Below are 55,748 nucleotides of genomic sequence, written 5' to 3'. Positions count from 1 at the left end.
CGACGTCGCCAGCGTCAAGGGCGGCCCGCGCCGCGACCTGGAGGCGCTCGGCTGCGACCTGTCCGCCTACCTCGGCTCGCACCCGATGGCCGGGCGCGAGCGCTCCGGGCCGCTGGCGGCCACCGCCGACCTCTTCGAGGGCCGGCCGTGGGTGCTCACCCCCACCCGGGACACCGACACCGAGGTCCTCAACCTCGCCCTCGAGCTCGTCGCCCTGTGCCGCGCCGTCCCCGTCGTCATGGACGCCGACGCCCACGACCGCGCCGTCGCGCTCGTTTCGCACACCCCCCAGCTGGTCTCCAGCATGGTCGCCGCGCGCCTGCGGGACGCCGACGAGACCGCCGTACGGCTGTGCGGCCAGGGCATCCGCGACGTGACCCGCATCGCGGCCTCCGACCCGCGCATGTGGCTCGAGATCCTCTCCGCCAACCCCGGCCCCGTAGCGGACGTGCTCGCCGCCCTCGCCGCCGACCTCGACGAGACCGTACGGGCCCTGCGCTCCCTCCAGGCCGGTGACGGGAAGTCGGCCGGCGCCGTGGACCTCGAGGACGTGCTGCGCCGCGGCAACGACGGCCGTGCCCGCGTCCCCGGCAAGCACGGTGCCGCCCCGGCCGCGTACGAGACGGTGACCGTCCTCATCGGCGACCAGCCCGGCGAGCTGGCCAGGATCTTCGCGGACGCGGGCCGGGCGGGCGTGAACATCGAGGACGTCCGTATCGAGCACGCCACCGGCCAGCAGTCGGGTCTGATCCAGCTGCTGGTCGAGCCGACCGCCGTGCCGGGGCTGACGGCGACGCTCCGCGAGCGGGGCTGGGCGGTCCGGCAGTAGGGGGCCGCCGGGAACCCCGGATCCGCACGGTCGGGCGAGCCAGTAACCTTGGGTGGGCCCCATTCGGCCCGAAACCTCATCGCCCCGTGCACAAGGAAGGTGTCTGACACCGTGGAAACCGCCGCCCGGACCGCCCCGGCAGCAGTCATCGTCGGCATCGACGGCCCCTCCGGCACGGGCAAGTCCAGCACTTCCAAAGCCGTGGCCGCCAAGCTGGGCCTGCGCTACCTGGACACGGGTGCGCAGTACCGCGCGATCACCTGGTGGATGCTGGCCAACGGCATCGATGTGAACGACGCCGCGTCCGTGGCCGCCGCCGCGGGCAAGCCGGAGATCGTCTCCGGCACCGACCCGTCCGCGCCGACGATCACGGTCGACGGGGCGGACGCCTCCGGCCCGATCCGCACCCAGGAGGTCACCTCCGCGGTGAGCGCGGTCAGCGCGGTGCCCGAGGTGCGCACCCGGATGACCGAGCTCCAGCGGGCGATCGCCGCCGAGGCCCCGGCGGGCATCGTGGTCGAGGGCCGTGACATCGGCACCACCGTCCTGCCGGACGCCGACCTCAAGATCTTCCTCACCGCCTCGGCCGAGGCCCGCGCCGCCCGCCGCAACGGTGAGCTCAAGGGCAAGGAGGCCGCCGACCTGGCCGCCACCCAGGCCGCCCTGGTCAAGCGGGACGCCGCCGACTCCGGCCGCAAGACCTCGCCGCTCGCCAAGGCGGACGACGCGGTCGAGGTGGACACCACCGAGCTGACCCTGGACCAGGTCATCGAGTGCGTCGTCACTCTGATCGAGGAGAAGCGGTCGGCGTGAGTGCCTCCGCCTCCGGTGCCGCCGTCGGCCGGCGGATCGGCATCGGCCTGATGTACGGGCTGTGGAAGCCCCGCGTGCTGGGCGCCTGGCGGATGCCCGCCACGGGGCCCTGCATCCTGGCCGTGAACCACTCCCACAACATCGACGGCCCGATGCTGATGGGCACCGCACCCCGCCCGGTGCACTTCCTGATCAAGAAGGAAGCGTTCATCGGTCCCCTCGCCCCGTTCCTGCGCGGAATCGGGCAGCTCGAGGTGGACCGTACGAGCACCGACCGCACCGCGGTCACCAATGCGCTGGAGATCCTCCGGCGCGGCGACGTCCTCGGGATCTTCCCCGAGGGCAGCCGGGGCGAGGGCGACTTCGCCTCCCTGCGGGCCGGGCTCGCCTACTTCGCGGTGCGCTCCGGCGCACCGGTCGTGCCGGTGGCGATGCTCGGCAGCGCCGAGCGCAAGGGCCGCGTCATACCGGCGCTGCCGCCCCTGAAGGGCCGCGTGGACGTGGTCTTCGGCGACCCGTTCCGGGCCGACGACGGCAGCGGCCGGCGCACCCGCAAGGCGCTGGACGAGGCGACCGTGCGCATCCAGGAGCACCTGGGCGCGCACCTGGCGGACGCCAAGCGGCTCACCGGCCGCTGACACAGACTTGAGTAGCGGGTCGTAAGGGCCCGCCGACCAGAGAAGAACGAGGAACGGACTTCATGAACGACCAGATCCACACCGGCGACGAGCACGGTGAGCTCGGTGCCGCCGAGTACGCGGAGTTCATGGAGCTCGCGGCGCTGGAGGGCTTCGACGCGGAGGAGGTCGAGGAGGGCCTCGCCGCCGCCGGTCACGGCCCGCTGCCCGTGCTCGCCGTGGTCGGCCGGCCCAACGTCGGCAAGTCGACGCTGGTGAACCGCGTCATCGGCCGCCGCGAGGCCGTCGTCGAGGACCGCCCCGGCGTCACCCGTGACCGCGTCACGTACGAGGCCGAGTGGGCCGGCCGCCGCTTCAAGGTCGTCGACACCGGCGGCTGGGAGCAGGACGTGCTCGGCATCGACGCGTCCGTCGCCGCCCAGGCGGAGTTCGCCATCGAGGCCGCCGACGCGGTGGTCTTCGTCGTGGACGCCACCGTCGGCGCCACCGACACCGACGAGGCCGTCGTCAAGCTGCTGCGCCGCGCGGGCAAGCCCGTCGTGCTGTGCGCCAACAAGGTCGACGGCCCCTCCGCCGAGGCCGACGCCGCCGCCCTGTGGTCGCTGGGCCTGGGCGAGCCGCACCCCGTCTCCGCCCTGCACGGCCGTGGCACCGGCGACATGCTCGACGCGGTCCTCGAGGCGCTGCCCGACGCCCCGGCCCAGACCTTCGGCACCGCCGTCGGCGGCCCGCGCCGCATCGCGCTCATCGGCCGCCCCAACGTCGGCAAGTCGTCGCTGCTGAACCAGGTGGCGGGGGAGGAGCGGGTCGTCGTCAACGAGCTGGCCGGCACCACCCGTGACCCGGTGGACGAGCTGATCGAACTGGGCGGGAAGACCTGGAAGTTCGTGGACACCGCCGGCATCCGCCGCCGCGTCCACCTCGTGGAGGGCGCCGACTACTACGCCTCGCTGCGCACCGCCGCCGCCGTGGAGAAGGCGGAGGTCGCGGTCATCCTCATCGACGCGTCCGAGTCCATCAGCGTGCAGGACCAGCGGATCATCACGATGGCCGTCGAGGCGGGCCGTGCGCTCGTCCTCGCCATCAACAAGTGGGACACCCTCGACGAGGAGCGCCGCTACTACCTCGAGCGCGAGATCGAGACCGAGCTCGGCCAGATCCAGTGGGCCCCGCGCGTCAACGTCTCGGCCCGCACCGGCCGGCACATGGAGAAGCTCGTGCCCGCGATCGAGACGGCCCTCGAGGGCTGGGAGACGCGGGTGCCGACCGGCAGGCTCAACGCCTTCCTCGGCGAGCTCGTCGCCGGGCACCCGCACCCGATCCGCGGCGGAAAGCAGCCGCGCATCCTCTTCGGCACCCAGGCGGGCACCCGCCCGCCCCGGTTCGTCCTCTTCGCCTCCGGCTTCCTGGAGGCCGGCTACCGCCGCTTCGTCGAGCGGCGGCTCCGCGAGGAGTTCGGCTTCGAGGGGACGCCCATCCACATCTCGGTCCGGGTGCGTGAGAAGCGCGGCCGCAAGAAGTAGCCGCAGGCGGGGCGTGCGGGGCTAATACCCCCGCACACGTCCGTCACGCTGACCGGGCGGCAGCGCCGGCACCTGAGTGCCGCGCTGCCGCCCGGGCGTTTGGTACGTGTCCCACGTCCCGGACCAGCCCGAGTGACCCGGGTAGGGGGAGTGCCCGGTGAGCTGCCCGTAGTAGCCCTGGCCGGTGCCGTACGGCTGCTGGCTGTTGAAGCCCTTGAACCCCAGCTCCTCCTCGCCCGCCCGGTCGCCGGGCAGCGTGCGGAAGGAACGGCGGAACTCGGAACAGAGAGCGTCGAAGATCGGGGTGACCGAGGCGGGGCGGCTCTGGGGGGAGGCATCGCGGGGTGGGCGCATGCCGGGGATGTAGTTCTGGTACGACGTCCGGGAAACGGGTTCGTAAGAGTACACATCCCTGCCAACGACACCGGGGCCCATCGGATGCGGCCGTGACCGGGAATGATCCCCCGCGCCCGGGAGCGCGGGGGTGCGTATGGGGCGCGTGTGCACCCCGTACGTGTGCCCCCGGTCAGGTGCCCGCGAGCGGCATGGTCGCGCCGACCAGGCGCCCGGCCGCCGCCGCGCGGTCCAGGGCGTCCCGGAGCAGGTCCTCGCGGGGCTGCTGGCCGATCGTGCCGACCGGGGCCGCGAAGACCAGCACCCGCTGGGCCTTCGTGACCGCCGCCCGCCACTCGTCGGCGACCCGCATCGCCTGGTGCGCCTGCCACCAGGCGACGGGGGAGGTGCCCACGATGCCCGGCTGGAGGATCGCGTGCAGCTGGCCCATGGCCACCAGCACCGACCAGCCCGGGTTGGGGTCCGGTACGCGGTCGAGGGCGGGGACCGGCCTGAAGCCCTGCTCGACGAGCAGCTCCAGGAAGACGTCCACGGGCCCGGTGGTGCCAGGGCGGGCGATCGGGGACAGCGGCTCGACGACGAGTGCCGGGAGCACCTCGCCGGCGACCAGGATCAGACCGCTGGTGACCCCCAGCTCGGCCTGGAGCGGGATCTCCCTCGCGGCCGGTTCCTCCCCGGAGGTGATCGACTGCACGGCGCTCTGGAGCTGTTCCTCGGAGACGGGAACGACCTGGGAGGGGATGCAGGCGGCGTGTGCGAACGCGAGCACCGCCGTCTCCTCGCCGACGAAGAGCACCGTGCTGGTGCGCTCGCGCTCGGTGTCGCCGGGGGTGCGGCAGGAGGTGCAGTCGTAGGTACCCGGGGCGTTGTCGCCACCGAGCAGTCGGTCCGCTTCTTCATCGCCGATCTCGGCGCGTACATCGTCGCTGACGTCGAGCATGCGAGGCACTGGGGCTCCTCGGAACTTCGGTGCGTGGCGCCGGGCGGTTCCCGGCTCATAACGAGGACAACGGACGACGCACGGCAGGGGTCACGCCCAGGCCTTCGTCATGGAATCCTCATGGTCCGGTCAACAAGTCGCCGCCCGGGACGAACCCCCGGGGCGCCAGTACGCTCTAACCTCTCAGGAGGCGCGCCACCAGGCACGCACACCGGCTGCGGGGACGAATGCACATCTCATTCCTGATTCACAATGCCTACGGCATCGGCGGCACGATCCGCACCACGTACAACCTCGCGGGCACGCTCGCGGAGCACCACGACGTGGAGATCGTGTCGGTCTTCCGGCACCGTGACGAACCGGTTTTCTCCGCCCCCGGCAAGGTGCGGCTGCGCCACCTCGTGGACCTGCGCAAGGACAGCCCCGACTACGCGGGCGACAACCCCGACTACGAGCGCCCCGCCTCCTTCTTCCCGGCCTCCGAGGGCCGCTACAAGCAGTACAGCGCGCTGACGGACCGGCGGATCGCCGAGCACCTGCGCGGCCTCGACTGCGACGTGGTCGTGGGCACCCGCCCCGGCCTCAACGTGCACATCGCCCAGCAGGCCCGCCGCGGCCCCGTGCGCGTCGGCCAGGAGCACCTGACGCTCTCCACGCACTCCGCCCCCCTCAAGCTGACGCTGCGCACCCACTACCCCCGCCTCGACGCCGTCACCACCGTGACCGAGGCCGACGCCGAGACGTACCGCAAGCTGATGCGGCTGCCCGGCGTCCGGGTCGAGGCGGTGCCCAACAGCATCCCCGCCCCGGCCGTCGCCCCCGCGGACTTCTCCGGCAAGTGGGTCGTCGCCGCGGGCCGGCTCGCCCCGGCCAAGCGCTACGACGTGCTGATCCGCGCCTTCGCGAAGGTCGTCGCCGAGCGCCCCGACTGGCGGCTGCGGATCTACGGCGCCGGTGCCGAGCGGGCCAAGCTGCGGGCCCTCATCGACAAGCTCGGCCTCTACAACCACGTCCTCCTCATGGGCCCCGCCAATCCGCTCGACCCGGAGTGGGTCAAGGGCTCCATCGGTGCCGTGACCTCCAGCCTGGAGTCCTTCGGCATGACGATCGTCGAGGCCATGCGCTGCGGCCTGCCCGTCGTGGCCACCGACTGCCCGCACGGCCCCGCCGAGATCATCGACAACGGTGTCGACGGACTGCTGGTGCCGGTCGGCAAGGTCGACGCGATCGCGGGCGGACTGCTGAAGCTGATCAACGACGACGAGCTGCGCCGGCGGATGGGGCAGCGGGCCCTCGAGAACGCGGCCCGCTTCGACCCGGCCGAGGTGGCCGGGCGCTACGAGAAGCTGTTCGCCGACCTGACCGCGCGCGGTTCGCTGCGCGGTTCGCTGCACCGTACCCGCGGGGCCCTGCTCAGCAGCGCCCTGCGCACGACGGACGCCGGCCGCAGCGCCCTGCGACGGGTGCGTGCCGCATGACGCATTCCACCGGCGATCCCCGCCTTCACACCCCCGAGGAGTCCCCCATCGTGTCTGCCCCGCCGCGCGCCGACTGCATCGCGGATTCCGCGGGCGGACTCACCTTCGACCTCGACGCCCCCGGGCACGCCGACGCCTCCGGCCACTGGTCGGCGGCCCTGGTGCTGCTCCGCCGCGGCGGCGACGGGACGGAAGAGGTCCGCCTGCCGCTCACGCCCAACGGTGACGGACGCCTGCGGGCCGTCCTGCCCAGCACCGTCGCGCTGCCCGAGGGCCGCTGGGACGTGTACGTGGACTGCGGCGAGCCCGAGCCGACGCGGCTGCTGCCGGGGCTCGCCGACCTGCGCTCGCTGGTCGACCGCCGGCCCGGCCTGGCCACCTCGCCGCTCGCGGTCCGCATCCCGTACGCGACCAAGCACGGCAACCTCTCCCTGCGCAGCTGGCAGCGCGCCCCGCACGCGGAGGCCGGGGACCTGGTCCTCGACGGCAAGGGCATCACCGTGCACGGCGTCCTTCACCGGGTCGAGGACGCCGAGGAGTGGCTCGGCGGGGCCGTGGCCGAGGCACGCTGCCGCCGCACCCCCGGCCTGGTCCGTACGGCGCCGCTGACGGCCGAGGGCCAGGAGTTCACCTTCACGCTCTCCTACCCGGAGCTGTGCGAGGAGTGGCAGGGCGGCCTGGACGTGTGGGACCTGTGGCTGCGCCGCTCCGACGGCTCGGCCGAGGTGCGCGTCGCCCGCATCCTGGACGACATCGCGGACAAGAAACAGATCTTCGTCTACCCGCCGCACTCCGTCGACGCCCCGTACGCGCCCGCCCAGGCCGGCCCGTACTACACCGCCGACAACGACCTCTCGGTGCGCGTCGACGAACGCCCGCAGTCCTAAGGGGTCTTGGCCGGCTCCGTCGTCTCGGGGTGGTGCAGGTCGAAGGCGGGGGACTCGGAGCGGATGCGGGGGATGGCGGTGAAGTTGTGGCGGGGCGGCGGGCAGGAGGTCGCCCACTCCAGCGAGCGGCCGAAGCCCCAGGGGTCGTCGACCCCGACCTTCTTGCCGTACTTCGCCGTCTTCCAGACGTTGTAGAGGAACGGCAGCGTCGACAGGCCCAGCAGGAACGCCCCGATCGTGGAAATGGTGTTGAGCGCGGTGAAGCCGTCCGCCGCCAGGTAGTCGGCGTAACGGCGCGGCATGCCGGCCGCGCCCAGCCAGTGCTGGACGAGGAACGTGGTGTGGAACCCCACGAACAGCGTCCAGAAGTGGACCTTCGCCAGCCGCTCGTCCATCATCTTCCCGGTCAGCTTCGGCCACCAGAAGTAGAAGCCGGCGAACATCGCGAACACCACCGTCCCGAACACCACGTAGTGGAAGTGCGCCACCACGAAGTAGGTGTCCGTGACGTGGAAGTCCAGCGGCGGCGAGGCCAGGATCACCCCGGTGAGCCCGCCGAACAGGAAGCTCACCAGGAAGCCCACGGCCCACAGCATCGGTGACTCGAAGGACAGCGAGCCCTGCCACATGGTGCCGATCCAGTTGAAGAACTTCACCCCGGTCGGCACCGCGATCATGAAGGACAGGAAGGAGAAGAAGGGCAGCAGCACCGCGCCCGTCGCGAACATGTGGTGCGCCCAGACGACCACCGACAGGGCCGTGATCGCCATGGTCGCGCCGATCAGCATCACATAGCCGAAGATCGGCTTGCGGGAGAAGACCGGGATGATCTCGGTGATGATGCCGAAGAACGGCAGCGCGATGATGTAGACCTCGGGATGGCCGAAGAACCAGAACAGGTGCTGCCACAGCAGCGCTCCGCCGTTCGCCGCCTCGAAGACCACCGCCCCGAACCGCCGGTCCGCCTCCAGGCACAGCAGCGCCGCCGCCAGGACCGGGAAGGCCAGCAGGATCAGGATCGATGTGAACAGCACGTTCCAGGTGAAGACGGGCATCCGGAACATCGTCATGCCGGGGGCCCGCATGCCGATGATGGTCGTCAGGAAGTTCACCGCGCCGAGGATGGTGCCGAAGCCGGACAGCGCGAGGCCCATGATCCACAGGTCGGTGCCGATCCCCGGCGAGCGCACGGCGCTGCTCAGCGGCGCGTAGCCGGTCCAGCCGAAGCTCGCGCCGCCCTCGGGGGTGAGCAGGCTGCCCACCACGATCAGGCCGCCGAAGAGGTACAGCCAGTACGCGAGCATGTTGAGCCGTGGGAACGCCACGTCCGGTGAGCCGATCTGCAGCGGCATGATGGCGTTGGCGAACCCCGCGAAGGCCGGGGTCGCGAAGAGCAGCAGCATGATCGTGCCGTGCGCGGTGAAGGCCTGGTTGAACTCCTCGGTGGTCATGAACTGCAGGCCCGGACGGGCCAGTTCGGCGCGCATCAGCATCGCCAGCGCCCCGGCCGCCAGGAAGAACCCGAACGACGTGATGAGATAGAGGTTGCCGATCTTCTTGTGGTCGGTGGTCGTCAGCCAGTCCACCAGGACCGCGCCGGGACGCCGCTCCCTGGCGGGAGCGGCGCTCGCCTGCGCCGTGTCGGTCCCCATCCGTGCCCCCTCGCTCGCTCTCGGCTCCTGCGGCCTGTCGTGCACATGGGTCTCTCGGGCACCCGCCATGATGCTCGCCCGGCGGGCATGGCGCGAGACCGCCTCGCCGGGGGATATTCCGGAATTGGATATTCCGGTTGTTGGGTAGCAACGTGCCGCAGCTGCTGGGCAATTGCAGTCGCGCGCACGGTACGCGCATCCTGTCCAGGAAATCGCGGGGAAATTCCGGTCGCCGTCCGGGGAGCTGTCGCGGGCATTACGGGAAGGTGCCGTGAATTCCGCGGCCGCCGCCGGACAATGGTGACCGGAGGGCTGGAAAAGACCCCTGGGGGTGATCTGCGTTACGGTAAACCCGGCTGGGGATCACTGTGACAAAAGCGTGACCCAACGCCTACGGTGGCCCTCATGGTGCCCCTTCCGAACCTGCCCGCCGACCCCGACGACGACCCCGAGGGCTATGTCGGCCTGGATGCCGCCCGCGCCGGGATCCGGGCGCGCGAGCGCGGCTGGACGACCGTACGCGCGCTGGCGCCCGGCACCCTGATCACCCTGGAATACGTGACGGGCCGGCTGAACTTCGAGGTCGTGGACGGAACCGTGCGGCGCTGCTGGAAGGGCTGAAACGCGAACGGCCGCCCCGGGATGCCCGGGACGGCCGTTCGCGACAGGTGCGCGGGTCAGACGGTCCTGCCGCGGCCCGTTGCCGGGACCGGCGGCTGGGTGCGCGGTGTCCGGTCGGAGTGCGGCGGGCGGCGGCTGCCGGTCGGGGTGACAGGGGTCCGCTCGGAGCGGGCCGTGTGCGGCCGGGCCGGCAGGTGCGGTCTGGGGTCCGGTACGCGCCCGGCACGCTGGCCGGCGCCCACGGGCTCGCGCGCGGGCAACTGGTCGTCGCCGGGGCGGCGCGGGGCCCACACCCCGGCGGGTGCCGCCATGGCGGGGGTGAGCGGGCCGCGCTCGCGCAGCCGCGCCCAGGCGGCGAACAGCCATGCCTCCGTACGGGCCATGAGGGGCTCGAACCAGGGCAGGGCGAGCAGCACCAGCAGGCCCGCCGTCCAGCCGAGCGTCACGTCGCTCATCCAGTGCGTGCCGAGGTAGACGGTCGTCATGCCGACGCCGAATCCGAGCATCGCGGCCGCCACCGAGGCCACCCGGCGGGCCCGCGGCGTGGTCGCCAGATATGCCAGCACACCCCAGGTGACCACGGCGTTCGCCGTGTGGCCCGAGGGGAATATGTCGCCACCGGCGAACATCTCGTTCGAGCCGATGGCGGTGGCGTAGTGCGGCCCGAGCCGGCCCATCCCTATCTTGGCGGCGCCCACGGTCGCGTTCAGCAGCAGCAGCGTGGTGCCCAGCACCAGCAGGGGCCGCAGGGTCTTGCGCTTGTACGAGCACCATCCCAGCCACGCGGCGACCGCGACGGCGGTCGGGCCGCGCTGGCCCAGCACCACGAAGTAGTCGAGGAACGTGTGGAACTCCGGCCACTGCTTGTACGGCCGGAAGAGCATGACCTGCCAGTCGAACCGCACCGGCCAGGACGTGGTCAGCACGCCGACCACGATCGCCGTGTAGACCACGGACGTCGCGGCGAAGATCCCCATCCGGGTCCGCGTCATCCGCGGCCGGGCGGGCTCGGTCGGGTGCTCCTCCACGGGGACGAGCTCGTCGTTGGTTCGCACCCAATCGACGTTACATTGCGTGACGGGAGGGTCCGGCCGATCGGAGCCTTTTGTGATGACGATGTGATGTGGAATGCGTCTCAAACAAGACTTTCGGCGCGTTTTCTTCGGTCGGGGCCGCCGAAATAAAGCCGGAATAAAAAAGCGCCAGGGTTCCCGTGCCGGACGGCCTCCGGGCATCCGGAGCGCCTTTAACGCTTTTCGTTTGCGGACGTTTATCGGAGCTTGGCCGGGCCGCAGTGCACCGTTTCCCGTTCCTTACCGGAGTTGCCGGGAACGCCGATCATGGCGGGCCGGAACCGTGCAGCCAGAACGCTCCGTAACAGGCCCCCGCCAGCGCCACCGCACTCACGACCAGCACCCCGCGGACCGTGCGCAGCCGGGCGAGCGCCACCGCGAGCGGCAGCAGCAGCGGGAACGCGGGCATCATCAGCCGCGGCTTCGACCCGAAGTACCCCTTCGCCGTCAGCGCGAGCAGCAGCACCACCCCGCCGTAGGCGAGGAGGGGGAGCGGCTGGCGCTGCCGCACCCCGGCCGCGTACAGCCACAGCACCAGCCCGACGCCGGCCAGCAGCGCGAGCCCCGCCGGGAAGGCCGGGCCGCCGAGGCGCTGCCCTATGAACGAGGCGAAGGCGAGCCCGCCGTCGAAGCCGTTGCCCCAGCCGCCCTGCACATCCAGATAGCCGGTCACGCTCCCGGTCCGGACCCCCACCCACGCCACGTACGCGAGCCAGCCCAGCGGCGCGAGCAGCACGCCCAGCAGCATCCGGGGCAACTCCCCGCGCAGCTCGTCGTGCCGCTCCCGCCGCAGCAGGGTCACCGCCGCCGTGAGCCACACGGCCGCCACCACCGCCGCGCCCACCGGGCGGGTCAGCCCGGCCAGGGCCGCGCACCAGCCCGCCCCTATCCACCGCCGGGTGAGGACCGCGTACGCGCCCCAGGCCGCCAGCGCGGTGAAGAGCGACTCCGAGTACGCCATCGACTGCACGATGCCGACCGGCAGCGCCGCCCAGAGCGCCGCCAGGGCGATGCCCGCCCGCCGGCCGTACAGCCGCTCGCCGATCGCGAAGATCCCCCACGCCGCCGCCAGCGACGCGACCGCGCTGACCACCAGCCCCGCGTCCGCCGCCGACAGCGGGAAGAGCGCCGACAGCGCCCGTTCCAGCCCCGGCAGCAGCGGGAAGAACGCCAGATCGGAGTGGACCTTGCCGCCGCCGAGGTGGAGCGTGTAGCCGTAGCCGTCCTCCGCTATGCGGGAGTACCACAGCGAGTCCCAGCGGGCCGACAGCAGTTGGTGCGGGTCCTTGCCCGCGAAGGCGCCCCACACCGCCAGCACCACCACGCCCAGCACCCGGATCGCCGCGTACGCCAGCAGCGCCGGAGCCGCTCGGCGCAGCGCCCCGGCCGGAGTGCGCCCGTCGAGGGCGCGCAGGCCGGAGCCGGTGCGTATGCCGGAGGGGGAGGCGAGAGAAGTCACCGACCGATTGTCCAGCATCCCCGGCGGCGGCGCGCACGGCTCCGGCGCCGGTGGCCTGGCGGGACTCGCGTACTCTGGCGTCTCACTCGTCCCCCCGGTGCCACTGGGCCCTCCGTGCCCTGCGGTGGTCCGCCGGGCGGACCCGACACGGAGGTGGGCGCATGCCCGGGACGGCCACGGCCCGCATTCGCCGGGCGGCGGGCGTTCCCCGGCAGCGTGTGCGGGCCGTGCGGGGGAGCGGGGCGGGGGCGAACCGCTGGACCGTCCTCGTCGTCCTCTGCGTCAGCCTGCTCCTCGTCGCCGTCGACGCCACCGTGCTGCACGTCGCAGTCCCCGCCGTCACCGCGGACCTGCGCCCCGGTGCGATACAGCTGCTGTGGATCGTCGACGTCTATCCCCTCGTCTGCGCCTCCCTGCTGATCCTCTTCGGCACGCTCGGCGACCGCGTCGGACGACGCCGGGTGCTGCTGCTGGGCTACGGCCTGTTCGGCCTGGCCTCCGCGATGGCCGCCGTCGCCACCACGCCCGGGGTGCTCGTCGCGGCCCGGGCGCTGCTGGGCGCCGGCGGCGCGATGATCATGCCCGCGACGCTCTCGATCCTCCGCCAGGTCTTCCCCGACCGGCGGGAGCGGGCGCTCGCGATCGGGGTCTGGAGCGCGGTGGCCGCGGTGGGCGCGGCCGTCGGCCCGCTGCTCGGCGGGCTGCTGCTCGAGCACTTCTGGTGGGGATCGGTCTTCCTCATCAACATCCCGCTGATGGCGGTGAGCATCCCGGTCGGCCGCTGGCTGCTGCCCGAGTCGACCGGCGACCGGGACGGGCCGTGGGACGTACTCGGCGCGCTGATGGCCGCGTTCGGGCTGTTCGGCATGGTCCTCGGGGTCAAGCGGATCGGCGGCGCCGAGCCGCTGTCCCTCGTCACCGTCGTCCCGCCCGCGCTCGGCTGTGCCCTGCTGGTCCTCTTCGTACGCCGCCAGCGCCGCCGCAGGCATCCGCTGGTCGACCTCACGATGTTCGCCCGCCCCGCGTTCGGCACCTCCGTGGGCTGCATCGTGCTGGCCATGCTCGCCCTGGTCGGCCTGGAACTGATCGCCGCCCAGTACCTCCAGCTCGTCCTCGGCCTCACCCCGCTCCAGACGGGCCTGCGACTGCTCCCGCTGACGCTGGCCGCCATGGCCGCGGGCCTCGCCGGCTCCCGGGTGCTGCACCGCTTCGGGCCGCGCGCGATGGTCTGCGCCGGGTTCGTGCTGACGGCGGTGGCGGTGCTCTCGCTGACGGTGATGGGCGACCAGGACCGGCCGGTGACCCTCATGGTGTGCTTCGTCCTGCTCGGCCTGGGCCTGGAGACCACGCTGTTCGGGGCGTACGAGTCGATGCTCAGCGAGGCTCCCGCCCGGGCGGCGGGCGGTGCCGCGGCGATCGGCGAGACCTCCTATCAGCTGGGCGCGGGCATCGGCATCGCCCTGCTGGGCAGCGTCATGAACGCCGCGTACGCGCCCGGCGTCAGCGACACCCCGGGCGTGCCGAGCGCGGCCGGCAAGGCCGCGAGCCATTCCCTCGGCGAGGCCTACGAGGTCGCCGACCGGCTCGGGGGCCCGGAGGGGACGGCCCTGCGGCAGGCGGCCCGCGCCGCCTTCGTCCACGGTCTGCACGTCACGCTCGCGGTGAGCGCGGTCCTGCTCCTCGCGGGCGCCCTCGCGGCACTGCGCCTGCCGCGCGCGGCGGACACCGAGGTGTGCGATGCCCCGGCCGAGGGGTGGACGGAACCGGTTACCGGGCCGTAGCGTCGGGGTGACCGGGATGATCACACGCCGGAGGCGACCATGTCCGCACGTGCCCTGCCGCCGTTCGACCCGCGTGACCCGCTGGGCCTCGACGAGCTGCTGACCGCCGAGGACCTGGCCGTGCGCAGCACCGTCCGCCAGTGGGCCGCCGACCGCGTGCTGCCGTACGTCGCCGAGTGGTACGAGCGCGGCGAGCTGCCCGGCATCCGTGAACTGGCGCGCGAGCTCGGCTCGCTGGGCGCCCTCGGCATGTCGCTGACCGGCTACGGCTGCGCGGGCGCGAGCGCCGTCCAGTACGGGCTGGTCTGCCTGGAGCTGGAGGCCGCCGACTCCGGTGTGCGCTCGCTGGTCTCCGTCCAGGGCTCGCTGGCGATGTACGCGATCCACCGCTTCGGTTCCGAGGAGCACAAGCAGCGCTGGCTGCCCGGCATGGCCGCCGGCGAGATCATCGGCTGCTTCGCGCTGACCGAGCCCGACCACGGCTCGGACCCTGCCGGTATGCAGACGTACGCCAAGCGCGACGCGGGCGGCGACTGGGTGCTGACGGGCCGCAAGATGTGGATCACCAATGGCTCGGTGGCCGGTGTCGCGGTGGTGTGGGCGCAGACGGACGAGGGCATCCGGGGGTTCGTGGTGCCCACCGACAGCCGTGGCTTCTCGGCGCCCGAGATCAAGCACAAGTGGTCGCTGCGGGCCTCCGTCACCAGTGAGCTGGTCCTGGACGAGGTACGGCTGCCCGCGGACGCGGTGCTGCCGGGGGCGACCGGGCTGGGCGGGCCGCTCGGCTGTCTGAGCCATGCCCGGTACGGCATCGTGTGGGGCGCGATGGGCGCGGCGCGCGCGAGCTTCGAGGCGGCGCTCGACTACGCGCGCACGCGCGAGCAGTTCGGCAGGCCCATCGGCGGCTTCCAGCTCACCCAGGCCAAGCTGGCCGACATGGCGGTGGAACTGCACAAGGGGATACTGCTCGCCCACCATCTGGGGCGGCGGATGGACGCCGGGCGGCTGCGGCCGGAACAGGTCAGCTTCGGGAAGCTCAACAATGTGCGGGAGGCGATCGAGATCTGCCGTACGGCCCGGACGATCCTGGGGGCGAACGGGATCTCGCTCGAGTACCCCGTCATGCGGCATGCGACGAACCTGGAGTCGGTGCTCACGTACGAGGGCACCGTCGAGATGCACCAACTCGTGCTGGGCAAGGCGCTCACCGGCCTCGACGCGTTCCGGTAAGCGCCTGTCAGTTATCTGAGCTCTGGATCTCAGCTCTGGTTGAAGAAGCCGCCGTTCGCGCGGCTCACCGGTTCGCCGCTGACCACCTTGTAGTCGGCCGGCGTGAGCAGGAAGACGCGGGTGGCCACGCGCTCGATCGAGCCGCGCAGCCCGAACGTCAGCCCCGCCGCGAAGTCCACGACCCGCTTGGCGTCGCTCGGTTCCATGGCGGTGAGGTTGACGATCACCGGGACGCCGTCGCGGAAGAGTTCGCCGATGCCACGGGCGTCCCGGAAGCCGTCCGGGGTGACCGTCGCGATACGCGTGCCCTGTTCCTGTGCGGCCACGTCGGCCACCTGCACCTTGGGGTTGGTCACCCAGGAGTCACCGGGCTCGGGCCCCTCGGCGTACTCGTCGTCGTAGTAGCGCTCGTCGTCGTTGTCGTCGACGAGGCCAAGCCAGGCGCTCGCCTTACGCACCGAACCCATGGACGCCTCCTCTCACACGCGGTGTGTTCCGCCCGCCCCCCTATGGTCGTCCATGATGCGGATGATGTGCCAAGTGGATGGGGGCCAAGCGTGGATTTCGTGACGCATCTGGTGCAAAGCAGATGGCGGTGTATCAGAAACCCCTGAAGAAACCCGAGTGCACGGGCCGGGAGTGTTCGGTTCCGACCCTAGGTCTAGGATGCGCCGGGCCGCAGGAAGCTACACACGGGGGAAGGTTTTGTTCGGAATCGTCAGGCCATGCAGGCATCGCCTCTCCGAGAGGATGCACGCCGAGTGGATGGCTCATCTGTGCGGACTCTGCCTGGCTTTGAGGGGAGAACACGGACAATTCGCGCGAGTCGCGACTAATTACGACGGGTTGGTCATATCCGTCCTTGTCGAGGCGCAGACCCCGGAGGGCGGGGAGGCGGGAGCCTGGCGGCGAACGGCCGGTCCCTGCCCGCTGCGTGGCATGCGCACCGCCCCCGTGGCGCAGGGCGAGGGCGCACGGCTGGCGGCGTCCGTCTCGCTGGTGCTCGCCTCGGCGAAGCTGCGCGACCATGTCGCCGACCGCGACGGCCTCCTGGCGCGGCGTCCGATGGCCGCTGCCGCGCGCCGGGTTGCGGTGAAGTGGGACCGCGCGGGCGCCCGTACCGGCGCCGGCCTCGGCTTCGACACCACCCTCCTCGTCGACGCGGTCGAACGGCAGACGGGCCTGGAAGCCCTCGCGGGCCCCGGTACGCCCCTGCTGTCGCTGACCGAACCGACCGAGACGGCCACCGCCGCGGCCTTCGGCCACACCGCCGTACTGGCCGGACGGCCGGAGAACCGGGCGCCGTTGGAGGAGGCCGGACGGCTCTTCGGGCGGCTCGCACACCTGTTGGACGCCGTCGAGGACCTGGAACAGGACGCCGCGTCCGGCACCTGGAATCCGATCGCGGTCACGGGTACCGAACTCACCGACGTACGGCGGCTGTGCGACGACGCGGTGCACGGAGTGCGCCTGGCGCTGCGCGACGTGGAGTTCGCGAGCAGGTCGCAGGGCCGGCTCGCCCACCTGCTGCTGGCGCACGAGCTGGAACGCGCGGTCCAGCGGGCCTTCGCGTCCGGCGGCTGCCAAGCCCACGACCACCAGGGCGCGTTCGGCCCGCCGCCGGTGATGCCGCCGCCGGGCCCGCCAGCACCGCCCGAGCCGCCGAGGTGGGGCAAGCGGCGCGGGGCGATCGCGGGATGCGCGGTGTGGGCCGGCATGTTCTGTACGTGCCAGCTGTGCTGCCGTGACCCGTACTTCGACCCGTGGGACGGGCGACCGCGCAGGGCCTGGTGCAACTACTGCGATTGCTGTAACTGCTGCAACTGCAATTGTGATTGCGGTGGTTGCGATGGCTGCTGCGATTGTGACTGTGATTGCTGCTGTGATGGGTGCGACTGCGGGTGCAGCTGAGGGGAGGGGTGGCGGCGTCGAGCCGCCGTGACGGCAAAGGCAGACGGGACCGGGGTGTGAGGTCAGCCCGAACAGGAGGCCGACCACACCCGGCAGAAGTCGATGTGGCCCCGTGTGACCAGTCGCCGCCTTGAGTGCATGGTGCAAGTGGAACAGCCATCCACATGCCCGTCAACTCCCTTGTGTGCGGCCGTGAGACGCGATGCCCACAGTGCGGACAGGCTTGACAGCGGTCCGCACCTCCGGCTTAGCCTCGGCCTCCGGTCGTGCTGAGGGGCGCGGCCACCGGCAAGGGCAGCTTCGTGCTCGATCACGCCTTCACGGAGCTCCCGCATGCCCGCTCACCCCCCAAGCCCCTTCCCGTCCCTCGTCATCGTCGGCGCCGGACCACGCGGCACGGGCCTGGTCGAACGCATTGCCGCCAACGCGCCCGGAGTTCTGGGCTCCGGGCGGTTCGCGCTGCACCTCGTCGACCCGTACCCGCCCGGCGGCGGCCGGATCTGGCGGCACGACCAGTCGCCGCTGCTGTGGATGAACTCCATGGCCGGGGACATCACGATGTACACCGACGACTCGGCGACGATCGAGGGCCCGGTCCGCCCCGGCCCCACGCTCGCCGCGTGGGCGGCACGCGCGGGACAGTCGCTGCCCTCCGATGTCGCCGCCGAGGCCCGGGAGTTGACCGGCCAGAGCTTCGCGAGCCGCCGGCTGCAGAGCGCCTACCTCGGCGCGGTGTACGCGCAGGCGGTCGCCGCCCTGCCGCCCGGCATCACCGTCCACGAGCACCGCACGCGCGCCGTACGGCTCACCGGCCCGCGCACCGGACGGCAGCAGGTGTGGCTCGACGGCCGGGCCGAGCCGCTGCACGCCGACCTCGTCGTGCTCGCCCTCGGCCACCTCGCCACCGGCCCCGACGACGAACAGACGGCCCTCGCCGCCTTCGCCGACCGCCATGAACTCACCTACTTACCCCCCGAGTTCACCGCCGACAGCGACCTGAGCGTTCTGCGGCCCGGCGCGCACGTCCTCGTACGGGGCTTCGGGCTCGCCTTCGTCGACCTGATGGTGCTGCTCACCGAGGGGCGGGGCGGGCGCTACACGGACGACGGATCCGGCACCCTCGCCTACCATCCCTCGGGGCGCGAGCCCGTCCTGCACGTCGGCTCGCGGCGCGGAGTGCCCTACCGGGCCAAGCTCGGCTACGGCCCGAACGGCCAACAGCCGCCGCTGCCGCGCTACGTGGGCCCGTCCGCGATCGACGCCCTGCCGCGCCGCCCCGACTTCGCGCGCGACGTACGGCCCCTCGTCGACAAGGAGCTGGGCTTCGCCCACTATCACCGGCTGTTCACGGCGCACCCCGAACGCACCCGCGTCGCCTGGGCCGACTTCGAGGAGAAGTACGACGCCTGCGCCCCCGGCAGCGCCGAACTCCAGGCGCTGGTCGAGGAGTCCGTGCCCGACCCGGACGACCGCCTCGACCTGGACGCCCTCGACCACCCGCTGGCCGGTGTGCGCTACCCCGGCGCACAGGCGCTCCAGCACGGCCTGCGCGCCCACATCGAGGCCGACCTCGCCCGCAGGAACGACCCCCGGCACAGCCCCGATCTCGCCGTGTTCCTCGGCCTGTTGTCCGTCTACGCGCAGCTCGTCCGCCTCGGCGACACCGGCCCCTGGTGGCACGGCTTCTTCAGCTACCTCGCCTCCGGCCCGCCGAGCCCGCGGCTGCGGCAGCTGCTCGCGCTCTCCCGCGCCGGGGTGGTGCGCTTCGTCGGCGCGGACATGGCCGTCGAGGCCGATGCCGCGCGCGGCCTCTTCCGGGCGCACAGCGCGAGCCTGCCCGGGCACGCCGTCGAGGCGCGGGCGCTCGTCGAGGCCCGGCTGCCCGCGCCCTCCGTCCTGCGCTCCCGCGATCCGCTGCTGCGCGCCCTGGGCGCCGAGGCCGCCGTGACCCCCGGCGGGCTGCTGGCCGTCGACGCCGGGGACGGGCGCGTCCTCGGCCGCGACGGCCGCCCCCACCCCCGGCGCTTCGCGCTCGGCCCGTACACCGACGCCCGCTCGGCGGTGGCGTTCGCCCGGCCGGGCACGAACGCCGCCGCGTTCCGGCAGAACGACGCGACGGCCCGGACCGTCCTGGCCTTCCTGCGTGATCTGTAAAAACTTCGACTAGGGAATCCGTATGCCCCTGACCACCCCCACCCGGCCGCTCCACCTCGCCGTCGCTCTCGACCGCCGCGGCGTCCACGAGGCCGGACCGTACGTCCGCGCCGCGCGCCTCGCCGAGCGCGGCCGCTTCGACTTCGTCACCCTCGACGACGGCTTCGCCCCGCCCGTGCGCGGCCGGGGCCGGCCCGACGCGCTCTCGGTGCTCGCCGGGGTCGCCCCGGCGACCGAGCGCATCGGGCTCGTACCGGCCGTGACCACCACCCACACCGAGCCGTTCCACGTCTCCTCGGCCGTCGCCACCCTCGACTGGGTCAGCCGGGGCCGGGCCGGCTGGACGGTCGCGGTCTCGGCCACCGAGGCCGAGGCCCGCGCCTTCGGCCGCCGCCCCGCCCGGCCCCCGGCCCAGCTGTGGCAGGAGGCGGACGCGGTCGCCGACGTCGCCGCCCGGCTCTGGGACAGCTGGGAGGACGGCGCCGAGATACGCGACACCTCCACCGGCCGCTTCATCGACCGCGACAAGCTCCACTACGTCGACTTCGAAAGCCCGGGCTTCGACGGCCCCGGCTCCGGTGGCCCCGGCTTCAGCGTCAGAGGCCCCGCGATCGTGCCCCGGCCGCCGCAGGGCCACCCCGTGATCGCCGTCGACGCCACCGCCGGACCCGCCCGCGAGACCGCCGCCCGCCGCGCGGACGTCGCCTACGTCCGGGCCCGCGCCGACAGCCCGCGAACCGTCCGCGCCGCCGCCGACGGCCTGCGCGCCCGCGCCCTCGCCCACGGCAGGACACCCGGCACCGCCCCGCTCCTCGTCCTCGCCTCCCTGCCCGTCGCCCTGCACACGGCCGCCGACGCCGTCGCCCTCGCGAACCTCGTCGACGAGTGGTACACGGACGGCGTCGCCGACGGCTTCCACTTCCGGCCCGAGGACGCCGAGCGCGACCTCCCCCTCCTCGTCGACGCCACCGTGCCCGTACTCCAGCACCGCGGCCTGCTGCGCCGCTTCTATCCCGGCAGCACACTCCGGGAGCACCTCGGCCTGGTGGCCCGCCCGGCCAACCGCTACGCACCCGCCAGGGGGACCGCATGAGCCGTACGGCCACGACACGTACCGCCACGACTCGTACCGCCCGCAAGCAGATGCACCTCGCCGCGCACTTCCCCGGCGTCAACAGCACCACGGTCTGGACGGATCCGCGGGCGGGGAGCCAGATCGAGTTCGCCTCCTTCGAGCACCTCGCGCGCACCGCGGAACGCGGCCTGTTCGACTTCTTCTTCCTCGCCGAAGGGCTCAGGCTGCGTGAACACAAGGGCCGCGTCCACGACTTGGACGTGGTCGGCCGCCCGGAGTCGCTGACCGTGCTGAACGCCCTGGCCGCCGTCACCGAACGGCTCGGCCTGGCCGCCACGGTCAACGCCACCTTCAACGAGCCCTACGAGCTCGCCCGCAGGCTCGCCACCCTCGACCATCTCAGCGGCGGGCGCGCCGCCTGGAACGTGGTCACCTCCTCCGACGCCTTCACCGGCGAGAACTTCCGCCGCGGCGGCTACCTCGACCGGGCCGACCGCTATACCCGCGCGGCCGAGTTCGTCGCCACCGCCCGCGAACTGTGGGACTCCTGGCTGCCCGACGGCACACCCCGCGCCTTCGCGCACCGCGGACGGCACTTCGCGGTCTCGGGGGAGTTCGACATCCCCCGCAGCCCCCAGGGGCACCCCGTCGTCATCCAGGCCGGGGACTCCGACGAGGGACGGGAGTTCGCCGCCTCCGCCGCCGATGTCGTCTTCACCCGGCACGGCACCCTGGAGGCGGGCCGTGCCTTCCACGCCGACGTCAAACGGCGCCTGGCCGCGTACGGGCGGCGGCCCGAGGACCTGAAGATCATGCCCGGTGTGACCTTCGTCCTCGGTGACACCGCGGCCGAGGCCCAGGAGCGGGCCGCCGAGATCCGCAGGCAGCAGGTCTCTCCGCAGAACGCCCTCCTCGCACTGGAACAGGTCTGGGGCCGCGACCTGTCCTCGTACGACCCCGACGGACCGCTGCCAGCCATCGACCCCGACCCCGGGACCGAACTGACGCGGGGGAGGGCCGGGTTGGGCGACCGGCTCGCGACGGCCGCCCGGTGGCGCGCCCTGGCGGAGGCCAAGGGGCTGTCCATCCGGCAGACCGTGATCGAGGCGGGCGGCCGCGCCTCGTTCGTCGGCACCCCGCAGGCGGTGGCCGCCGAACTCGAGGCGTTCGTCGAGGCGGACGCGGCCGACGGTTTCATCCTCGTCCCCCATCTCACGCCCGGCGGACTCGACGAGTTCGTCGGCCGGGTCGTGCCCCTGCTCCAGGAACGCGGCGTCTTCCGCACCGCGTACACGGGCACGACGCTCCGCGAACACCTCGGGCTGCGGTCGTAGAGCCTGTCCGATGGACCGCCACGGCTGAAACGGTTCTTGTGCCGTGCGGGCCTCCCCGCGAATACTCGCCCGCAGCGCTTGTCAAGGGCACGGCGGGAAACGGAACGCCGTGCCCTCGGCCGCATCCGACAACCCCGACAGACCCCCACCTTCGGGAGACCCCCACTTTTGGGAGACCCCCACCTTCGGGAGGACAAACGTGAGGATCAGGCGCAAGACCCTCCACAACACCGGTAGACCGGCCAGGGCCGCCGCCCTGGCGGCAGGCATCCTGGCCGCCTCCGCCCTCGTCACGGGCACCGCCCGCGCCGACACCACGGCCGTCGCTCAACTATCCGCCGCGCGCACCGCGGTGGAGTCCGCCGATGTCGCGGGCACGGCCTGGACCGTCGACCAGGACGCGCGGACCGTCGTGGTCACCGCCGACGCCGCCGTCTCGGAGGCGGATCTCGCCAGAATCCGCGAATCCGCCGGGCCCGCCGCCGAATCGATACGCATCGAGCGCACCCCCGGCACCTTCAAGCCCCTCCTCGCGGGCGGTGACTCGGTCTACGCACCGCGCTGGCGCTGCTCCGTCGGCTTCAACGTCCGCAAGGGAAACACCTATTACTTCCTCACCGCCGGTCACTGTACCCAGGGCAAGCCGCCCTACTACGCCGACTCCGCCCGCACCACGAGCATCGGCCCCACCACCGGCACCAGCTTCCCGGGCCACGACTACGGCATCGTGCAGTACACCAACCGCGCGGTTCCCCACCCCGGCGAGGTGGACCTCTACGACGGCAGCACCCAGCGCATCACCTCCGCGGCCACCCCGAAGGTGGGCCAGAACGTCCGGCGCAGCGGCTCCACGACCGGTGTGCACGGCGGCCGGGTGACCGGGCTGAACGCCACGGTCAACTACGGCGGCGGCAACATCGTCCGCGGCCTGATCAAGACGAACGTGTGCGCCGAGCCCGGCGACAGCGGCGGTGCGCTCTTCTCGGGTTCCACCGCGCTCGGCCTGACCTCCGGCGGGAGCGGCAACTGCCGCTCGGGCGGCACGACCTTCTTCCAGCCCGTCGTCCCCGCGCTCGACGCCTACGGCGTGAGCCTGTCCTGACGCCGGCCGCCCGCGCCCCCTTCCCCGGGTCATGGCCTGCGGCGCAGGAGCCCCCGGTCCGCGCGACCGGGGGCTCGACCACGCCGCAACACGGGCATACCGTGGACATATCACCTGTCGTGTTGACGCAGGGGGCCGTGATGGTCGAAGACCTTGTGGTGGCAATGGTGGCCGCGGCGTCCGCCGGAGCGGTCTACCTGATGGCGGCGTCACGTGTGATCAAGCAGTACGAGCGCGGGGTGGTGCTGCGGCTGGGACGGCTGCGGTCCGAGATCCGGGCGCCGGGATACACCATGATCCTTCCGGGCGTGGACCGGCTGCGCAAGGTGAACATGCAGATCGTGACGATGCCCGTGCCCGCCCAGGAGGGCATCACCCGGGACAACGTCACGGTACGGGTCGACGCGGTCGTCTATTTCAAGGTCGTGGACCCGGCCGAGGCCGTCATCCAGGTCGAGGACTACCGGTTCGCGGTCTCGCAGATGGCGCAGACGTCGCTGCGCTCCATCATCGGCAAGAGCGATCTGGACGATCTCCTGTCCAACCGCGAGAAGCTCAACCAGGGCCTGGAGCTGATGCTCGACAGCCCCGCCATAGGCTGGGGTGTGCACATCGACCGCGTCGAGATCAAGGACGTCTCGCTGCCGGAGACGATGAAGCGCTCGATGTCGCGGCAGGCGGAGGCCGAGCGCGAGCGCCGGGCCCGGGTCATCAACGCCGATGCCGAGCTGCTGGCCTCGAAGAAGCTGGCCGAGGCCGCGGCGACCATGTCCGAGCAGCCCTCCGCGCTCCAACTCCGGCTGCTGCAAACGATCGTGGCCGTCGCCGCCGAGAAGAACTCCACCCTCGTGCTCCCCTTCCCGGTGGAGCTGCTGCGCTTCCTCGAGCGCGCCGAGCCCCACGGCCACGAGGCGCCCGCGGCCACTCGGCCGGCGCCCGCGGAGGAAGCCGATGTGGGCGAGACCGGTGCGGGGGAGGGCGGCGTCTCCGGTATCGCCTAGTGCGCCCCGTTTTCCGGCTGTTGTGCGTGACAGGGGCGCGCGCATGAACATACGCACGACTGGAAGTCCCCCTTGTGCACTCCCTCTTCCAGTGGGGACACTCGGACGCACAGCTTGGCATGGACGCGACCTCCTACCGGGGGGTGCGGCTGTGTCGTTCGTCCTCCGGGGCCGGAAGACCTTGTCCCCGGTCCCGACCCCCCACTGGAGGTGCCGAGTTGAAACGTTTTCGTCGGCCCGTTCGCTGGGCCCTCGCCGGGCTGGCCGCCGCCCTGCTCGCGGCCGTGGCCTTCGCCCCGCAGCAGGCACGGGCATCGTCGGGACCGGATTCCTCCGAGCTGTTCTCGCTCGAGCAACTGACCGCGGTGCGGCAGACGCTGGACGAGCGGGCCGCCATTCCCGGCACCGCCTGGGTGACGGACACCAGAGCGGGCCGGGTCGTCGTGAGCGCCGATCCGACGGTGACGGGTGCGCGGCTGGCGAAGCTCGACGCGATCGCCTCCCGGCTCGGTGACGCGGTGGTGGTGAAGAGAACCTCCACGAAGCTCACCCGGTTCATCGCCGGTGGTGACCCCATCTGGGGTGCTTCCGCCCGCTGTTCGGTCGGCTTCAACGTCGTCAGGAACGGTGCGCCGTACCTCCTGACCGCGGGTCACTGCGGCAAGGCGGTCTCGAGCTGGTCCGACACCCGTGGCGGCAGGCAGATCGCGGTGACCGAGACCGCGGTCTTCCCGGGCAACGACTACTCGCTGGCGAAGTACACGATCGCCGGCCTCGACCGGCAGAGTGTGGTGAACCTCTACGACGGCAGGCTGCAGAAGATCGACCGGCCCGGTGAGGCGCGTCTCGGGGAAGTGGTGTTCCGCAGCGGTTCGACGACCGGCCTGCACTCCGGCCGGGTCACCGGGCTCAACGCCACGGTCAACTACCCCGAGGGCCGGGTCGACGGGCTGATCCAGACCGACGTCTGCGCCGAGCCCGGCGACAGCGGCGGCCCGCTCTTCGACGGTGACGTCGCGCTGGGAATCACCTCGGGAGGAAGTGGCAACTGCCTCTTCGGCGGGGAGACTTACTACCAGCCGGTGCCGCAGGCGCTGGCGGCGACCGGGGCACACATCGGCTGACCCGGCCTCCGAAGACCGCGGTCCCCGGACACACCTCCACGGTGTCCGGGGACCGCTTTTTGTGCAGGGCGTGCAGGGCGTCAGAAGTTGAACACGGTGCCCTTGGCCGCCTTGGACTCGCAGGGGTTGCCGAAGACGTGCGAGTAGTTGACCCGCTGGCCGTCCCAGACACCCTGGGCCGTCACGACGACCGGGTTGTACTCCTTGGTGCATGCGACGCCGGGCTTCGCCGTGGTGACATCCTTGAAGTCACCCTTGGCGGCGCGCAGTTCGGCGCAGGCGCCCTTGGCGTTCGGGTGAGTGCCGCTCGCACCCGGCATACAGGTCAGGGTCACGGCCCGCAGTATGCCGGAGTCCGGTGAGTCACCCTGCCCGACGGTCAGTACCAGCGCTGAGGGCGCGTAAAGGCTCTGCGTGTGCGGGGCGGACGTGGCGCTTGCCGACGTCCCGGCCGCGAGCAGGCCGCCCAGGGCCAGCGCGGAGCCCAGCGCGATCCCCCCAGTGATGTACCGCATTCCGAACACTCCCTTGTCCGTTGGTGCAGAAGTCGTGCTGACAGCGCCCCGAAGTCTGGCCCAAGTTGTGCAGGGATGCACACGGATCGTTCACATCCGGTCGCTGGTTGAAAGCGCTCGGTAATGGCGCGGATTCGATGCGTCCGCTCGTGTGTATATGGCACGGAGTGTGGATCGGACACAACGCGATGCCTGACTTGGCCGGTAAAGGGGGGAATTAATGTTGCATGAGTATTGACCAGCGGCGATTCAGTGTTTCTACGGGGTAAACCCAACTACCGCCTTCGGAATGCCGGTTGGCACCCCCATACTGACCGATGGTTCTCACGTACGACACGCCGGGGGGCGGGATTCGGCGGTCCGGCCGAAAAGCGGCTACGGGCCGAACGGCGCTGTCCCAGCAATGGCCGAAGAGCAGCCATCCCGACTGCCCGGTACGGCATCCGGGCATGTGCTCATGGTGCTTTCCGCCCCCGCAGCACCGCCGTCGCGAAGGCGACGACCGCCCCGGCCGCCGCCCAGGCGGCGAGCACCAGCAGGGGTACGACCAGGGCGTTGCCCCGGAAATAGGCGATGGACCGGGCGGACCAGGTGCCCGCCCCCGGCGGCAGGGCCGGACCGATCGTGCGCCAGAAGCCCGGCAGCAGCGGATACGGATAGGCGCCGCCCGCACCCGGGTTGCCCAGCACCACGACGATCGCGATCGCCAGCCCGATCCCGACGACGCCCGCCACTCCTTGGAGTCCCAGCGTCAGCGCCCCCACGGCGAACACCAGCAGCGTCCCCAGCCCCCACAGCCCGAGCACGCTGCCGGGCAGCGCGTCCAGCACCGGCCCCGCGATGACCGTCCCCAGCAGACCGGCGGCGATCGCGTAGACCGCGAGGGAGGCGAGCCGGATGAGAGCCCGGTGCGGATTGGCGGGCCGCGCCCCCGCGCTGATCGCGAGGATCGCCGCGCACAGATATCCGCCCACGCACCAGCCCACCGTCAGATAGAACGCGGTCAGCGCCCGGGCGTCGCCGGGTGCCGCCGGCACGAGGTCGGTCACCCTCAACGACCGCTGCTCGGCCGCCTCCACCGCGGTCACCACCGCCTCCTCGGCCTGCGCGAGCGAGGCGCCCGCGGCGCCGGCCACCAGCAGGGTGTCGGTCGTGCCCCGCGGGTCGACGACCAGCGCCCCGTCCAGATCCCGCTCGCGGATCCCGCGCACGGCCGCCGCCTCGCCGCCGTCCACCGCCCGCGGGTCCAGCGGCTTGCCGGGCAGCGCACCGAGCCGGTGCACCAGCTTCCCGGCGAGCTGCCGCGGCGCGACGACGCCGAGGGCGATGTCGCGTGGCTTCGGGTGGTGGAAGGCGCCGATGTACGAGGTGATGAACGCGAGGTGCAGCACGAGTGCGCCGATCACCAGCAGTGCGGCCCGCCCCGTCACGGCACTGCGCACCTCCCGCAGGAATGAGGCCATGCCCCCAGCCTGCGGGGCGGCACCGGCCGCCGCAGGCGGGGCGGGCCATTGGGGTGCCCCGGTCCCGCCCTCTCACCGTCTCTTCCGGGGCTCCGCCCCGGGAAACGGAGAATCCCGATGTTCGTAAGTAAGTGTTCTGGAGCCTAGCGGCTGGTCAGAGCACGTGGTAGCCCCACCCGGCAAGGCGGTCCGGGCGGGGCTCTCCTGCGTCGGGTCGGCCGCTGTGACCTTCTGGTGTCAGGCTTTGGGGCGCTGCGCCGGGATGATGGTTTCGGCGTAGGGAACTGTCCATACCGAGGGATGCGCAACGCCGTGGCCTGAGTAGCCGTCTTCGCCGAAGGCTTCGCCGTGGTCGGCGCAGAGCAGGGCGAGCCAGGGGCCATGGCTTGGCAGACGGCTGAAGAGGCGGCCGAGGTGCCTGTCTGCGTAGCTCAGTGCAGCGCACTGGCTCTCCCATGAGTCGTCTTCTTCCCCGGGTAGGTAGACGTTGGTGGGGGTGTGCGTCGCTGAGACGTTGAGGAAGAGGAACAGGCGTTTGTCGGCTGGCTGCTTCTCCAACACTTCCAGAGCGATGTCGACTTGGTTGTGGGTCGACTCGGGGTCGTCGGTGCCGGTTTCCGGGCTCCAGTAGCTCTCTTGGAACAGGCCGGGCAGGACTCGGCCCAGTTTGGTCTGGTTGGAGAAGAAGCCCACTCCGCCGATGCACACGGTGCGGTATCCGAGCCCGGACAGCCCGGTGACGATGTCCGGGGCGTCGAAGACGTACGTGCGTGTGCGGATGGTGGTTCCTCGCAGGGAGCGGCAGGCGAAGAGCCTGCCGGGGCGACCGGGGCCGGAGGGAACGGGCAGGAAGCCGGAGAAGAACGACATGTGCGCCGGTAGTGTGAAGCTGCCTTGGGTCCGTCGTTCTTCCCACAGCCCGTCGGGCAATACCCGCTCAAGGTTGGGGCTGCCCCCTCCGTGGACAACGGCACGCGCCACGTCGTAGCGCAGTGAGTCGAACGTGATGAACAGGACGTGGTGGCTGGGGATTACCTCGTTGCCGTTGATCATGCCTTCCCCCTTCCGCTGGCGGCCCCGGTGGGCCGGGTGCCTAGGTGTCGATGTCGGTGGTGCAGAACTCGGGTGCGAGGGTGGTTCCTGCGCTGCGGACTTCCTTGGATGCCTCCATGACGTCCTTGACGGTGTCGATGCCCCGCCAGTAGCCCGAAAGCCGGTAGCCCATGAGTCGGCCGTTCTGGGCAAGGTGCGGGAAGGTGCTGTCCTCGTGGTCTCCCTTGTCGGGGAGGAGCCCGACCACGTCCGGGTTGAAGACGTAGATTCCCGCATTGATCCAGTACGGCAGTTCCGGGGACTGGACGAAGCCCCGGATGTGGTCCTGGTCGTCGATGTCGGCCACGCCCCAGTTGGAGCGGTAGGGCGACAAGGCAACGGTCACGGCGGCTTCATGCCGTTCGTGGTACTCGGCCAGGTCCGAGAGGGAGAAGGAGCTGATGACGTCACCGTTCAGGACGAAGAACGGGGCGTCCAGGTCCGGCAGTTGCTGAGCGGAGTACTTCAGGCCGCCGCCACGGCCAAGCGGCTCGTCCTCGATCGCGTATACGGCGGTGATGCCGAACCGTGAGTCGTTGCCTACGTAGTCGCTGATCATTTCGGCCTTGTAGCCGCCGGAGATGACGACGGTCTTCACACCGTGCGCGGCGAGCCACAAGAGCTGGTAGCCGATGATCGGTGCACCGGCGACGGGGACCATGGCTTTGGGTGCGTCGTCGGTGTAGGGCCGCATCCGGGTGGCTTGTCCACCCGCCAGGATCAGTGCTTGCGTGACGCTGGAGGTGTTCATGTGCGCTCCTTCGGTCTCATGGGACCGTTCTGGTCCGTGGCGGCATCCTGACAGCGCGTGATGCGGCGGCGCGGCACCTTCACCTGGTTGGAGGTTGCGCAGCCCGCTCTCTGCCGGCCCCGCGCCGGTACGGACGGGCGGTGCGGGGAGGCGATGCCGACAGAGAGCGGGGGTTCAGTGGTGGTACGGGTCGCTGATGATCGCGAGCGGAATCACGACTGCGACAGCGGTGACAACCGTCAAGGCCCAGATCGGCCCCGCCCATCGGAGGATCATGCGGCGGATCACGGCTGCCCCATCCAGGCACGCCATCCGCGCTTGACGACCTCGGTGTAGGAGTTGTGCGACGGGTTGGTTCTGACGTGTTCCACGATCCGCATGGGCCCGTCTTCCGGATCGGTACTCCGCGCGGAACCCTCGCCGCACACGTCGCACTCCTGCGCATAGGTATGGGGCTTCGCGTCCGGCTCGTCGTCGGGCTGGACGGTCCAGTCCACCAGTCGGATCACGGCACGTGTACTCATGCAGGCTCGTCCCTTCGGCAGTTGCCCCGTCAGTGCCACAGGTGTACCGGCGGGTCTGAAGGCGGCGCGGCGACCGTCAAGGCGTCATGTTGGGGTCATTCGTTGGTCGAAACGGGTGACCAACTGACGTCCCGCGCTCTACTGTCGAAGGCGTGGCCGAACCCAACACGATCCTTCGCGCCGTCAGAATCAGCCTGCGTATGTCCCAGGATGAAATGGCCCAGGCCATACGCGAGGACGGGAAAGAGCATGGTGAGCCCAACGAGTGCGCCAAGCGGAACGTGCAGCGGTGGGAGTCCGGAGACGTCGGCATGCCGCGCAAGATCTACATCAGGTCGCTGGAGCGCGTGACTGGCCTGCCGATCGAAGCTTTAGGGTTCGTCATACCGGTTCCGAACGCCCGGACGACAGGAGCGGTCGAGTCCAGCGGTCACGGACCGGTGCAAGGAGAGGCGGTAAAGGTGGGAGCCACAACAGCCCCGGGAGGTGCTGTCCCCATGACCAAGCACAACGAGCACGGCACCCTGTCGGGCATCTGGCTGTCGCGGTACGAGTACCACTCGTCTGGCCGGGATGCCGACTTCACCGGCGCACACTTCGTCGTTGTCATCCAGCATGGCAACAAGCTCACTGCACGGTCCCTGCCGGAAGGGTCCTCCAACCCCGACTCCCCGCTGACCATGGACCTGACCATAGACGGCAACGTCGTCACCGGGACATGGCGAGAAGAAACCGCCAACAACGGCTACTACGCCGGAGCGGTCTACCACGGAGCACTGCAACTGTTGGTCGAACCCACCGGTCGCAAGATGACAGGGAAATGGGTCGGCTTCGGCAAGGACTTCGACGTGAACACAGGGCCCTGGGAACTGGTCTTCAAGGACGCGTCCACCTCGAAGACCGCGATGGCCGAGTACAACCGGACCCCGGGCACGTAGCAATCACAACCGCCGACATGCAGAAAACCCCCGCACCCGTCGACCTGGTGAGGTGACGAGTGCGGGGGTTGTGAGTGATCAGCCGATGAGGACGTTGGTCAGGCGGGCGGCAGCCTTGCCGCCGAACAGGGCGAGGCCGCAGTAGAAGTCGATGCGCGCGCGGTAGACGGGCTTGTCGTGAGACTCGCCGAGGTCCGTGGCCTGTACGCCGCCGTTGGTCAGCCCGGAAACTCCGGCGTCGGCCTCGGAGGCCCCGAAGCGGACGGCGTAAATATCGCCGGTCTGCTTCCCGTTCGTACCTGCGGTGAGCGGCAGGACATCGGTTCCGTCCAGCTTCTGCCCTGCGTCCAGGAGCGGCACGCCCTTCCATGTGACGGTGCGCTTGCCTGCGATCTCCTCGCGCAAGAGTTCGCCGCCGCCGAGCCGACGGAACCCGGACTCAACCTTGGCCCGGAGCGCAGCATTCATGTACAGCGCGCCGTTGGAGCCACTGAGACCGCGTACCTGCGCGGCCAGGGCATCCAAGGTGTCAAAGAAGTCATGGCCGTTGGCGATCGGGCCAATTCCCTTCGCGTCAAGGACCTGAGCTCCCGTCAGTCGCTTACGGAGACCGTCGAAGCCCTTCGGGTTGACCTCCACATCACCGTTGAAGAACTGGTCAGCGAAGTGGACCGATGCAGCCTTGACCTTGAGGGCGGTCTGGATGGCTCGCTGGTCATTGAGGTTGCCCCGGGTCTGGACGATGAACTTGTCCACGTCCGCATCCCCGCCAAGGATGGCCAGGGTCTCGATCCGCTGGTTGAGCGTGCCCGTGCTCTCCGGGTACGCCTCATTCACAGCGCGGAAGGACACCCCGGGAAGAGCCGATTCCTCGTTGTACTTGTAGGCGTTGCCGTGGATCTGGATCAGCGGCAGCCGGTCCAGGATCGGGGATTCCTGCACGAACGTTTCAATCACACCGCGCTGCAACGTGTCGGTGGAGAGCTTTGCAGATTCAGCAAGAGTAAGAGCCATAATTCTTCTCCTTTGGAGAGCACTCATGACTACCCGTCACGTGAGCGCAAATCCGTTGCGATAGATGACACGGCCCATAGGAATGCTCAAATGAGCCATGCGAGTTTTTCGCCTCCCTGCCGACTCGACCCGGGAGGGGCAGGGGGCACCCCCCTGGAGGTAAAACGGACATCACGGCCTAATGGGCTTGACCCGCTCGGCAGCCCAACCGCCCGGTTGATGCTTCACGGTCTCGTGGTTGTGGCACTGAGTACACAGCGGCCGAAGCCTGTCCCACGCGTTCGGATTGGCCACACCCTGAGCGACCAACTGCCGTCTGCTTAGCGGGAAATGATCCGGCACGGTCGCCGTACGACCGCACAGCACACACCAGGGATGCGCGTACAGGTACCGCTTACGTATGCGCTGCCATCTGGTCCCGTAGCCCCGCTCTGTCCTGGTCCCACGCAGCCGGTTCGCTTCGCGCTCGTGCTGCTCGCAGCGGCCACCCGTGCGGGTCAGCTCAGGGCACCCGGGGACACTGCAAGGGGGGGCGGGGTCTGCGCGGCATGGGGGTATCTCCGAACAAGGGGGCGGGATCGATTTTGTCAGTCACGTACGGGTGACATGGCGCGTATCCGGGAAGTGCGCGGGACAGCCTTGCGATAAGGGCCAAACGGCATCCTGGAGGCGGCGGGAACAGGGAGGGCGGCATGAGTAACGGAGATAGGGCCGACGAGGCAGTGACGGACGCCTTCGACTTCAACGTCGATGTGAGGCTCACAGTCAAGGACGACCCCAGTACATTCCAGTTCGTCAACATGACCATCGGCACCGTCCCGCCTGGCGCTACCCAACTAGATGGCACGTGGCGCGGGGCATCCGTCTTCGTCCCGTCCACCGGGGGGAGCTTCGCCTGGGACGGCAGGTCGGGACAGGAAATCGCTGCCCTTAGCGACGGCGCGACTGGCAGCCTGGTCGTCAGCTTGCTGGGCTTCATTGGAGCCCCGGGCAAGCTCCCCGGCAGGGGCGCGTCAGGCGTCGGCAACGTGGTCGACCCAGTCACCCACCAATTCCTCCAGGACATCACCTGGAAGATCACCTGACCGCCACGTATCGGCTGCCTCACCTTCGTCATGATCCTGGGCGCGCCCAGTGGGCCGTGAGTTGCTCACCGCACACGCCGTAGGTCAGCGATCGGAACGGGCAGTGTCGCCATGTGGTAGCAGCTCCGCAGCGTCGGCCCCGGGGCAGCTCGGGACGCCCGGGGACAGAGCAAGGGGGGGCGGGGTCTGTGGGGCATGGGGGTACCTCCGAACAAGGGGGCGGGGGATCGATTCCGCAGCCCCCACACGGGGGACAGGATGTGTGCTCTCACACGTGCGCGGGCACCGTTGTGCCAAACAACCGGCTCAGCGAAATGGGGGAGTTCATGCGCCGTAGCGTCGCTGGTCTACTGGCTGTTGCAGCTGCACTCGGCTTCGTAATCGCCGGGGAGGCGCCAGCACAGGCACGCGCCCTAGCCGTGGCTTGCAGTTCCTTTCCGAGCGACAATTGCCCCCCCGGCTACCACTGCCAGGGCTGGCTACCGTTTGACCTGCTAGGTACCTGCAACGCGGATCCGTCCGCGTCCAGTCCGAGCAGAACCAGCGGACTCGAACCGCTATCGCCCGCTTCGGCCTAGCGGCGAGCCGGGCCTACTTAGGGCAGAGCAGCGCAATTGTGCGGCGCCAGCGGCCCCGAACTCCGTACTCGTCTTCAGCCGATGGCACCCCCGGCACAGCACCTGAACGTTTCCGTCCGTGTCGGTCCCTCCCAGCGCGAGGGGCCGCACATGGTCCACGTCCACAGCGGACGCGTCCCGAGGCAGGGCATCGTCACCCATTCGGGCTAGCCTGCCCCACTCCCGGCATGCCCGCTGACCGACCGTGCGCATGCTGGGGTCAGGGGCCGCCTTCAGAGGGACCCCATCACCGGCACCACCGGGAGGAGAACCCCATGTCACTCATGGACACGCTCAAGGGGCTCGTCGGCATGGGGAGGGACGCCGCTGCCGAGAACGCCGACAAGATTCACGATGCGGTAGACAAGGCCGGAGACTTTATCGATGAGAAGCCCGGCGGTAAGAACCCCGAAACGCCTCCACCCCCGGCGCCTGAACCGCCTACAGAATGACCAACCAGTCGACTGCCCCCACCTCCTCGGGAAGCGCCTTCCCGAGGGGTGCATGGGCAAGGTGCCTGGGCCGGAAACTGCACCCTTGACAGCAGCGCTCAGCCCCCGAACTCCGTCTCTGTCTTGAGTCGATGGCAGCCACGGCACAGAACATGCACGTTGTCGTCTGTGTCCTCGCCGCCGAGCGCCAACGGCCGCACATGGTCCACATCCACAGCGGACGCGGGAAACGTGCCCATGCACCAGTCGCACCAGGCACGCCCCTTGCGCTCCACGATCCGCCGGAGCCGTGCGGCAGCGTCATGCCGTTCGGCCCGTCGTCGTCCCCGTGAGCGCCGAGCCCGGACTGTGGGTCGGCTCTGGTACTGCCGGTCATGAACTTCGCAGCGTCCGCGGCGCGTTGCCGTCCCGCTGCATTCGATACAGCTCGTCATGGAGACCTCCGGTGGATCGAAATCGAAGGTGACTCGCTCCTGGAAGCGAGCCGTACGGATGTGGTTGCACTTGGAGTGCCCGCCCCCGGACTCGAACCGGGGAACTCTGCCGATTGAGTACGGCGCACCTCTACCTGTTGGGTCAGCGGGCTTGTGTCGTCCTCGCCGGCGAGGCGGGACAACATGGGGGACTGCACACGCTTCGGCCCCTTTCGGCACACCCCGAAGGGCGGATTACTCGTGGGCGGTGTAGTCCCCCGCGCGTTGCCTCACGACCTCCGCAGACCGCGCCGAGTAACGCGGGGCGCGTGATGCACGGGCAACGCTGGTTCCGAGAGCGGGCACTCAGTCCGCCGGGTTCCCCCTCGGGGTGGGTGCGCGGTAATCCCGCTCTCGGTATGTGTGGAGAGCGAGGGTTTCCCGCACCCCTTCGGGCAGGTGAGCCGTTCTCTCTCCCGGGCTGTAGTGGAGAGCGGAGGTTTCCCGAGGGGCTGTCCGGTGGCGCAGTGCCGTTTGAGGTCCCAATCTCTCTTTCTCTTAGGTTTTTTATGTGTTTCTAAAAAAGTGGTGTAAACCGTCACTCCAACACCCTCCCTCTCCGCTGTAGGCAGCCCGGAGCGCGCCCCGAGCCGGTGCGGCCCAGAGGGGAAGGCCTGTACGCCTGTCTGCGGGCATGCCGAAGCCCTGGACGGCCAAGTGATCGTCCGGGGCTTCGCCGCCTGCACAGGGCGTCTATGCGGCGGTGGTCACTGCGTCCTGCCGGAGGCGTAGGCGGGCATCGGGTGCGGGGGCATGCTCGGGGTTCTTCTCCTTCTCGACATCTCCGGCGTTGGTCGCCACCTCTTCAATGCAGGGGGTGAGATCCCCGGTGATGGTGAAGTCCACGCGGCGCAGATCGAGTGTGCGCCACCCGCCCTTGACGCCGCGCCGGATGTCCAGCCGTGCCCCCGCTTCGATGAGCATCGCCCGGCGTCCGACGGGGTCAGCAGAGTGCCAATCGTCGGCGTAGGTGCGGCCGGTGGGGATGCGTTCGCGGCGGGGCTCTACCGTCTCCCGCGACTCAAGTTCGGCCAGCCGTATGTCAAGGGCGTCTGCGTGGCGCTGCCAAGCTGCTTGCGCTGCCTTGGACTTCTGCTTGCCCTGTTGCTTCTGGTGCTCCTCGTACTCGGCCGTGGTGGCATCGATCTCGGGCTGAGGGTCATAGCCGGGTATCTCGATGGTGCGGGTGTAGGGGATGGGGCCGACGAGTCGCAGGAACTCCGCGTTCACGTACTCCTCGACCAGTGCAGCGTCGATGCTCGTGGGGGCGGGGCAGTGCTGCCCGGTCTTGCACGACGCGCACTGGTAGTTGTGGGCGCTGCGCTTGTAGTACATGCGCCGCTGGCAGCCCGAGCAGTGGATGACGCGCAGCAGGAGTGAGGTGGAGTCCCGGCGTACCGGGGCGGTCGGCTTGTCGGTGGCGGGGGTGAGCAGTGCGCCGATGCGGTCGAACTCTTCGCGGGTGAGGACTGGCGTTTCGGTGAGCATGATGGGGTTGCCGTGGTCGTCGCGCACGGGCTTGTTCTGGTGCATCTTCCAGCCCATGAGTGAGTCGGTGCTTGAGACGGGCCCAGTGCTCGGCGGGCGCGGGTACGCCCTCGGCGTTGAGGGTCTGCGCGATCGTGTGCAGCCCCATGCCGTCCACCAGCATGGCCACGATGCGCTCGATCACCTTGACGGCTTCAGGGTCCTGGACGAGGGTCAGGCCGCTTCCGCCGTGCTCGGCGGGCATGGGGCAGGCATGTAGCCGTACGGAGGTGCACCGCCGCCACGCCACCGCAGGGCCATGGTGCGCATGGCAGCCTGTGCTCCGGTGACGCGCTCCTTGATGTTCTGGGACTCCACCTGCGCCGCGAACGCCAGCATGAGCATTTGGAGCTCGGCCATGGGGTCCATGGGGTTGCGGAAGTCGAAGATCAGCCGACCCCCGCCGACCCCTTCTGCGAACACCAGGACCTTGCGGTGTTCACGGGCCCACTTGGCGAGCTCGTGCATGTCGGCCATGGACCGGATGGCACGGTCGAAGCGCCAGAACACCAACGCGTCGAAGGTATGGGGCAGGGAGAGCCACATGCCCAGTTGTGGCCGGTCGAAGGGGCCGACCTTGGACGCGGACACGTCCAGGTCGACCGCTTCGCGAAGCTCCTCACCCTCGCCGAAATCGATACCGAGGGCAGCGGCGGCAACGTCGTCGGCTTCACGCTGCCGCTCGGGGCTGGTGGTCTCGTCGGTCCACACCGAGAGACGGATACACCGGACACCGCGCAGCCTCTCGGCGAACACGGTCCCGGTGACAGTTCCTACAGGTGCGATGCTGCTCTTCATCCCCTCCGTGGGGACCAGAGCTTGCCTAGGGGCCTTGACCTGCGACGATGCCGCCTTTTCCCGATCACTCCAGAACTACCCGTCTGGAACATCGGGAAAAGGGCGGGACCGGGGCAAAAACACCCCTTACCGCCCCCGCCCCCGCACCCTCCCCCCGAGCAGGACGAACGTCAGCACCGCCCCCGCCCCCGCAACCCCCGCCGCAACGACGAAGAGCTGGTCGAGCCCGGCGACAAAGCCCGCCGCCGTCTCCCCGTGCCGGTGCAGCACCGCACCATACGCCGCGATCCCGATCGCCGAACCGGTCTGCAGCACCGTGTTGTTGACCCCGGACGCCATCCCCAGCTTCCGCGGATCGTCGACCTCCACCGCCAGGGAGCCCAGCACCGGCAGGACGATGCCGCACGCGAAGCCGGACACGGCCAGGCCCGGCAGCAGGTGCGTCCAGCCCGACCGCACGGTCACCCCGTGCATCAGCAACAGCCCGCCCCCGAGCATCAGCAGCGCACCGGACACCAGCGCCCTCCGCGGCAGCCGCTCCCCGAACGTGCCCACCAGCGGACCCGCGATCAGGATCGGTACGACAACCGCCAGGAAACACAGACCTGTTCGCATCGCGGAGTACCCGAGCACGTTCTGGAAGTACAGCGACAGATACACGAACAACGCGAAGATGCTGCCCTGCACCGCGAACGAGCCGATCTGGGTCCCCGTGAAGGCGGGCCCGCGGAAGAGCGACAGGTCCAGCATCGGCTCGGGGTGGCGGCGCTCCACGGCCAGGAACGCGGCGAACGCCACCGCCGCCCCGGCGAACAGGGCGACGATCCGGGCGCTGCCCCAGCCGTACGCGTCACCGCGCAGCAGCGCGAACGTCAGCAGCGTCAGCGTGGCCGCCAGCGTCACCGGCCCGCCCGCCTCCACCCGCCGTCGCTCCAGAACCTCCCGGCGCGGCAGCCCGCGCCCGGCGATGACCCAAGTGGCGGCCGCGACCGGCAGGTTGACGAGGAAGATCCACCGCCAGCCCAGCCAGGTCACCAGCGCACCGCCCGCCAACGGGCCGAGCACGACGGCGACTCCGGCGACCGTTCCCCGCACCGCGAAGGCGATGCCGCGCTCCCGGCTGCTGCCGTAGCACTGGCCGATGAGCGCCAGCGTCGTGGCGAACATCAACGCACCGGCCACCCCCTGCACGACCCGCGCCCCGATCAGGACACCCGCCGTCGTGGCCATGGCGCACCCCAGCGACGCCGCCGCGAACAACGCCACCCCGGCGAGGAACAGCCTCCGCCGCCCCAGCCGGTCCGCCAGTGACCCGCAGGTCAACTGCGCCGCACTCATCGCCAGGGTGTAGCCGTTCATCACCCACTGCAGATCCGCCGGCCCCGCACGCAGATCGCGCTCCATGTCCGGCAGCGCCACCGTCACCACCGTGGCGTCCAGCATCAGCATGAAGACGCCCAGCGCGACCGCCACCAGCGGCCACCACCCGGTGCGCCGCCCCTCCGAAGCCGAAGCCGAAGCCGTCAATTCCGCCGATTTCGTTGTTAATTGGCCGTCCATAACCACAACTACCCTCCCTCTAGCAGTGATAGGCGGAGACTAGCACCGCTAGAGGATGAGCTGTCTACCAGTGCTAGGCGGCGGCGAACCCGTCCACCCCCGTGAGTTCGCCCGACAGCTCCCAGAGCCGCGCCGCCGCGCCCCGGTCCAGGGCCCACGGCTTGACCCCGCCGATGAGCATGTCGTCGGTGGTGGCGGGCCCGGCGATGTCGCAGTCCTGGCAGTACGCGCCGCCGTGGCCGTCGAGCAGGGGCGAGGTCGCCGCCCATACGGCCGTCGCCGCGCCCTGGGCCGGGGACTTGAAGCCCTCGGCCGGCGTGCCGTCCTCGCTCATCCAGCCCTGGGCGATCTGTTCGTCGCGGGGGACGTGCCGCTGCAGGGGAGTGAGGATGCTGCCCGGGTGCACGGAGAAGGCGTGCAGCCCGTTGCGCGCGCCCAGGGCGTCGAGGTGCAGGGCGAAGAGGATGTTCGCGGTCTTCGACTGCGCGTAGGCGAGCCACCGGTCGTAGCCGGTGCGGAAGTGGAGGTCGTCCCACCGGATGTCCGAGAGGAAGTGCCCGGACGAGGCCACCGACACCACCCGCGCCCCGCCCGGAGTCAGCGCCGGGCGGAGGCGGTTGACGAGGGCGAAGTGGCCGAGGTGGTTGACCGCGAAGTGCGCCTCCCAGTCCGCCGGGCCGACGCGGGTCTCCGGACAGGCCATGATGCCCGCGTTGTTGATGAGGATGTCGAGGCGCCGACCGGTCGCCAGGAAACGGTCGGCGAAGGCCCGGACGCTCTCCTGGTCGGCCAGGTCGAGCGCGTGCACCTCCGTCCCCTGGATGTCGCGCACTGCGCTCTCCGCCACCTCGGTCCTGCGCGCGGGGACGATGACCCGCGCCCCTGCGCGGGCGAGGGCGCGGGTGGCCTCCAGGCCGAGGCCCGAGTAGCCGCCGGTTACCAGAACGGTCTTGCCCGACAGGTCGATTCCGGCGAGCACCTCGTCCGCGGTGCTGTGCGCACCGAATCCGGTGCCGGTCTTCTGCGGCTGTGTCGTCAGCTGTGTCGTCGTCATGGCAGCGACGCTAAAAGCTGGAGTGAAGGCGAGGTCAAGCTACCGTCTACCGTCGGGTGGCATGACACAAGATCGAGAAGCCCTGTCCATCGGCAAGGTCTCCGAGGCGACCGGGCTGAGCGTGCACGCCCTGCGGTTCTTCGAGCGCGAGGGCCTCTTCCTGCGCCCCGTCGCCCGCACCGGGGGAGGGCAGCGGGTGTACGAACCCGCCGACGTGGAGTGGCTGCTCCTGTGCAACCGGTTTCGGGCATCCGGCATGCCGATCGCCACGATCAAGCGGTTCGCCGAACTCGTCCGCTCCGGGCCCGGCAACGAGGCGGAGCGCCTGGAACTCCTCCGGGAACACGAACGCGCCGTGGAGGAGAAGATCGCCGAACTGGCCGCCGGCCTCGAGGTCATCCGCAACAAAGTCGTCGTCTACGAGCAACATCTGCGTGACGGAACCGCCGCCGGACTCTGGTCGCCGCTTCCGAACTCGCCCCGTACCGGCTGATATTCGGCCCCGCGAAAGTGGCCGGATCCGCACGCAGAAATCTGTGCCGGGCTTATTGACGCGCGAGTAACGTTCCCGCAATCTTACTGGCACGTAACTTGATGCCCTCCGAGCAGCATGCGGGCAGGCCCAGTTCGCGGTGCGGCGCTCCCCGCACCTCCCCCACCTGCGAGGTGTTCCCTCATGCCCTTTTTCAGAAGAGCTCTGCGCATCCTGTGCGCGCTCGTCCCGGCACTCGCCCTGATATGCGCGGCACAGACCGCCGCGACGGCCGCCCCGGCCCGGGCCGCGGTTGTCAGCAGCGGGTGGAATGACTATTCCTGCAAGCCATCCGCCGCGCACCCGCGGCCCGTTGTCCTCTCCCACGGCACGGCGGGCAACTCCATCGACAACTGGCTCGTTCTCGCGCCCTACTTGGTGAAGCGCGGCTACTGCGTCTTCTCCTTCGACTACGGCCAGGTCAAGGGCATCCCGCTGTTCTACGGCCTCGGCTCGATCGAGAAGTCCGCCGGGCAGCTCTCGGACTTCGTCGACAAGGTCCGCACCACCACCGGCGTGGACAAGGTCGACATCGTCGGCCACTCCCAGGGCGGCGGCCTGATGCCGCGTCACTACCTGAACTTCCTCGGCGGCGCCGCCAAGGTGAACGCGCTCATCGGCATCGCGCCCAGCAACCACGGCACGACGATGTCCGGTCTCACCAAGCTCATGGACGTGGTCCCCGGCGCCCGTGAGGCGATCCACGCCATCACGCCCGGCCTCACGGACCAGGCGCTCGGCTCCCCCTTCCTCAGCCACCTCAACTCCGCGCCCGACACGATGCCGGGTGTCCGCTACACCGTTCTCGTCACCAAGTACGACGAGATCGTCACCCCGTACCAGAGCCAGTACCTGTCCGGCTCGAACGTGAACAACGTCCGGCTCCAGGACCTCTGCGCGCTCGACCTGTCCGAGCACGTCACGGTCGGCACGCTCGACCTCGTCGCCTTCCACGAGGTCGCCAACGCCCTCGACCCGGCCCACGCGACGCGCACCACCTGCGCCTCGGCCGTACTCGGGTCGTAGCGTCGTAGCACCGAGCAGCCTCCCCCTCGCGAAATGCAGTGGCCCGCCGCCACTCTCTGGGGGAGGCTGCACCCATGACCAGGCAATTGCTGACCGCGGGCAGCCACGTGACCGTACGACTGCTGAAGCACCCCCGACGCGATGTGCGTTACCCCGCGACCGTCGTCTCCGACGACGGCACCCACGCGGTCGTCCGGGCCCCCTGGGCCGGAGCGGGCGACCGCGATTTCGGGTTCGTACGCTTCGAGCAGGGCGACGTCTTCACCGAGCACTACTGGCGCGACCGCTGGTACTCCGTCAAGGAGGTACGGGACGCCGCCGGCGTGCTGAAGGGCTGGTACTGCGACGTCACCCGCCCCGCCTCGGTCACCGGGGACGGGCTCGTCGTCGAGGACCTCGACCTCGACCTGTGGCTCTCGGCCGACGGCCGTACCGTCCTGCGTCTGGACGAGGACGAGTTCGCCGAGAGCGGCCTCGCCGACCGCGACCCCGCCGCGGCCGACCGGGCTCAGCGGGCCCTCGACGAGCTCGAAGTGCTGGCGCGAGCGGGGGAGTTGCCCGGCTAGGCCTGCACGGAGTGCTCGTACTCGAGCTCGTAGAGATGCCCGGCCTTGGCCGCGACGCTCACCTCGACCGGCCGGTCGCCGTCGCTGTACACGACGCGGAAGCACCGCAGCACCGGCAGGTCGCCGGGCATCTCCAGCGCCGCATACTGCTCCTGCGTGGGAACGCGCGCCGACACCCGCTCCACGCACCGCCGTGGCGGATAACCCAACTCGGCCAGCAGCGTGGCCGTTCCGCCCAGGATCCTGCGCGGCTCCATCATCGCGGTGCCCTTGGCGATGTCGAGCGGGTAGTACGCCTTGACCAGCTCCACCGGTTCGTCGTCGAAGAGCAGGATCTGGGAACGCAGCAGGGCCGAGCCGCCCTTGGCGATGTTCATCGCGGCGGCGATGTCCGCGGGCGGCCTCGCCTCGCCGACGTCCAGGAGTTTGCTGCGGGCCCGTGCGCCCCGCTTCGCGGCCTCCGTGATCCACCGGTAGGGCCGGCCCGGTTCGGCGGGTGCCAGGATGTCGGCGGGCCGCATCGTCCGCTGCCGGTGTTCCCGGACCGTGACCGAGGATCCCGGGCGCCCCACGGCCAGCCCTTCCGCCTTCAGCAGCCCGACCGCCTTCTGCACGGTCGCGTTCGAGGCGTCGAACCGCTCCTTCAGCTGCTGGGTCGAGGGCAGATTGCCGCCCGGCGGCAGTTCGCCGGACATGATCTCGTCCCGCAGATCCGCCGCGATGCGCTCATGGAGCGGGCGCTGGTCGGCCGCCTCTCCGGCTGCCTTGGGCATGGTCACCCGGCCTTCAACTCGTAGTGCGGACACTGGTGTTGAGTACTGTCGAGACCCGAGACTGTACCGCTTTTCGCGGCAGGCAACCCGATCGTGTGAAGAGTTCCCCGGATTGCTTGGTTGTTTTTCATGAAGAGCAGTACGGTCTCCGCGGCAGACCCCGGCGGCTACGGGCACGCGGGTGTTACCAGCACCCGCATCGCCCCGCGCCGGGGTCCTGCATCGCGATCCACGCCAAGGAGTCCAACGATGCCCGACCAGCCTACGACCTCAGGCCCCACGAACCACCCGTCCCGGACGCCGTCAGGCTTCCGAGCGTCCGCCGCAGCACGGCGAGTTGACGGACGGATCCTCTCCTTCCCCTACAAAGCCGTCGCCGACCGCCTCGACACCGTCACGGTCACCGTGACCGGAGACGGCGTACGCGTCGGCGACATCATCAGCGTCGGCGGGATCCCGCACACGGTCCGGGAGGCGGTGCGCGTCCTGCCCGCCTCCCGGCTGCTGGAGTTCGAGGACGGCAACGCGTACGTTGTCCGCCGCACTCAGCCGATCGAGGTGACCCGGGCCCATCCGGCGCCGGGTCACTTCCTCGTCGAGAGCGTCGAGGCCTGAGGTCAGCGGCCTCCGAGTACCCAACGCCAAGGCCCGCGCTGGCACTTCGGGTGATCGTCGTGGTCGTAGATCCCGGCGTCGTCGGTGCAGTTCCAGCGCGGGTGGCGTGTGACGCGGTGCGTCCAGAACGGCCAGTCGGCGGTGGCGGCACCGTAGAGGGCGACGAGCGGCCAGAAGACGAGCATGAGTGTCCAGAACGCCCAGAGGAAGGCCACGAAGCGGCGGTCTTTCGCCAGCTCGGGTTCCTCGAGTCCGAGCTCGCGCAGGAATCCGGCAGGCATCAGCTTGGTGGCCGAAAGGAACGCCAGTCCGGCACTGGTATAGGCGAACGCGCCCAGGCTCCACTCCAGTGTGTTCACGCTGCCTCCTGTGTTGTCGGCCCCATCGGCCGCCGGGTACGGTACAAAGGAGGTCCCCGCCACGGACCAGGCATCCATGGCGAGGACCAACCGAAGGACGGATTACCGACCGGGAGTCCTCAGCTGATGTGAGGACTGCCGGTCTCCGGCCTGCCGGTTCACCGTCCGATCAGCCACCGGCCCAGTTCTCGGACCATGGCCCAGAATCGCCTGGGCAGTGACTTCTTCCGGTGGCACCCCATGGGCGTCCTCCCCTCATCTGGCGCGACCAAGTTGCCCGGTGGTCGCTTCCGGAGGAGCCCATTCGGGCTCCCAGGGCGAGAGCCCGACGTACAACTCCTCTTGAGGGGAGGACGCGCGAGAAGCGCTGTGCTCAACGTAGAGGAACAACTTGGGCCGATGCGGGCTCCGTTGACTCAATCGGGTGGATCTCCCGCAAAGACATCGAAGAGCCCAACGCGGTACATAGGATGCGTCGCTCCTCCCCATGCCGTTGCACGTGACAGCCGCCGGTGTTGCGATCCTCGGGTGACCCCTCGCGCACCCGAAGGGCGGCGGTTCCGTGCAGCGGCTGTACCTCCTCGCGCTCAACCCCACCGACTCCGTCACCGAGGGCTTCCTGCCCGCCGCCGCCCGCCTGGGGCTGGCCGTCACCGTGCTCACCGATCAACCGGCGCGCTGGGGCGCGGACATCGACGTCATCCCCTGTGAAGTGCGGGACTTCCGTGAGGTCATAGGGCGGATCTCCGTACTCGGCATCGAGCGACGGCCTGACGCCGTGTTCACCAACAGCGACCACCTCCAGACCCAAGCCGCCCTCGCCGCCGACTGGTTCGGCCTCCCCGGCAAGGACTGGCGGGCCGCGTTCCGCGCCAAGAACAAGGCCCAGCTGCGCCGCAGCCTCGCCGAGGCGGGGCTGGACTTCGTCCGGTGCGTCGAGCTCGCGGCGGGCGAAGAGCCGGGGCCGGTGCCGTTCCCCTGCGTCGTGAAGCCGCGCGAGGGCGTGGCCAGCGAGGACGTCGTCCTCGTCCGCGATGCCCGCCAACTCGCCGACACCGTGCGCCGGACAAGAGATCACCGCCCCGGCGAGGCGCTCGTCATCGAGGAGTACCTCGCCGGGCCGCTGCACACCCTCGAGACGCTCGGCGATGCGCGTACGCTGCACGTCCTCGGCTCGTTCCGCACCACGCTCTCCCCGCCGCCGCACTTCGTCGAGGAACGGCTCGACCTGCTGCCCGAGCCGCCACAGCCGCACACGGCACGGGTGGTCGAGCAGCTGATCGCCCTCGGCGTCGGGTTCGGGGTGTGCCACACCGAGTACGTGGTGCAGGGCGAGCGGGCCCGGATCATCGAGGTCAACTACCGTGCCATCGGCGACCGGTGCGACCTCGCGCTCGCCGAGGCACTCGGCATACCGCTCTTCGAGCACATCCTGCGGACCCATCTCGGCGAGCCGCTGCCCGCCGATCTCGGTGCGCGTACCGACGGCAGGGTACGTATGGAGTACGTGTGTGCCGGGCGCGGCGGCACCCTTGTGACCGCGCCCGGGGCGAGCGACACGGAGCGCGACGGAGTACGGCTCGCCTACCGGCCGTTGCGCGGGATCGGCGAGAAACACCCGCTCTACCGCACCAACCGTGACTACCTGGGCGCGCTGCGGGCGACCGGTACCGACGAGGGCCGGATCGACCGCGCCGTCGCGGAGTTCCTGGCTTCCCGGCGATGGGAGATCACCTGATGAGCCCGACCGTGACCGACGCGGTGGAGGACGGCCTCCTCGCCCGGGTCCTCGACACCCTGCTCCGTGAGGACGCCTACGGGCTGCGCAGCACGGCGCGCACCGAGCACCGCCCCGACGGCGACTGGCTCCGGCTCACCGCCATGGGCGAGGCGCTGTCGCTGCCGGTCGGGCCCGACGGGTTCCAGTGCGAAGTGCGGTCGCGCAAGCCGCTGTTGATGGCCGCCGACGGCACGGTGGTGACCGGGCTGCGGCCGGTGCTGGAGCGGCTGCGCGCGGCGGTCGGGCCGGGGGACCGGGCCGGGTTCGACGCGTTCGTCACGGAGTGTGCCGAGGAGCTGGCGGTACGGCGGCTGCACCGGCGGGTGCGCGGCGCGGTCGCCGAGCGGCTGGCCGCGGAGTACGGGACCGGCACGGCCTCCTGGACGGGGCTGCGCGGTGCCGTCGCGTACGACACGCTCGCCGCCTTCCGGGACCACCCCCTCTACCCGACGGGCCACGCCCGCGCGGGGCTCGGCGAGCGCGAACTCCTGCCCTACGCGCCCGAGTTCCATCCGTGCTTCGCCCTGCGCTGGCTCGCGCTCCCGCGCGAAGCCGTGCGAGGCCCGCACGACGCGCTGCCGCAGTGGTGGCCCGCGCCGGGCGCGCTCGGGCTGCCGGACCTCGATGGCACCCACCTCGCGCTGCCCGTCCACCCGCTCACGGCGGGCGCGCCGCTCGCCGGGGCGCTGCGGGACACCGGGCTCGGGGCGGACGCGCGGACGGCCGAGAAGGCGTGGCTGGACGTGGTCCCGACGCTGTCGATGCGCACGGTGGCCGTCGCCGACGATCCCGGTACGCACCTCAAACTCCCGCTCGTCACCTCGACGCTGGGCCTGCGCAACAGGCGCACCATGAAGCCGGGCAGCCTCGTCGACGGCGAGGTGGCCCAGCGGCTGCTCGAGGAGGTCGTCGCGCACGAGCCGCGCTTCGCGGACACGGTCCTCCTCGCCGACGAACGCACCCACCTCGACGCGGGCCACGAACTGCTCGCCGTCCTCGTACGCCGCTACCCGGCTGCTTTGCACCGCGCCCACGTGGTGCCCGTGGCCGCGCTGCTCGCCCGTACGCCCGACGGCACCCTCGTCGCGGACGCGCTCGCCGAGCGCTACTACGGCGGATCGCTCACCGCCTTCCTCGACGCCTTCCTGGAGCTGCTGCTGGACTGGCACACCATGCTCTTCGACCACGGCATCGCCCTCGAGTCCCACCAGCAGAACATCTCTGTGGTGCTGGACCAGGTGCTGGACGAGGACGGCCCGGACGAGGACGGTCGTCGCCGGACCCGGCTGCGTCTGCTGCTGAAGGACAACGACTCGCCGCGCGTGTACCCGGCCCGCCTCGCCGCCCGACTGGGCGGGAAGGCCGCGCGCCTGCTCGGCTTCGACGACCCGCGGGTCGTGGTGGGCGGCGACGGGCCGCTCGCCGACGTCTTCGCGACCATCACCGTGCACCTGTGCGCGGGCGCACTCGCCTTCGAGCTGGACCGGCTCGGCCGAATACCGCTGGCCGCGTCGCTCGGCCGCCTCCGCGACCGCCTCGACGCGGCCACCGCCCGCATCACCCCCGGTGCCGCTGCCGTGCTGCGCGCCCGGGTGCTGCACGCCCGCCGGCTGCCGGTCAAGGCCATGGTCACGGCGGGAACGCTGCTCAGCAAGGAGCGCTCCGGCGCCGCCGACATCAACAAGCACTATGTGGACGGGCCCAACTACCTGACGAGCACGCCGCGTTGAAGGAGCCCCCGCCCGCCTCCGTCGCCTGCCCCCGCCCCCGCATCCGCTGGAGTCGCCGTCATGTCCTCGCCGCCCTCCGTCCGTGCCCTCGTCTCCGCCGATCACGCCGTCGCCCACACCCTGCTCAACTGCCTGCTCCGCGAGGTCTCCGGTCCCGAGCACCAGACCGCCGTCGCCGACGGACGGCTGCTGCTGCGACTGCCCCGCAGCGGCACTCTGTTGCGCATCGCGCTGCGCCGCGCCTCCCTGATAGGCGCCCACCGCTTCACCGGGCCTGCCTTCGGCCGGCGCGACGACGGCTCCTGGGCCGAACTGCCCTGGCCCGCCCTGGCCGAGCACATCCACCGCGAACTGGAGCTGCGCACCGGCGTCCGCAACGACGAGTTCCTCGGCCAGGTCGCCGCCAGCCACGCGGGAGTGAGCGCCGCACTCGCCGCCCGCCCCCGCGAGGCCTCCGTCGGCGACGCCTATCTCGACTCCGAGCAGTCCCTGCTCTTCGGCCACCGCTTCCACCCCACCCCCAAGGCCCGCACCGGCACGCCCGAGGACTGGGAGCGCTACGCCCCCGAGGCCCGCGCCCGGTTCGCCCTGCGCCACCTCGCCGTACGGAGGGCGTACGTACGGCAGGACAGCACCGCACCGGGCGCGCTGGACGCGCTCGACCGCCAGGGCGCGGTGCCGGACGGCTACGTCCTGCTGCCGGTGCACCCCTGGCAGTACGCCATGCTGCGGGACCACCCCGCCCTGCGGGCCGCGCTGCGGCGCGGCGACGTCCTCGATCTCGGGCCGCGCGGCGGCGACTTCGCCCCCACCGCCTCGGTGCGCACGCTCTACGACGGCCGTACCTTCCTGAAGTTCAGCCTGAACATCCGCATCACCAACTGCCTGCGCAAGAACGCCGAGTACGAACTGACCGGCGCCGTCGCCCTGACCCGGCTGCTGGAGCCGGTGGCCGCCGACCTGGCCGCCCGCTTCCCGGGCGCCGGGCTGCTGCGCGAGCCCGCGTACCGCACGCTCGGCCTCGGGGGCCGCGAACTCGCCGAGGGCTTCGGCGTGATCGTCCGCGAGGGGCTCGGGGCCCGGCTCGCCCCCGGCCTGACCGGCCTGCTCGCGGCGGCCGTCGCCGACGAATACCCCACCGGCCCGGCGCAGCTCGCCCGGCTGCCGGCCGTCGCCGGCCCGGGCGAGGCCCTCGACTGGTGGGACACCTACCTGCGCCTGCTCGTCCCGCCCGTGCTGGCCGCCTACTTCGACCACGGAGTGGCCCTGGAACCGCACCTGCAGAACGTCGTGATCGGCGTCGACGGGGACGGTACGCCCCGGCAGGTCCTCTTCCGCGACCTGGAGGGCACCAAGCTGCTCCCCGGCCACCACGCCGCCGCCCTGGCCGCGCTCCCCGGGGACGTCGCCCGCGCCGTGGCGTACAGCCCCGGGCGCGGCTGGGACCGGGTCGTCTACTGCCTGCTCGTCAACCACGTCGCCGAGATGCTCGCCGCTCTCGCCGACCTGTACCCGCGCCTCGAGCCGCGCCTGTGGTCCGCCGTGCGCCGGGTGCTCGCCGCATGCGCCGCCGCGCACGGCGATCCGCCGCCGCTGCGGGCGCTGGCCGCCGGAGTGCCGCTGCCCGCCAAGGCCAACCTGCTGACCCGGTGGGAACGCAAGGCCGACCGGGACGCCGGCTATGTCCGCATCGCCTCGCCCCTCGCCTCGGGGCTCCTGTCCGTGCTCGCCGGTTCCCCCGCCTCCTGGAGCGCCACGCCGTGATCCCGTTGCTGTCAGCCGGTGAACTGCCCGCCTACGTACACGACTTGCGCGACCTCGCCGGGCACGCCCGTGCCGTACGGTCCGCGCTCCCCGACGGCGTGGAGCTGTACTACGCGGCCAAGGCCAACCCCGCTCCCGCCGTTCTGCGAGCCCTCGCCCCGTACGTCACCGGGTACGAGGCCGCCTCGGGCGGGGAGCTGACCCACGTCCGCGCCGCCGTGCCCGGCCTCCCGCTCGCCTTCGGCGGCCCCGGCAAGACGGAGGACGAACTCCGGCTCGCCCTGCGGCTGGGCGTCGAGCGCATCCATGTGGAGAGCGAGACCGAACTGCGCATGCTGCTCGCCCTCGACGCCGCCGCCGAGATCCTGCTCCGCGTCAACCTGCCCATCGGCGACGGCATCGACGGCGCGGCGCTCGTCATGGGCGGCCGCCCCGGCCCCTTCGGCCTCGACCCGGACCGCGCCGAGGCCTGCCTGCCCCTGCTGCGCGACAGCCGCCTGCGCCTGCGCGGCATCCACGCCCACCTCGCCAGCGGCCTCGACGCCCCCGCCCACCTGGCCGTCGCCGCCCGCGTCGCCGACTGGGCCCGGGACCTCGACACCCGGCACGGCCTCGGCCTGACCGAGGTCGACGTCGGCGGCGGCATGGCCGTCGACTACGCCCGCCCACTGGCCCGCTTCGACTGGCCCGCCTACGGCCGTGGCCTGCGCGAACTCGCCGCCCGCCACCCGCGGTTCACCCTGCGGATCGAGCCCGGCCGCTCGCTCACCGCGTACTGCGGCACGTACGTGACCGAGGTGCTCGACGTCCGGCACAGCCACGGCGAGGCCTTCGCGATCCTGCGCGGCGGCACCCACCACCTGCGCACCCCGGCCGCGAAGAACCACGACCAGCCCTTCACGGTGCTCCCCGCCGACCCCTGGCCCCACCCCCGGCCCCGCCCCGCCGTCCACGGCGAACCGGTCACCCTCACCGGCCAGTTGTGCACCCCCAAGGACGTCCTGGCCCGCCGCGTCCCGGTGGCCCGGCTGCGCGCGGGGGACCGCATCGCCTTCGCGATGGCCGGGGCGTACGCGTGGAACATCTCGCACCACGACTTCCTGATGCACCCGAAACCGACGTTCCACTACGTGGGGTGATCCCCCTGTCGGCCCGTCTGCGGTTGCCGCCCGGCGGCACGCCCCCGACCGTGTGAGGTGGGGACGTCCGCCCGCAGGAGGGATCCACCATGCGCATCCGGTACACCCTGGCCCCCATGGCGGCCGCCGTCCTGGCACTAGGCTCCCTCGGCGCCGGCTGGCCGCACGCGGCGAAGCCCGGCTACACCTGCGACATCAACCTCGGGGAGTTCGACCCCACCCAGCCCTGGTACGTGTTCTGGGACGTCCCGCCCGAGAACGAGATGCACGCGACGGGCCGCTGCACGGCACTCAAGGGCGCCAAGGCCTCGGGCGTCCAGCTCAAGGCCTTCATCACCATCAGGAACACGGGGCGGACGATGTACTGCCAGGAGGTCCACGCCAGGGTCCCCGACCGCGTCGTGGGCAACGGCTGCAGACCGCTGGGGGCGCGGCCCAATCCCTAGATCTCTACGCCCGCGCCTCCACGAGGTCCGCGAAGCGGCGCAGGCCGTCCTCGCTGTGGGTGAGGAACAGGTGGGGCTCCACGAGCTCGAGCTCCATCAGCACCGGCGCCCCGTCGTCGCCGACCGCCATGTCGACCCGCGCGTACAGGAGGGCGTCGCGCGTCGGCACGGCTGCCAGCGCCGCGTCCGCCAGGGCCAGTTCGGCGGCCGACGGCTCGTGGGGCACCAGGTCCGGGTGCGGGGCACGGTCGTTGTCGATGACCCCGGCCTCGGTCAGCACCGGCCCCTTGCGCAGGGCATGGCTGAACGCCCCGCCGAGGAAGACGAGCGCCCGCTCGCCCTCGTCGATCCGGCGCAGGTACGGCTGCACCATCGCGGTCGCGCCCGCGGCATGCAGCGCGGCGACATGGCGCGCGGCCGGGCCGGCCTGGTGCTGCGTGTAGCGGGCACTGTCCTGCGAGCCGGCGGAGACGGTGGGTTTGACGACGAAGTCACCGCCCCCGGGGAGGTCGACGTTCTCGCCCGGGGCGATGTACCGGGTCGGGACGACGGGCACGCCGCGCTCGGCGAGTTCCCGCAGATACCGCTTGTCCGTGTTCCAGCGCACGAGCGCGGCCGGGTTGTGGAGGCGGGTGACGGAAGCCACCGCGGCGGTCCACTCCAGGTACTCCGGGCACCGGTCGTGGTAGCCCCAGGTGGAGCGGATGACCACGGCCGCGCACGCGGACCAGTCGAAGTCCGTGTCGTCCCACGCCACCGCCACGGCATCGACACCTCGCGCGCGCAGTGCCTCGAGCATCGGCGGCAGATCCGGGTCGACGTCCAGCCCCTTGTCCGAGGTGGCGAGCGCGACGCGCGTCGTTACGGCCATTGCTGTTCTCCCGTTTCTCCCGTGCTCACCCGAAGTGACGGACATAGCGCCACTCGTCCATGGCAGGGGCATATCCGAACCATGTGTTGACCGCCAGCATCGGCGCGTTCCCGGCATCGTTGTGGGTGAACGCTTCGCGGTATCCGGCGGTGCGTGCCAGCCCCAGGCTGTGGTGCTTCACGAGCCGGGCGAGCCCCCGGCCGCGGTGCGCGCGGGCCGTGCCCGTCATGCCGGACATATAGCGGTCCCGCCCGTCGGTGTGGGCGAGGGTGAAGGCGACGGGCCGTCCGCCGCGCTCGACGGCCACCACCGTGAGGGCGGGGTCGAGGACGGGCTGCCGCCAGACGGTGTCCAACCAGGTCTCGTACGGCACGGCTTCCGCGGGCACGTCGCCCGGCTCGTCCGGGGTGACCTCGGCGTCCAGTTCGTACAGCGGGTACGGGTCGGCGGCGAAGTCCGCCGCGGTGCGCAGCTCGATGCCCTCCGGTGCCTCGGGCCGGGGAGGCAGGTCGGCGGAGGCGAGGTCGAGGCGGAGGAAGCGGGACGGGCGGAGGCGCTCGTAGCCGCGGTGCTCGGCCCAGGCGGGGGAGCGGCCGTCGTCGAGCGTCCACGCGAAGACCGACCGGGCGCCGAGATGCGCCAGGTGCTCCTCGGCCGCGGCGAGCAGCGCGGACCCCGCGCCGCGGCCGGTCCACCCGGGATGCACACAGGGGTTGGCGAATGCCTGGCCCGGCTCCGCGCCGTCGACGTAGAACCCGGTGCGCGCCATGCCCACCACTCTGCCGTCGAGTTCGGCGACGAGCAGGCGGAAATGCGCTTCGGCGGGGGCCCGGCCGGCTTCCTGGGCGAGCAATTCGGGCGTGATCACCATAAAGGGCTGGGCGGCGCGGCGGGCCTCGGCGGTCCGCTCCGCGTCGGCGGGGACGAAGTCCCGGACAATCAACGTCATTTGCGCACCATAAGCAGAGAATCCGGCCTGATCCAAAGGTTTTTACCGACCATAGATGGTGGATGCAACTACTTGGGCGTAGCGTGATCGCCGCAGCGGCCGACGGAAACGACGCCGACCGCGACCACGGGGGCTGAGCCGCGCTTCGGGGACCCCGGGGCGGCCTACCGAAAGGGGACACCGCGACCATGTGCGGAATCACCGGATGGATCTCCTACGACCAGGACCTCACCAGGGCCCGCGGAACGCTCGACGCGATGACGCAGACCATGGCCTGCCGCGGCCCGGACGCCTCGGGCATCTGGCTGGACACGCATGCCGCACTCGGCCACCGCAGGCTGGCCGTCATCGACATCGAGGGCGGCAAGCAGCCGATGCTCGTCGAGCACGACGGGCGCACCCTGCTGGCCACCACCTACAGCGGCGAGGTCTACAACTACCGCGAGCTGCGCGCCGAGCTGACCTCGCTCGGGCACAACTTCCGTACCAGCAGTGACACCGAGGTCGTGCTGCACGCCTACCTCGAGTGGGGCGAGGCGTTCACCGAGCGCCTCAACGGTATGTACGCGTTCGCCCTGTGGAACCCCCGGACCGAGGAACTCCTCCTGGTCCGCGACCGGTTGGGCATCAAGCCGCTCTACTACTGCCCGACCCCGGACGGCGTGCTCTTCGGCTCCGAGCAGAAGGCCATCCTCGCCCACCCCTCCGTCCGGCCCTCCGTGGACGCCGAGGGCCTCGCCGAGATCCTGGCGTTCGCCAAGACCCCCGGCCACGCCGTCTACCAGGGCCTGCTCGAGGTGCGCCCCGGGCACACCGTGTGCGTACGCCGCTCGGGCCTGACCGTCAGGCGCTACTGGGCGCTCGAGGCGCGGGAGCACACCGACGACGTGGACACCACCGTCCGCCGGGTGCGCGAGCTGCTCGACGACATCGTCGGCCGCCAGCTCATCGCCGACGTCCCTCTGTGCACCCTGCTCTCCGGCGGGCTCGACTCCTCCGCCATCACCGCGCTCGCCGCGAAGGGACTCGCCGCGTCGGGCCGCGGACCGGTGCGGTCGTTCGCGGTCGACTTCACCGGCCAGACCGAGAACTTCCGCCCGGACCCGCTGCGGGCCACCCCCGACGGCCCGTACGCCCACGCCCTCGCCGAGCACGTGCGCTCCGACCACCACGACGTCGTGCTCGACACCGCCGCGCTCATGGACAAGAAGAACCGCGACGCGATACTGACCGCCCGGGACCTGCCCCTGGGCTTCGGCGACGGCGACACCTCGCTCTACCTCCTCTTCAAGGCGATCCGCGAACAGTCGACGGTCGCTCTGTCCGGGGAGTCCGCCGACGAGATCTTCGGCGGCTACCAGTGGTTCCACACCGAGGCCGCGCTCGCCGACACCTTCCCCTGGATCGCCGGGGGCGCCGCGAACACCTTCTCGGGCTCGCGGGACCACGGACGCACCGCGCTCCTCGGCAAGGGCGTCCTCGACAAGATCGACGTCGGCGGCTACCTCGCGGCCCGCTACCACGACGCGCTCGCCGAAGTCCCGCACCTGCCGGGCGAGGAGGGCCTGCAACGGCGCATGCGCGAGGTCAGCTATCTCCACCTGACCCGGTTCCTGCAGATGCTCCTCGACCGCAAGGACCGGGCCAGCATGGCCGTCGGCCTCGAGGTGCGCGTGCCCTTCTGCGACCACCGCCTCGTCGAGTACGTCTTCAACGCCCCCTGGTCCATGAAGACCTTCGACGGCCGCGAGAAGTCCCTGCTGCGCGCCGCCGTCCGCGACGTGCTCCCCGACGTGGTCGCCGACCGCGTCAAGAGCCCCTACCCGAGCACCCAGGACCCGCGCTACGCGGTGGCGCTCCAGACGGGACTGCGCCGCGTGGCGGCGGACAAGGACTCGCCCGTGAAGCCGCTGCTCGACGGCGAGATGATGAAGACGGCTCTCGAGGACGGCGCCGCCGAATCGTTCCGGGTCGCGGCCGAGACGGTCCTCGGCCTCGATACCTGGCTGCGGGCGGCCGGCGGCACGGACCTGGTGCTGTGACGGGTAGCGGACAATGGGGCCACAATCGCCGCCCACCAGCCGGGAGTCCCGCGTGGCCTTGCACCTGTCCGTCGACCCGCACGCGTCCGAGCCGCCCTACGAGCAGATCCGCGCCGCCGTCGCGGAACAGGCCCGCTCCGGCGCCCTGCCCACGGGCCACAAGCTGCCGACCGTACGGGGACTGGCCGAGCAACTGGGCCTCGCCGCCAACACCGTGGCCAAGGCCTACCGCGCGCTCGAGACGGACGGAGTGATCGAGACCCGAGGCCGCCACGGCACGTTCATCGCGCCCCAGGGCGACACGGCCGCACGCGAGGCCGCCACGGCGGCCCGCACGTACGCCGAGCGCGCCCGCCGGCTCGGCCTGGACCGAGCGGCCGCACTTGCTACGGCCCAGGACGCGCTGCGGGCCGTCTACGACGACTGAGCGTAGGCGGACGAGAGTGCCGAAAGCGTTCATCACGGCCTTTCGGTGCGAAGCCGCCGCACTCGGTACCCCACGCCGTTACCCTTGCGGAGATGGGACGTCGTGCTGGGGGTAGGGCGTTGTCAAATCCGGGGCGTTGGCGGTTCGGCGCACTGCTCGCGGCCGTCGCCGCGGCGCTGGCGCTGCTGTTCACGGTGAGCATCGGCGGCTGGGAGTCGAGCGGCGGCCCCCGCGGCGGACCGGGCGACGGCAAGAGCCCGGCCGACGTCGGCTGGGGCTTCACCCACACCCAGTACAGCGCCGACCTCGGCGACGACAGCGCCAAGAACACGGTGACCACGCTGCTCTCCGGCGACCCCATGCCGCAGAACCAGCACATCATGGGCTGGGGCGCGGACAACCCCGAGCCCAGACCGGGCACCTACAACTTCGGCGACCTCGACCGCCGCGTCGACTTCATCCGCCGCTCGGGCGGGATGCCCGTGCTCACCCTGTGCTGCGCCCCGGACTGGATGAAGGGCGGCAGCCCGAACACGACCGACTGGTCCAAGCAGTCCCTGGAAAAGGCGCCCGACCGCCCCCACTTCCAGGACTTCGCCGACCTCGCCGGCGTCATCGCCAAACGCTATCCGTCCGTCCGGCACTTCATCGTGTGGAACGAGCTCAAGGGCTTCTACGACGACGGCCGTAAGCGCTGGGACTACGAGGGCTACACCGACCTCTACAACCTCGTCTACAAGGCGGTGAAGAAAGAGCGCAAGGACGCCCTCGTCGGGGGACCGTACGTCGTCATGGACAGCAACGCCCCCGGATCCGGCTCCAACTCCTCGGTGGTGCAAGGCCCCTGGGGAGTACTGGACCAGCGCTCCCTCGACGCGGTCGACTACTGGAACCAGCACAAGGCGGGCGCGGACTTCGTCGTCGTCGACGGCTCCAGCTACACGCGCGACGGCAACCTGCTCGTCCCCGACGAGTTCCAGGCCACACGCAAGTTCGCCGACACCACCGCCTGGCTGAAGGAGGCGACCGGCCTGCCGGTGTGGTGGGCCGAGTGGTACGTCGAACCCCCCGACTCCCACGACGAACGCAAGGGCTGGACGGAACCCCACCGCGTCGCCGTCCAGGCCACGGCCATGACCTACCTCGCGGAGTCCGGCGTCTCCGCCGCCTTCTACTGGAACCCGGAGGAGGGCGGCGGCGGTGCCTGCGCGGGCTGCCTGTGGAACGGCACGCAACAGGCGGGTGGGGGCGGGTCGTTGCCGATGCTCGACCTCCTGACCCGCTTCGGCAAGGCGTTCCCGCCGGGGGTGCGGGTGCGGGTGCCGTCGGTGGAGGGCGACGGGGGCGACGGGGTGCGGGCGCTGGCGTCCGACAGCACGATGCTGGTGATCAACACGCGGGACCGGGGGGCGGTGGTGAAGGTGGGCGGGCGCGACGTTTCGTTGGGACCTTATGAGGTGCGGTGGTTGTAGTAGAGGGTGGCCTCAAATCTTGGTGTCGGCGGGGGCGGTCCAGGAAGAGCCTTCGGATGAGCGCATCCACACACGGTTGACCAGGGGATGAACGTTGACGCCGAGGCCCTGCCCGGAACGGGGGCGACGCGCGCGTCAGCGGCGCCACGTGCCGTCAACGCGGTCTGCGGCGTGAAAGCTCCCGTCGGCGACGCGCCTCGATACCTCTTCCCATTCGCGGAGCACTCGGCGCTTGCCGTCCGGGATGAGGGGCCAGTCGGCACGGGTGATGAGCTTTCCCGCATACCAGGGTTCCCAGGAAATGCCGTAGAAGGGGCCGATATCGGGCAGCAGTGTCGTGAGGCAATGAAGGGTCCGGCGGTGGTACCACTTGCTGACAGCCGTGATCCTCAGACCGGAGTCCAGGGCCTCCCGC

At 71.0% G+C, this 55,748-nt stretch carries 54 protein-coding genes and 1 tRNA gene (2 of these 55 cut by a window edge); 31 read left to right on the top strand and 24 right to left on the bottom strand.

All coding sequences use genetic code 11. The features are described 5' to 3' along the window. The 4 genes from ACV530_RS02410 to der all read left to right on the top strand — a co-directional run. A protein-coding gene (locus ACV530_RS02410) for a prephenate dehydrogenase (RefSeq protein ID WP_494330498.1) crosses the window boundary here: on the top strand, positions 1-829 show its 3' portion. It extends 251 nt beyond the left edge of the window; only the last 829 of its 1,080 coding nucleotides appear in the window; its start codon lies beyond the left edge, outside the window; its stop codon occupies positions 827-829. A 99-nt stretch (positions 830-928) separates the two neighbouring features. After that, positions 929-1,642 carry a (d)CMP kinase gene (gene cmk / locus ACV530_RS02405; RefSeq protein WP_494330497.1) on the top strand — a complete coding sequence of 238 codons (714 nt, stop codon included), beginning with the start codon at positions 929-931 and terminating at the stop codon, positions 1,640-1,642. Then, a complete protein-coding gene (locus tag ACV530_RS02400; RefSeq protein WP_494330496.1) occupies positions 1,603-2,280 on the top strand; it encodes a lysophospholipid acyltransferase family protein in 678 nt (225 codons plus the stop codon). Before cmk ends, ACV530_RS02400 begins: the two co-directional genes overlap by 40 nt. Before the next feature lie 62 nt (positions 2,281-2,342). After that, positions 2,343-3,803: a ribosome biogenesis GTPase Der gene (gene der / locus ACV530_RS02395; protein ID WP_494330495.1), complete on the top strand. Its 1,461-nt coding sequence runs from the start codon at positions 2,343-2,345 to the stop codon at positions 3,801-3,803. Positions 3,804-3,824: 21 nt separating this feature from the next. Here the strand turns inward: der and ACV530_RS02390 are convergent, their stop codons facing one another. Both ACV530_RS02390 and ACV530_RS02385 read right to left on the bottom strand, forming a co-directional pair. After that, positions 3,825-4,157, bottom strand: a complete 333-nt coding sequence (locus ACV530_RS02390) for a hypothetical protein (protein ID WP_494330494.1) — start codon at positions 4,155-4,157, stop codon at positions 3,825-3,827. Between the two features lie 172 nt (positions 4,158-4,329). Then, on the bottom strand, positions 4,330-5,106 hold the full coding sequence (locus ACV530_RS02385) for a DUF8842 C-terminal domain-containing protein (protein ID WP_494330493.1): 777 nt from the start codon (positions 5,104-5,106) through the stop codon (positions 4,330-4,332). Between the two features lie 218 nt (positions 5,107-5,324). On the opposite strand from ACV530_RS02385, the gene ACV530_RS02380 reads away from it, so the two are divergent. Together ACV530_RS02380 and ACV530_RS02375 are read left to right on the top strand one after the other, a co-directional pair. Continuing rightward, complete coding sequence (locus ACV530_RS02380; protein WP_494330492.1) at positions 5,325-6,575, top strand: glycosyltransferase family 4 protein; 1,251 nt, start codon at positions 5,325-5,327, stop codon at positions 6,573-6,575. Continuing rightward, positions 6,572-7,462 (top strand): hypothetical protein, encoded by an 891-nt coding sequence (locus tag ACV530_RS02375; protein WP_494330491.1) that lies wholly within the window; start codon positions 6,572-6,574, stop codon positions 7,460-7,462. The genes ACV530_RS02380 and ACV530_RS02375 overlap by 4 nt, the downstream gene beginning before the upstream one ends. Here ACV530_RS02375 and ctaD read toward each other — a convergent pair. Next, on the bottom strand, positions 7,459-9,114 hold the full coding sequence (ctaD, locus tag ACV530_RS02370; protein ID WP_494330490.1) for an aa3-type cytochrome oxidase subunit I: 1,656 nt from the start codon (positions 9,112-9,114) through the stop codon (positions 7,459-7,461). The genes ACV530_RS02375 and ctaD overlap by 4 nt on opposite strands. A 405-nt stretch (positions 9,115-9,519) precedes the next feature. On the opposite strand from ctaD, the gene ACV530_RS02365 reads away from it, so the two are divergent. Continuing rightward, entirely contained in the window at positions 9,520-9,735 is a 216-nt protein-coding gene (locus ACV530_RS02365) for an I78 family peptidase inhibitor (RefSeq protein ID WP_494330489.1), read from the top strand. Positions 9,736-9,791: 56 nt separating this feature from the next. Here ACV530_RS02365 and ACV530_RS02360 read toward each other — a convergent pair whose 3' ends face one another. Both ACV530_RS02360 and ACV530_RS02355 read right to left on the bottom strand, forming a co-directional pair. Further along, positions 9,792-10,790: a phosphatase PAP2 family protein gene (locus tag ACV530_RS02360; RefSeq protein WP_494330488.1), complete on the bottom strand. Its 999-nt coding sequence runs from the start codon at positions 10,788-10,790 to the stop codon at positions 9,792-9,794. Positions 10,791-11,073: 283 nt separating this feature from the next. After that, on the bottom strand, positions 11,074-12,285 hold the full coding sequence (locus tag ACV530_RS02355) for a hypothetical protein (protein WP_494330487.1): 1,212 nt from the start codon (positions 12,283-12,285) through the stop codon (positions 11,074-11,076). 143 nt (positions 12,286-12,428) lie between these two features. On the opposite strand from ACV530_RS02355, the gene ACV530_RS02350 reads away from it, so the two are divergent. Together ACV530_RS02350 and ACV530_RS02345 are read left to right on the top strand one after the other, a co-directional pair. Then, a complete protein-coding gene (locus tag ACV530_RS02350) occupies positions 12,429-14,048 on the top strand; it encodes an MFS transporter (RefSeq protein WP_494330486.1) in 1,620 nt (539 codons plus the stop codon). A 39-nt stretch (positions 14,049-14,087) separates the two neighbouring features. Further along, a complete protein-coding gene (locus ACV530_RS02345) occupies positions 14,088-15,278 on the top strand; it encodes an acyl-CoA dehydrogenase family protein (RefSeq protein ID WP_494330485.1) in 1,191 nt (396 codons plus the stop codon). 29 nt (positions 15,279-15,307) lie between these two features. On the opposite strand, the gene ACV530_RS02340 is transcribed toward ACV530_RS02345, so the two are convergent. Then, positions 15,308-15,745, bottom strand: coding sequence for a cell division protein SepF (locus tag ACV530_RS02340; RefSeq protein ID WP_494330484.1), 438 nt, complete (start codon positions 15,743-15,745; stop codon positions 15,308-15,310). A 238-nt stretch (positions 15,746-15,983) separates the two neighbouring features. On the opposite strand from ACV530_RS02340, the gene ACV530_RS02335 reads away from it, so the two are divergent. The 7 genes from ACV530_RS02335 (at position 15,984) to ACV530_RS02305 (ending at position 24,979) form a co-directional block, all read left to right on the top strand. Continuing rightward, positions 15,984-17,189, top strand: a complete 1,206-nt coding sequence (locus tag ACV530_RS02335) for a DUF5685 family protein (protein ID WP_494330483.1) — start codon at positions 15,984-15,986, stop codon at positions 17,187-17,189. Positions 17,190-17,522: 333 nt separating this feature from the next. Then, the gene (locus tag ACV530_RS02330; protein ID WP_494330482.1) at positions 17,523-19,343 is read left to right on the top strand and encodes an FAD/NAD(P)-binding protein; all 1,821 of its coding nucleotides are present in this window, start codon (positions 17,523-17,525) and stop codon (positions 19,341-19,343) included. 22 nt (positions 19,344-19,365) lie between these two features. Further along, the gene (locus ACV530_RS02325) at positions 19,366-20,436 is read left to right on the top strand and encodes an LLM class flavin-dependent oxidoreductase (RefSeq protein WP_494330481.1); all 1,071 of its coding nucleotides are present in this window, start codon (positions 19,366-19,368) and stop codon (positions 20,434-20,436) included. After that, a complete protein-coding gene (locus ACV530_RS02320; RefSeq protein ID WP_494330480.1) occupies positions 20,433-21,752 on the top strand; it encodes an NtaA/DmoA family FMN-dependent monooxygenase in 1,320 nt (439 codons plus the stop codon). Before ACV530_RS02325 ends, ACV530_RS02320 begins: the two co-directional genes overlap by 4 nt. A 199-nt stretch (positions 21,753-21,951) precedes the next feature. Beyond that, positions 21,952-22,854 carry a S1 family peptidase gene (locus ACV530_RS02315; protein ID WP_494330479.1) on the top strand — a complete coding sequence of 301 codons (903 nt, stop codon included), beginning with the start codon at positions 21,952-21,954 and terminating at the stop codon, positions 22,852-22,854. 140 nt (positions 22,855-22,994) lie between these two features. Next, positions 22,995-23,855 (top strand): slipin family protein, encoded by an 861-nt coding sequence (locus tag ACV530_RS02310; protein WP_494330478.1) that lies wholly within the window; start codon positions 22,995-22,997, stop codon positions 23,853-23,855. Positions 23,856-24,073: 218 nt separating this feature from the next. Then, positions 24,074-24,979 carry a S1 family peptidase gene (locus tag ACV530_RS02305; RefSeq protein ID WP_494330477.1) on the top strand — a complete coding sequence of 302 codons (906 nt, stop codon included), beginning with the start codon at positions 24,074-24,076 and terminating at the stop codon, positions 24,977-24,979. An 80-nt stretch (positions 24,980-25,059) separates the two neighbouring features. On the opposite strand, the gene ACV530_RS02300 is transcribed toward ACV530_RS02305, so the two are convergent. The 5 genes from ACV530_RS02300 to ACV530_RS02280 form a co-directional block, all read right to left on the bottom strand. After that, the gene (locus ACV530_RS02300) at positions 25,060-25,494 is read right to left on the bottom strand and encodes a subtilase-type protease inhibitor (protein WP_494330476.1); all 435 of its coding nucleotides are present in this window, start codon (positions 25,492-25,494) and stop codon (positions 25,060-25,062) included. Between the two features lie 455 nt (positions 25,495-25,949). Continuing rightward, entirely contained in the window at positions 25,950-26,957 is a 1,008-nt protein-coding gene (locus tag ACV530_RS02295) for a DUF3533 domain-containing protein (RefSeq protein WP_494330475.1), read from the bottom strand. Positions 26,958-27,194: 237 nt separating this feature from the next. Further along, the gene (locus tag ACV530_RS02290) at positions 27,195-28,010 is read right to left on the bottom strand and encodes an STM4013/SEN3800 family hydrolase (protein ID WP_494330474.1); all 816 of its coding nucleotides are present in this window, start codon (positions 28,008-28,010) and stop codon (positions 27,195-27,197) included. 40 nt (positions 28,011-28,050) lie between these two features. Continuing rightward, on the bottom strand, positions 28,051-28,800 hold the full coding sequence (locus tag ACV530_RS02285) for a nucleotidyltransferase family protein (protein WP_494330473.1): 750 nt from the start codon (positions 28,798-28,800) through the stop codon (positions 28,051-28,053). A gap of 284 nt (positions 28,801-29,084) precedes the next feature. Beyond that, complete coding sequence (locus ACV530_RS02280) at positions 29,085-29,324, bottom strand: DUF7848 domain-containing protein (protein WP_494330472.1); 240 nt, start codon at positions 29,322-29,324, stop codon at positions 29,085-29,087. Positions 29,325-29,524: 200 nt separating this feature from the next. Between ACV530_RS02280 and ACV530_RS02275 the strand changes: the two genes are divergently transcribed. Further along, positions 29,525-30,262, top strand: coding sequence for an XRE family transcriptional regulator (locus ACV530_RS02275; protein ID WP_494330536.1), 738 nt, complete (start codon positions 29,525-29,527; stop codon positions 30,260-30,262). A gap of 78 nt (positions 30,263-30,340) precedes the next feature. Here ACV530_RS02275 and ACV530_RS02270 read toward each other — a convergent pair whose 3' ends face one another. Continuing rightward, positions 30,341-31,276, bottom strand: a complete 936-nt coding sequence (locus ACV530_RS02270; RefSeq protein WP_494330471.1) for a major capsid protein — start codon at positions 31,274-31,276, stop codon at positions 30,341-30,343. Between the two features lie 692 nt (positions 31,277-31,968). Between ACV530_RS02270 and ACV530_RS02265 the strand changes: the two genes are divergently transcribed. Continuing rightward, a complete protein-coding gene (locus ACV530_RS02265) occupies positions 31,969-32,361 on the top strand; it encodes a hypothetical protein (protein ID WP_494330470.1) in 393 nt (130 codons plus the stop codon). Between the two features lie 557 nt (positions 32,362-32,918). On the opposite strand, the gene ACV530_RS02260 is transcribed toward ACV530_RS02265, so the two are convergent. Further along, positions 32,919-33,140: an HNH endonuclease gene (locus ACV530_RS02260; protein ID WP_494330469.1), complete on the bottom strand. Its 222-nt coding sequence runs from the start codon at positions 33,138-33,140 to the stop codon at positions 32,919-32,921. 113 nt (positions 33,141-33,253) lie between these two features. Here ACV530_RS02260 and ACV530_RS02255 point away from each other — a divergent pair, with 113 nt between their 5' ends. Continuing rightward, positions 33,254-33,430, top strand: a complete 177-nt coding sequence (locus ACV530_RS02255; RefSeq protein ID WP_494330468.1) for an antitoxin — start codon at positions 33,254-33,256, stop codon at positions 33,428-33,430. A 98-nt stretch (positions 33,431-33,528) separates the two neighbouring features. Here ACV530_RS02255 and ACV530_RS02250 read toward each other — a convergent pair whose 3' ends face one another. The 6 genes from ACV530_RS02250 to ACV530_RS02225 form a co-directional block, all read right to left on the bottom strand. Next, on the bottom strand, positions 33,529-33,669 hold the full coding sequence (locus ACV530_RS02250) for an HNH endonuclease (protein WP_494330467.1): 141 nt from the start codon (positions 33,667-33,669) through the stop codon (positions 33,529-33,531). 271 nt (positions 33,670-33,940) lie between these two features. Further along, a tRNA-OTHER gene (locus ACV530_RS02245) sits at positions 33,941-34,015 on the bottom strand. Positions 34,016-34,596: 581 nt separating this feature from the next. Further along, positions 34,597-35,448, bottom strand: a complete 852-nt coding sequence (locus tag ACV530_RS02240; RefSeq protein ID WP_494330466.1) for a recombinase zinc ribbon domain-containing protein — start codon at positions 35,446-35,448, stop codon at positions 34,597-34,599. A 156-nt stretch (positions 35,449-35,604) separates the two neighbouring features. Next, positions 35,605-36,228 carry a recombinase family protein gene (locus ACV530_RS02235; RefSeq protein ID WP_494330465.1) on the bottom strand — a complete coding sequence of 208 codons (624 nt, stop codon included), beginning with the start codon at positions 36,226-36,228 and terminating at the stop codon, positions 35,605-35,607. A 126-nt stretch (positions 36,229-36,354) separates the two neighbouring features. Beyond that, a complete protein-coding gene (locus ACV530_RS02230; protein ID WP_494330464.1) occupies positions 36,355-37,701 on the bottom strand; it encodes an MFS transporter in 1,347 nt (448 codons plus the stop codon). 160 nt (positions 37,702-37,861) lie between these two features. Beyond that, positions 37,862-38,842 carry an SDR family NAD(P)-dependent oxidoreductase gene (locus tag ACV530_RS02225; RefSeq protein WP_494330463.1) on the bottom strand — a complete coding sequence of 327 codons (981 nt, stop codon included), beginning with the start codon at positions 38,840-38,842 and terminating at the stop codon, positions 37,862-37,864. A gap of 61 nt (positions 38,843-38,903) precedes the next feature. On the opposite strand from ACV530_RS02225, the gene ACV530_RS02220 reads away from it, so the two are divergent. The 3 genes from ACV530_RS02220 to ACV530_RS02210 all read left to right on the top strand — a co-directional run bounded on the left by ACV530_RS02220 (position 38,904) and on the right by ACV530_RS02210 (position 40,966). Continuing rightward, positions 38,904-39,335: a MerR family transcriptional regulator gene (locus tag ACV530_RS02220; RefSeq protein WP_494330462.1), complete on the top strand. Its 432-nt coding sequence runs from the start codon at positions 38,904-38,906 to the stop codon at positions 39,333-39,335. A gap of 183 nt (positions 39,336-39,518) precedes the next feature. Further along, the gene (locus ACV530_RS02215; protein WP_494330461.1) at positions 39,519-40,400 is read left to right on the top strand and encodes an esterase/lipase family protein; all 882 of its coding nucleotides are present in this window, start codon (positions 39,519-39,521) and stop codon (positions 40,398-40,400) included. Positions 40,401-40,474: 74 nt separating this feature from the next. Beyond that, positions 40,475-40,966 (top strand): ribonuclease FAU-1 family protein, encoded by a 492-nt coding sequence (locus tag ACV530_RS02210; protein ID WP_494330460.1) that lies wholly within the window; start codon positions 40,475-40,477, stop codon positions 40,964-40,966. Here ACV530_RS02210 and ACV530_RS02205 read toward each other — a convergent pair. After that, the gene (locus tag ACV530_RS02205; RefSeq protein ID WP_494330459.1) at positions 40,963-41,739 is read right to left on the bottom strand and encodes a GntR family transcriptional regulator; all 777 of its coding nucleotides are present in this window, start codon (positions 41,737-41,739) and stop codon (positions 40,963-40,965) included. The genes ACV530_RS02210 and ACV530_RS02205 overlap by 4 nt on opposite strands. Positions 41,740-41,988: 249 nt before the next feature. On the opposite strand from ACV530_RS02205, the gene ACV530_RS02200 reads away from it, so the two are divergent. Then, positions 41,989-42,354: a hypothetical protein gene (locus tag ACV530_RS02200; protein ID WP_494330458.1), complete on the top strand. Its 366-nt coding sequence runs from the start codon at positions 41,989-41,991 to the stop codon at positions 42,352-42,354. 2 nt (positions 42,355-42,356) lie between these two features. Here ACV530_RS02200 and ACV530_RS02195 read toward each other — a convergent pair whose 3' ends face one another. Then, positions 42,357-42,713: a hypothetical protein gene (locus ACV530_RS02195; RefSeq protein WP_494330457.1), complete on the bottom strand. Its 357-nt coding sequence runs from the start codon at positions 42,711-42,713 to the stop codon at positions 42,357-42,359. 562 nt (positions 42,714-43,275) lie between these two features. On the opposite strand from ACV530_RS02195, the gene ACV530_RS02190 reads away from it, so the two are divergent. The 5 genes from ACV530_RS02190 (at position 43,276) to ACV530_RS02170 (ending at position 49,572) form a co-directional block, all read left to right on the top strand. Further along, entirely contained in the window at positions 43,276-44,451 is a 1,176-nt protein-coding gene (locus tag ACV530_RS02190; RefSeq protein ID WP_494330456.1) for an ATP-grasp domain-containing protein, read from the top strand. Continuing rightward, on the top strand, positions 44,451-46,223 hold the full coding sequence (locus ACV530_RS02185) for an IucA/IucC family protein (RefSeq protein ID WP_494330455.1): 1,773 nt from the start codon (positions 44,451-44,453) through the stop codon (positions 46,221-46,223). The genes ACV530_RS02190 and ACV530_RS02185 overlap by 1 nt, the downstream gene beginning before the upstream one ends. Before the next feature lie 60 nt (positions 46,224-46,283). Beyond that, positions 46,284-47,987 carry an IucA/IucC family protein gene (locus ACV530_RS02180; protein WP_494330454.1) on the top strand — a complete coding sequence of 568 codons (1,704 nt, stop codon included), beginning with the start codon at positions 46,284-46,286 and terminating at the stop codon, positions 47,985-47,987. Beyond that, the gene (locus ACV530_RS02175; protein WP_494330453.1) at positions 47,984-49,126 is read left to right on the top strand and encodes a type III PLP-dependent enzyme; all 1,143 of its coding nucleotides are present in this window, start codon (positions 47,984-47,986) and stop codon (positions 49,124-49,126) included. Before ACV530_RS02180 ends, ACV530_RS02175 begins: the two co-directional genes overlap by 4 nt. 89 nt (positions 49,127-49,215) lie before the next feature. Further along, entirely contained in the window at positions 49,216-49,572 is a 357-nt protein-coding gene (locus ACV530_RS02170) for a hypothetical protein (RefSeq protein ID WP_494330452.1), read from the top strand. Positions 49,573-49,576: 4 nt separating this feature from the next. On the opposite strand, the gene ACV530_RS02165 is transcribed toward ACV530_RS02170, so the two are convergent. Together ACV530_RS02165 and ACV530_RS02160 are read right to left on the bottom strand one after the other, a co-directional pair. Further along, complete coding sequence (locus ACV530_RS02165) at positions 49,577-50,443, bottom strand: ATP-grasp domain-containing protein (RefSeq protein ID WP_494330451.1); 867 nt, start codon at positions 50,441-50,443, stop codon at positions 49,577-49,579. A gap of 25 nt (positions 50,444-50,468) precedes the next feature. Continuing rightward, complete coding sequence (locus tag ACV530_RS02160; protein ID WP_494330450.1) at positions 50,469-51,392, bottom strand: GNAT family N-acetyltransferase; 924 nt, start codon at positions 51,390-51,392, stop codon at positions 50,469-50,471. A 188-nt stretch (positions 51,393-51,580) separates the two neighbouring features. Between ACV530_RS02160 and asnB the strand changes: the two genes are divergently transcribed. The 3 genes from asnB to ACV530_RS02145 all read left to right on the top strand — a co-directional run bounded on the left by asnB (position 51,581) and on the right by ACV530_RS02145 (position 55,333). Further along, positions 51,581-53,434, top strand: a complete 1,854-nt coding sequence (gene asnB / locus ACV530_RS02155; protein ID WP_494330449.1) for an asparagine synthase (glutamine-hydrolyzing) — start codon at positions 51,581-51,583, stop codon at positions 53,432-53,434. A 52-nt stretch (positions 53,435-53,486) separates the two neighbouring features. Continuing rightward, positions 53,487-53,861: a GntR family transcriptional regulator gene (locus tag ACV530_RS02150; protein WP_494330448.1), complete on the top strand. Its 375-nt coding sequence runs from the start codon at positions 53,487-53,489 to the stop codon at positions 53,859-53,861. A 92-nt stretch (positions 53,862-53,953) separates the two neighbouring features. Further along, positions 53,954-55,333, top strand: coding sequence for a xylan 1,4-beta-xylosidase (locus tag ACV530_RS02145; RefSeq protein WP_494330447.1), 1,380 nt, complete (start codon positions 53,954-53,956; stop codon positions 55,331-55,333). A gap of 135 nt (positions 55,334-55,468) precedes the next feature. On the opposite strand, the gene ACV530_RS02140 is transcribed toward ACV530_RS02145, so the two are convergent. Next, positions 55,469-55,748 carry the end of a YdcF family protein gene (locus ACV530_RS02140; RefSeq protein WP_494330446.1) on the bottom strand. The gene runs 329 nt beyond the window's last position, so only the last 280 of its 609 coding nucleotides appear in the window; the start codon falls outside the window, past its right edge — the gene reads right to left on this strand; it ends in the stop codon at positions 55,469-55,471.

It is taken from the genome of Streptomyces sp. SX-6 (assembly GCF_059089585.1).
The sequence above is the reverse complement of the archived record's forward strand: the minus strand, read 5'-3'. Positions and strand labels throughout refer to the sequence as shown.

Coding starts and splice junctions, on each gene's coding strand:
- der (WP_494330495.1), top strand. CDS start 2,343: ATGAACGACCAGATCCACACCGGCGACGAGCACGGTGAGCTCGGTGCC.
- ACV530_RS02390 (WP_494330494.1), bottom strand. CDS start 4,157: ATGCGCCCACCCCGCGATGCCTCCCCCCAGAGCCGCCCCGCCTCGGTC.
- ACV530_RS02380 (WP_494330492.1), top strand. CDS start 5,325: ATGCACATCTCATTCCTGATTCACAATGCCTACGGCATCGGCGGCACG.
- ACV530_RS02375 (WP_494330491.1), top strand. CDS start 6,572: ATGACGCATTCCACCGGCGATCCCCGCCTTCACACCCCCGAGGAGTCC.
- ctaD (WP_494330490.1), bottom strand. CDS start 9,114: ATGGGGACCGACACGGCGCAGGCGAGCGCCGCTCCCGCCAGGGAGCGG.
- ACV530_RS02365 (WP_494330489.1), top strand. CDS start 9,520: ATGGTGCCCCTTCCGAACCTGCCCGCCGACCCCGACGACGACCCCGAG.
- ACV530_RS02355 (WP_494330487.1), bottom strand. CDS start 12,285: ATGCTGGACAATCGGTCGGTGACTTCTCTCGCCTCCCCCTCCGGCATA.
- ACV530_RS02350 (WP_494330486.1), top strand. CDS start 12,429: ATGCCCGGGACGGCCACGGCCCGCATTCGCCGGGCGGCGGGCGTTCCC.
- ACV530_RS02345 (WP_494330485.1), top strand. CDS start 14,088: ATGTCCGCACGTGCCCTGCCGCCGTTCGACCCGCGTGACCCGCTGGGC.
- ACV530_RS02340 (WP_494330484.1), bottom strand. CDS start 15,745: ATGGGTTCGGTGCGTAAGGCGAGCGCCTGGCTTGGCCTCGTCGACGAC.
- ACV530_RS02330 (WP_494330482.1), top strand. CDS start 17,523: ATGCCCGCTCACCCCCCAAGCCCCTTCCCGTCCCTCGTCATCGTCGGC.
- ACV530_RS02325 (WP_494330481.1), top strand. CDS start 19,366: ATGCCCCTGACCACCCCCACCCGGCCGCTCCACCTCGCCGTCGCTCTC.
- ACV530_RS02320 (WP_494330480.1), top strand. CDS start 20,433: ATGAGCCGTACGGCCACGACACGTACCGCCACGACTCGTACCGCCCGC.
- ACV530_RS02310 (WP_494330478.1), top strand. CDS start 22,995: ATGGTCGAAGACCTTGTGGTGGCAATGGTGGCCGCGGCGTCCGCCGGA.
- ACV530_RS02300 (WP_494330476.1), bottom strand. CDS start 25,494: ATGCGGTACATCACTGGGGGGATCGCGCTGGGCTCCGCGCTGGCCCTG.
- ACV530_RS02295 (WP_494330475.1), bottom strand. CDS start 26,957: ATGGCCTCATTCCTGCGGGAGGTGCGCAGTGCCGTGACGGGGCGGGCC.
- ACV530_RS02290 (WP_494330474.1), bottom strand. CDS start 28,010: ATGATCAACGGCAACGAGGTAATCCCCAGCCACCACGTCCTGTTCATC.
- ACV530_RS02285 (WP_494330473.1), bottom strand. CDS start 28,800: ATGAACACCTCCAGCGTCACGCAAGCACTGATCCTGGCGGGTGGACAA.
- ACV530_RS02280 (WP_494330472.1), bottom strand. CDS start 29,324: ATGAGTACACGTGCCGTGATCCGACTGGTGGACTGGACCGTCCAGCCC.
- ACV530_RS02275 (WP_494330536.1), top strand. CDS start 29,525: ATGTCCCAGGATGAAATGGCCCAGGCCATACGCGAGGACGGGAAAGAG.
- ACV530_RS02270 (WP_494330471.1), bottom strand. CDS start 31,276: ATGGCTCTTACTCTTGCTGAATCTGCAAAGCTCTCCACCGACACGTTG.
- ACV530_RS02265 (WP_494330470.1), top strand. CDS start 31,969: ATGAGTAACGGAGATAGGGCCGACGAGGCAGTGACGGACGCCTTCGAC.
- ACV530_RS02260 (WP_494330469.1), bottom strand. CDS start 33,140: ATGGGTGACGATGCCCTGCCTCGGGACGCGTCCGCTGTGGACGTGGAC.
- ACV530_RS02255 (WP_494330468.1), top strand. CDS start 33,254: ATGTCACTCATGGACACGCTCAAGGGGCTCGTCGGCATGGGGAGGGAC.
- ACV530_RS02250 (WP_494330467.1), bottom strand. CDS start 33,669: ATGGGCACGTTTCCCGCGTCCGCTGTGGATGTGGACCATGTGCGGCCG.
- ACV530_RS02240 (WP_494330466.1), bottom strand. CDS start 35,448: ATGGGCTGGAAGATGCACCAGAACAAGCCCGTGCGCGACGACCACGGC.
- ACV530_RS02235 (WP_494330465.1), bottom strand. CDS start 36,228: ATGAAGAGCAGCATCGCACCTGTAGGAACTGTCACCGGGACCGTGTTC.
- ACV530_RS02225 (WP_494330463.1), bottom strand. CDS start 38,842: ATGACGACGACACAGCTGACGACACAGCCGCAGAAGACCGGCACCGGA.
- ACV530_RS02220 (WP_494330462.1), top strand. CDS start 38,904: ATGACACAAGATCGAGAAGCCCTGTCCATCGGCAAGGTCTCCGAGGCG.
- ACV530_RS02215 (WP_494330461.1), top strand. CDS start 39,519: ATGCCCTTTTTCAGAAGAGCTCTGCGCATCCTGTGCGCGCTCGTCCCG.
- ACV530_RS02210 (WP_494330460.1), top strand. CDS start 40,475: ATGACCAGGCAATTGCTGACCGCGGGCAGCCACGTGACCGTACGACTG.
- ACV530_RS02205 (WP_494330459.1), bottom strand. CDS start 41,739: ATGCCCAAGGCAGCCGGAGAGGCGGCCGACCAGCGCCCGCTCCATGAG.
- ACV530_RS02200 (WP_494330458.1), top strand. CDS start 41,989: ATGCCCGACCAGCCTACGACCTCAGGCCCCACGAACCACCCGTCCCGG.
- ACV530_RS02185 (WP_494330455.1), top strand. CDS start 44,451: ATGAGCCCGACCGTGACCGACGCGGTGGAGGACGGCCTCCTCGCCCGG.
- ACV530_RS02180 (WP_494330454.1), top strand. CDS start 46,284: ATGTCCTCGCCGCCCTCCGTCCGTGCCCTCGTCTCCGCCGATCACGCC.
- ACV530_RS02170 (WP_494330452.1), top strand. CDS start 49,216: ATGCGCATCCGGTACACCCTGGCCCCCATGGCGGCCGCCGTCCTGGCA.
- ACV530_RS02165 (WP_494330451.1), bottom strand. CDS start 50,443: ATGGCCGTAACGACGCGCGTCGCGCTCGCCACCTCGGACAAGGGGCTG.
- ACV530_RS02160 (WP_494330450.1), bottom strand. CDS start 51,392: ATGACGTTGATTGTCCGGGACTTCGTCCCCGCCGACGCGGAGCGGACC.
- asnB (WP_494330449.1), top strand. CDS start 51,581: ATGTGCGGAATCACCGGATGGATCTCCTACGACCAGGACCTCACCAGG.
- ACV530_RS02145 (WP_494330447.1), top strand. CDS start 53,954: ATGGGACGTCGTGCTGGGGGTAGGGCGTTGTCAAATCCGGGGCGTTGG.